This window comes from Bradyrhizobium sp. USDA 376 (assembly GCF_054063675.1).
This window is the reverse complement of sequence record NZ_JBSSGN010000001.1, coordinates 6,894,017-6,950,366: the sequence shown is the minus strand read 5'-3', so window position 1 is coordinate 6,950,366 and position 56,350 is coordinate 6,894,017. Positions and strand designations below refer to the sequence as shown.

50 protein-coding genes, 3 tRNA genes and 1 pseudogene (2 of these 54 cut by a window edge) are annotated in these 56,350 nt (G+C 64.4%); 24 read left to right on the top strand and 30 right to left on the bottom strand.

The window, feature by feature from the left end; all coding sequences use genetic code 11:
* The 3 genes from ACVJ19_RS32340 to ACVJ19_RS32330 form a co-directional block, all read right to left on the bottom strand.
* Positions 1-786 carry the 5' portion of an O-acetylhomoserine aminocarboxypropyltransferase gene (locus tag ACVJ19_RS32340; RefSeq protein WP_453953177.1) on the bottom strand. 495 nt of this gene lie to the left of the window's left edge, so only the first 786 of its 1,281 coding nucleotides appear in the window; its start codon is at positions 784-786; the stop codon falls past the left edge of the window.
* Between the two features lie 127 nt (positions 787-913).
* Positions 914-1,498, bottom strand: a complete 585-nt coding sequence (locus ACVJ19_RS32335) for a CoA-binding protein (protein WP_453953176.1) — start codon at positions 1,496-1,498, stop codon at positions 914-916.
* A 123-nt stretch (positions 1,499-1,621) separates the two neighbouring features.
* Positions 1,622-2,446: an enoyl-CoA hydratase gene (locus ACVJ19_RS32330; protein ID WP_453953175.1), complete on the bottom strand. Its 825-nt coding sequence runs from the start codon at positions 2,444-2,446 to the stop codon at positions 1,622-1,624.
* A gap of 84 nt (positions 2,447-2,530) precedes the next feature.
* Here ACVJ19_RS32330 and ACVJ19_RS32325 point away from each other — a divergent pair, with 84 nt between their 5' ends.
* From ACVJ19_RS32325 to ACVJ19_RS32300, 6 genes are all read left to right on the top strand, one after another.
* Positions 2,531-2,959: a PaaI family thioesterase gene (locus tag ACVJ19_RS32325; RefSeq protein ID WP_453953174.1), complete on the top strand. Its 429-nt coding sequence runs from the start codon at positions 2,531-2,533 to the stop codon at positions 2,957-2,959.
* A gap of 156 nt (positions 2,960-3,115) precedes the next feature.
* Positions 3,116-3,580, top strand: a complete 465-nt coding sequence (gene rplM, locus ACVJ19_RS32320; RefSeq protein ID WP_018642440.1) for a 50S ribosomal protein L13 — start codon at positions 3,116-3,118, stop codon at positions 3,578-3,580.
* A gap of 1 nt (position 3,581) precedes the next feature.
* Complete coding sequence (gene rpsI / locus ACVJ19_RS32315; RefSeq protein ID WP_211411555.1) at positions 3,582-4,061, top strand: 30S ribosomal protein S9; 480 nt, start codon at positions 3,582-3,584, stop codon at positions 4,059-4,061.
* Between the two features lie 231 nt (positions 4,062-4,292).
* On the top strand, positions 4,293-5,513 hold the full coding sequence (locus ACVJ19_RS32310; RefSeq protein WP_453953173.1) for a diguanylate cyclase: 1,221 nt from the start codon (positions 4,293-4,295) through the stop codon (positions 5,511-5,513).
* A gap of 59 nt (positions 5,514-5,572) precedes the next feature.
* Positions 5,573-5,809 carry a hypothetical protein gene (locus ACVJ19_RS32305; protein WP_453953172.1) on the top strand — a complete coding sequence of 79 codons (237 nt, stop codon included), beginning with the start codon at positions 5,573-5,575 and terminating at the stop codon, positions 5,807-5,809.
* Between the two features lie 100 nt (positions 5,810-5,909).
* Positions 5,910-6,206, top strand: coding sequence for an antibiotic biosynthesis monooxygenase family protein (locus ACVJ19_RS32300; protein ID WP_025036647.1), 297 nt, complete (start codon positions 5,910-5,912; stop codon positions 6,204-6,206).
* A 61-nt stretch (positions 6,207-6,267) separates the two neighbouring features.
* Here the strand turns inward: ACVJ19_RS32300 and ACVJ19_RS32295 are convergent, their stop codons facing one another.
* Positions 6,268-7,425 carry an AI-2E family transporter gene (locus ACVJ19_RS32295; RefSeq protein WP_453953171.1) on the bottom strand — a complete coding sequence of 386 codons (1,158 nt, stop codon included), beginning with the start codon at positions 7,423-7,425 and terminating at the stop codon, positions 6,268-6,270.
* A 269-nt stretch (positions 7,426-7,694) separates the two neighbouring features.
* Between ACVJ19_RS32295 and ACVJ19_RS32290 the strand changes: the two genes are divergently transcribed.
* Together ACVJ19_RS32290 and ACVJ19_RS32285 are read left to right on the top strand one after the other, a co-directional pair.
* Positions 7,695-8,468 carry a gamma-glutamyl-gamma-aminobutyrate hydrolase family protein gene (locus tag ACVJ19_RS32290; protein WP_453953170.1) on the top strand — a complete coding sequence of 258 codons (774 nt, stop codon included), beginning with the start codon at positions 7,695-7,697 and terminating at the stop codon, positions 8,466-8,468.
* 339 nt (positions 8,469-8,807) lie between these two features.
* Entirely contained in the window at positions 8,808-9,185 is a 378-nt protein-coding gene (locus tag ACVJ19_RS32285; protein ID WP_453953168.1) for a VOC family protein, read from the top strand.
* A gap of 89 nt (positions 9,186-9,274) precedes the next feature.
* On the opposite strand, the gene ACVJ19_RS32280 is transcribed toward ACVJ19_RS32285, so the two are convergent.
* A complete protein-coding gene (locus ACVJ19_RS32280; RefSeq protein WP_453953167.1) occupies positions 9,275-10,252 on the bottom strand; it encodes a GlxA family transcriptional regulator in 978 nt (325 codons plus the stop codon).
* 150 nt (positions 10,253-10,402) lie between these two features.
* Here ACVJ19_RS32280 and ACVJ19_RS32275 point away from each other — a divergent pair, with 150 nt between their 5' ends.
* From ACVJ19_RS32275 to ACVJ19_RS32260, 4 genes are all read left to right on the top strand, one after another.
* Positions 10,403-10,657, top strand: a complete 255-nt coding sequence (locus ACVJ19_RS32275; RefSeq protein WP_453953166.1) for a tautomerase family protein — start codon at positions 10,403-10,405, stop codon at positions 10,655-10,657.
* A gap of 180 nt (positions 10,658-10,837) precedes the next feature.
* Entirely contained in the window at positions 10,838-12,259 is a 1,422-nt protein-coding gene (locus ACVJ19_RS32270; RefSeq protein ID WP_453953165.1) for an NfeD family protein, read from the top strand.
* A complete protein-coding gene (locus ACVJ19_RS32265) occupies positions 12,256-13,017 on the top strand; it encodes a slipin family protein (RefSeq protein WP_453953164.1) in 762 nt (253 codons plus the stop codon). Before ACVJ19_RS32270 ends, ACVJ19_RS32265 begins: the two co-directional genes overlap by 4 nt.
* Positions 13,018-13,148: 131 nt before the next feature.
* Positions 13,149-14,234: an asparaginase gene (locus ACVJ19_RS32260; RefSeq protein WP_453953163.1), complete on the top strand. Its 1,086-nt coding sequence runs from the start codon at positions 13,149-13,151 to the stop codon at positions 14,232-14,234.
* A gap of 233 nt (positions 14,235-14,467) precedes the next feature.
* Here the strand turns inward: ACVJ19_RS32260 and glnA are convergent, their stop codons facing one another.
* Positions 14,468-15,877, bottom strand: coding sequence for a type I glutamate--ammonia ligase (gene glnA / locus ACVJ19_RS32255; RefSeq protein ID WP_453953162.1), 1,410 nt, complete (start codon positions 15,875-15,877; stop codon positions 14,468-14,470).
* A gap of 152 nt (positions 15,878-16,029) precedes the next feature.
* Positions 16,030-16,368, bottom strand: coding sequence for a P-II family nitrogen regulator (locus ACVJ19_RS32250; protein ID WP_007603495.1), 339 nt, complete (start codon positions 16,366-16,368; stop codon positions 16,030-16,032).
* Between the two features lie 382 nt (positions 16,369-16,750).
* Here ACVJ19_RS32250 and ACVJ19_RS32245 point away from each other — a divergent pair, with 382 nt between their 5' ends.
* On the top strand, positions 16,751-18,250 hold the full coding sequence (locus ACVJ19_RS32245) for an NAD(P)H-hydrate dehydratase (protein ID WP_453953161.1): 1,500 nt from the start codon (positions 16,751-16,753) through the stop codon (positions 18,248-18,250).
* A 197-nt stretch (positions 18,251-18,447) separates the two neighbouring features.
* On the opposite strand, the gene ACVJ19_RS32240 is transcribed toward ACVJ19_RS32245, so the two are convergent.
* Complete coding sequence (locus tag ACVJ19_RS32240) at positions 18,448-19,752, bottom strand: multicopper oxidase domain-containing protein (protein ID WP_453953160.1); 1,305 nt, start codon at positions 19,750-19,752, stop codon at positions 18,448-18,450.
* Positions 19,753-19,906: 154 nt separating this feature from the next.
* On the opposite strand from ACVJ19_RS32240, the gene ACVJ19_RS32235 reads away from it, so the two are divergent.
* The 3 genes from ACVJ19_RS32235 to ACVJ19_RS32225 all read left to right on the top strand — a co-directional run bounded on the left by ACVJ19_RS32235 (position 19,907) and on the right by ACVJ19_RS32225 (position 22,553).
* Positions 19,907-19,991, top strand: a tRNA-Leu gene (locus tag ACVJ19_RS32235).
* Between the two features lie 172 nt (positions 19,992-20,163).
* Positions 20,164-21,525 carry a trigger factor gene (gene tig, locus ACVJ19_RS32230; protein WP_453953159.1) on the top strand — a complete coding sequence of 454 codons (1,362 nt, stop codon included), beginning with the start codon at positions 20,164-20,166 and terminating at the stop codon, positions 21,523-21,525.
* Between the two features lie 392 nt (positions 21,526-21,917).
* The gene (locus tag ACVJ19_RS32225; protein WP_453953158.1) at positions 21,918-22,553 is read left to right on the top strand and encodes an ATP-dependent Clp protease proteolytic subunit; all 636 of its coding nucleotides are present in this window, start codon (positions 21,918-21,920) and stop codon (positions 22,551-22,553) included.
* A gap of 58 nt (positions 22,554-22,611) precedes the next feature.
* Here the strand turns inward: ACVJ19_RS32225 and ACVJ19_RS32220 are convergent, their stop codons facing one another.
* Positions 22,612-22,824 (bottom strand): hypothetical protein, encoded by a 213-nt coding sequence (locus tag ACVJ19_RS32220; RefSeq protein ID WP_453953157.1) that lies wholly within the window; start codon positions 22,822-22,824, stop codon positions 22,612-22,614.
* Between the two features lie 181 nt (positions 22,825-23,005).
* Here ACVJ19_RS32220 and clpX point away from each other — a divergent pair, with 181 nt between their 5' ends.
* The 3 genes from clpX (at position 23,006) to ACVJ19_RS32205 (ending at position 27,501) form a co-directional block, all read left to right on the top strand.
* Entirely contained in the window at positions 23,006-24,277 is a 1,272-nt protein-coding gene (gene clpX / locus ACVJ19_RS32215; protein ID WP_018642420.1) for an ATP-dependent Clp protease ATP-binding subunit ClpX, read from the top strand.
* Between the two features lie 326 nt (positions 24,278-24,603).
* The gene (gene lon, locus ACVJ19_RS32210; protein WP_212335959.1) at positions 24,604-27,027 is read left to right on the top strand and encodes an endopeptidase La; all 2,424 of its coding nucleotides are present in this window, start codon (positions 24,604-24,606) and stop codon (positions 27,025-27,027) included.
* A 69-nt stretch (positions 27,028-27,096) separates the two neighbouring features.
* Positions 27,097-27,501: a GFA family protein gene (locus tag ACVJ19_RS32205; RefSeq protein WP_453953156.1), complete on the top strand. Its 405-nt coding sequence runs from the start codon at positions 27,097-27,099 to the stop codon at positions 27,499-27,501.
* A gap of 73 nt (positions 27,502-27,574) precedes the next feature.
* Here ACVJ19_RS32205 and ACVJ19_RS32200 read toward each other — a convergent pair.
* Both ACVJ19_RS32200 and ACVJ19_RS32195 read right to left on the bottom strand, forming a co-directional pair.
* Positions 27,575-27,651 (bottom strand) — tRNA-Val (locus tag ACVJ19_RS32200).
* 229 nt (positions 27,652-27,880) lie between these two features.
* Positions 27,881-28,243 carry a hypothetical protein gene (locus tag ACVJ19_RS32195; protein WP_453953155.1) on the bottom strand — a complete coding sequence of 121 codons (363 nt, stop codon included), beginning with the start codon at positions 28,241-28,243 and terminating at the stop codon, positions 27,881-27,883.
* A gap of 690 nt (positions 28,244-28,933) precedes the next feature.
* On the opposite strand from ACVJ19_RS32195, the gene ACVJ19_RS32190 reads away from it, so the two are divergent.
* Positions 28,934-30,063, top strand: a protein-coding gene (locus tag ACVJ19_RS32190; RefSeq protein ID WP_109866565.1) for an IS3-like element ISRj2 family transposase whose coding sequence is annotated in 2 segments (ribosomal slippage) — positions 28,934-29,186 and positions 29,186-30,063 — 1,131 coding nt in all. Because the reading frame shifts where the segments join, the coding sequence is not laid out codon by codon here.
* Positions 30,064-30,166: 103 nt separating this feature from the next.
* Here ACVJ19_RS32190 and ACVJ19_RS32185 read toward each other — a convergent pair.
* A complete protein-coding gene (locus tag ACVJ19_RS32185; RefSeq protein ID WP_453953154.1) occupies positions 30,167-31,855 on the bottom strand; it encodes a caspase family protein in 1,689 nt (562 codons plus the stop codon).
* A 260-nt stretch (positions 31,856-32,115) separates the two neighbouring features.
* On the opposite strand from ACVJ19_RS32185, the gene ACVJ19_RS32180 reads away from it, so the two are divergent.
* Together ACVJ19_RS32180 and ACVJ19_RS32175 are read left to right on the top strand one after the other, a co-directional pair.
* Positions 32,116-34,071, top strand: a complete 1,956-nt coding sequence (locus tag ACVJ19_RS32180) for an acyltransferase family protein (protein WP_453953153.1) — start codon at positions 32,116-32,118, stop codon at positions 34,069-34,071.
* Positions 34,072-34,182: 111 nt separating this feature from the next.
* Positions 34,183-35,043, top strand: coding sequence for a class I SAM-dependent methyltransferase (locus ACVJ19_RS32175; RefSeq protein ID WP_453953152.1), 861 nt, complete (start codon positions 34,183-34,185; stop codon positions 35,041-35,043).
* 244 nt (positions 35,044-35,287) lie between these two features.
* Here the strand turns inward: ACVJ19_RS32175 and ACVJ19_RS32170 are convergent, their stop codons facing one another.
* From ACVJ19_RS32170 to ACVJ19_RS32115, 12 genes are all read right to left on the bottom strand, one after another.
* Positions 35,288-36,259 (bottom strand): cation diffusion facilitator family transporter, encoded by a 972-nt coding sequence (locus tag ACVJ19_RS32170; RefSeq protein ID WP_453953151.1) that lies wholly within the window; start codon positions 36,257-36,259, stop codon positions 35,288-35,290.
* 2 nt (positions 36,260-36,261) lie between these two features.
* A complete protein-coding gene (ihpC, locus tag ACVJ19_RS32165) occupies positions 36,262-39,474 on the bottom strand; it encodes a divalent metal ion exporter subunit IhpC (protein ID WP_453953150.1) in 3,213 nt (1,070 codons plus the stop codon).
* On the bottom strand, positions 39,467-40,444 hold the full coding sequence (gene ihpB, locus ACVJ19_RS32160; protein WP_453953149.1) for a divalent metal ion exporter adaptor subunit IhpB: 978 nt from the start codon (positions 40,442-40,444) through the stop codon (positions 39,467-39,469). Before ihpB ends, ihpC begins: the two co-directional genes overlap by 8 nt.
* Positions 40,441-41,715: a divalent metal ion exporter subunit IhpA gene (gene ihpA, locus ACVJ19_RS32155; protein ID WP_453953148.1), complete on the bottom strand. Its 1,275-nt coding sequence runs from the start codon at positions 41,713-41,715 to the stop codon at positions 40,441-40,443. Before ihpA ends, ihpB begins: the two co-directional genes overlap by 4 nt.
* Before the next feature lie 55 nt (positions 41,716-41,770).
* The gene (locus tag ACVJ19_RS32150; RefSeq protein WP_453953147.1) at positions 41,771-42,136 is read right to left on the bottom strand and encodes a hypothetical protein; all 366 of its coding nucleotides are present in this window, start codon (positions 42,134-42,136) and stop codon (positions 41,771-41,773) included.
* Positions 42,137-42,277: 141 nt separating this feature from the next.
* Positions 42,278-45,436 carry an efflux RND transporter permease subunit gene (locus tag ACVJ19_RS32145; RefSeq protein WP_453953146.1) on the bottom strand — a complete coding sequence of 1,053 codons (3,159 nt, stop codon included), beginning with the start codon at positions 45,434-45,436 and terminating at the stop codon, positions 42,278-42,280.
* Complete coding sequence (locus tag ACVJ19_RS32140) at positions 45,433-46,890, bottom strand: efflux RND transporter periplasmic adaptor subunit (RefSeq protein ID WP_453953145.1); 1,458 nt, start codon at positions 46,888-46,890, stop codon at positions 45,433-45,435. The genes ACVJ19_RS32145 and ACVJ19_RS32140 overlap by 4 nt, the downstream gene beginning before the upstream one ends.
* Positions 46,887-47,285 (bottom strand): FixH family protein, encoded by a 399-nt coding sequence (locus ACVJ19_RS32135; protein WP_453953144.1) that lies wholly within the window; start codon positions 47,283-47,285, stop codon positions 46,887-46,889. The genes ACVJ19_RS32140 and ACVJ19_RS32135 overlap by 4 nt, the downstream gene beginning before the upstream one ends.
* Positions 47,286-47,400: 115 nt before the next feature.
* On the bottom strand, positions 47,401-47,760 hold the full coding sequence (locus ACVJ19_RS32130) for a hypothetical protein (protein ID WP_453953143.1): 360 nt from the start codon (positions 47,758-47,760) through the stop codon (positions 47,401-47,403).
* Positions 47,761-47,854: 94 nt separating this feature from the next.
* Positions 47,855-48,364, bottom strand: coding sequence for a DUF411 domain-containing protein (locus ACVJ19_RS32125; RefSeq protein WP_453953142.1), 510 nt, complete (start codon positions 48,362-48,364; stop codon positions 47,855-47,857).
* A gap of 464 nt (positions 48,365-48,828) precedes the next feature.
* Positions 48,829-49,470, bottom strand: coding sequence for a DUF1109 domain-containing protein (locus ACVJ19_RS32120; RefSeq protein WP_453953141.1), 642 nt, complete (start codon positions 49,468-49,470; stop codon positions 48,829-48,831).
* Complete coding sequence (locus ACVJ19_RS32115; RefSeq protein ID WP_453953140.1) at positions 49,467-50,024, bottom strand: sigma-70 family RNA polymerase sigma factor; 558 nt, start codon at positions 50,022-50,024, stop codon at positions 49,467-49,469. Before ACVJ19_RS32115 ends, ACVJ19_RS32120 begins: the two co-directional genes overlap by 4 nt.
* 199 nt (positions 50,025-50,223) lie before the next feature.
* On the opposite strand from ACVJ19_RS32115, the gene ACVJ19_RS32110 reads away from it, so the two are divergent.
* A complete protein-coding gene (locus ACVJ19_RS32110) occupies positions 50,224-50,940 on the top strand; it encodes a cation transporter (RefSeq protein WP_453953139.1) in 717 nt (238 codons plus the stop codon).
* A gap of 51 nt (positions 50,941-50,991) precedes the next feature.
* On the opposite strand, the gene pepT is transcribed toward ACVJ19_RS32110, so the two are convergent.
* The 6 genes and pseudogenes from pepT to ACVJ19_RS32080 all read right to left on the bottom strand — a co-directional run bounded on the left by pepT (position 50,992) and on the right by ACVJ19_RS32080 (position 55,991).
* Complete coding sequence (pepT, locus tag ACVJ19_RS32105) at positions 50,992-52,242, bottom strand: peptidase T (protein WP_453953138.1); 1,251 nt, start codon at positions 52,240-52,242, stop codon at positions 50,992-50,994.
* A gap of 105 nt (positions 52,243-52,347) precedes the next feature.
* A complete protein-coding gene (locus tag ACVJ19_RS32100; protein ID WP_018642395.1) occupies positions 52,348-52,662 on the bottom strand; it encodes an HU family DNA-binding protein in 315 nt (104 codons plus the stop codon).
* A 197-nt stretch (positions 52,663-52,859) separates the two neighbouring features.
* Positions 52,860-52,936 (bottom strand) — tRNA-Asp (locus ACVJ19_RS32095).
* Positions 52,937-53,097: 161 nt separating this feature from the next.
* Entirely contained in the window at positions 53,098-53,301 is a 204-nt protein-coding gene (locus tag ACVJ19_RS32090; RefSeq protein ID WP_453953137.1) for a hypothetical protein, read from the bottom strand.
* Positions 53,302-53,445: 144 nt separating this feature from the next.
* Positions 53,446-54,740: pseudogene (locus ACVJ19_RS32085) on the bottom strand (spinster family MFS transporter).
* Positions 54,741-54,800: 60 nt separating this feature from the next.
* On the bottom strand, positions 54,801-55,991 hold the full coding sequence (locus ACVJ19_RS32080; protein ID WP_453953136.1) for a Rieske 2Fe-2S domain-containing protein: 1,191 nt from the start codon (positions 55,989-55,991) through the stop codon (positions 54,801-54,803).
* A 181-nt stretch (positions 55,992-56,172) separates the two neighbouring features.
* On the opposite strand from ACVJ19_RS32080, the gene ACVJ19_RS32075 reads away from it, so the two are divergent.
* Positions 56,173-56,350, top strand: the 5' end (the start) of a protein-coding gene (locus ACVJ19_RS32075) for a MarR family winged helix-turn-helix transcriptional regulator (RefSeq protein WP_453953135.1). Its footprint extends 335 nt past the window's final position; only the first 178 of its 513 coding nucleotides appear in the window; it begins with the start codon at positions 56,173-56,175; its stop codon lies off the right edge, out of view.

Genomic DNA, 56,350 nt, shown 5'->3' with positions numbered 1-56,350 from the left:
GATCGCGAAGGCGAAATTGCCAAAGGTCTCCTGCAGGCGGATGCCGTGATATTCCGGCCGCGGCTCCGACAGCATCGGATATTTGCCCCCCGTCGACCAGTCGAAGGTGCCGGCATCGACGATGATGCCGCCGAGCGAGTTGCCGTGGCCGCCCAAAAATTTCGTCAGCGAGTGCACGACGATGTCGGCGCCGTGGTCGATCGGGCGGATCAGGTAGGGCGAGGCCAGCGTGTTGTCGACGATCAGCGGCACGCCGGCCTTGCGCGCCACCGTCGAGATCGCCTCGATGTCGGTGATGCTGCCGCCGGGATTGGCGATGGATTCGATGAAGATCGCCTTGGTGCGCGGCGTCACCGCGCGCTCGAAGCTTGCGATGTCATCGGGATCGGCCCACACCACGTTCCAGCCAAAACTCTTGAACGCGTGCGTGAACTGGTTGATCGAGCCGCCATAGAGCTTTCGTGCGGCGATGAATTCGTCGCCGGGCTGGAGCAGTTGCTGCAGGATCACGACCTGCGCGGCGTGGCCCGAAGCAACGGCAAGCGCAGCGGTGCCGCCTTCGAGCGCGGCGACGCGCTCTTCCAGCACGGCATTGGTCGGGTTGCCGATGCGGGTGTAGATGTTGCCGAACGCCTGCAAACCGAACAGCGAGGCGGCGTGATCGGCGTCATTGAAAACAAATGAGGTCGTTTGATAAATCGGGGTCGCGCGCGCGCCGGTGGTCGGATCGGGCTGTGCACCGGCATGCACGGCGAGGGTTGAAAATCCCGGAAGGCGATCGCTCATTGAGGGCGTCCTGTTCTTGTGGTCTGAAATCGCGCGGCATGCTGATGGGCGCCGCGGCTGCCGTCAAGCCGCCGCTTCACATCACCGCGCTACGATTGTCACGTTCGCGCAGTGGAAATTTATTGCGTCAGCTTTGCTCGGTCTTGTTTTTTGCGGCGCGATCCGACGCCGCGGTAGTGCCGCCGCCGACGCTCATCCGATTGAGGGATAGCCGCATGCCTTGTGTCGGTACCGGCGCGCGCTTGGAACTGAGCGTGCGCGAATTCACGCCCATCCAGGATATTTCGGACGACAGGCGGCCATATTCGATCTTGGGACAGCGGTTCATGACCACCTTGATACCGACCGACTCCGCCTTCGCCGCCGCCACATCGTCGCGTGCGCCGAGCTGCATCCAGATCACCTTCGGCAGCGGATCGAGCGTGAGCGCCTCTTCGACGACAGGCATGATGTGGCTGGAGTTGCGAAAGATGTCGATCATGTCGACGGGACGGCCGATATCCGACAGCGAGGCAACGAACGGCTTTCCGAGCAGCTCCTTGCCGACATGGCCGGGATTGATCGGGATCATGTCGTAGCCGCGCTGCGCCAGATATTTGAACGCGAAATAGCTCGGCCGCACGTTGACCGGCGAGGCGCCGACCATCGCGATCGACTTCACGCTGTTGAGGATGCCGCGGATGTAATTGTCGGGATAGGCGTCGTGGTTCATCTTTTTCTTTCCGTCATTCCGGGGCGCGCGAGAGCGCGAACCCGGAATCTCGAGATTCCGGGTTCGGCTCTGCGAGCCGCCCCGGAATGACGATATGGGGTTGAGCAGCGATGACGCCGCCCATCACTCATCCCGCCATGTCGGCGTGCGCTTCTCGATGAAGGCGCCGATGCCTTCCTCGGCGTCGCGCGCCATCATGTTCTCGGTCATCACCTCTGCGGCATAACGATAGGCATCCGCAAGGCTCATCTCGGCCTGGCGGTAGAACGCTTCCTTGCCGAGCTTCACGGTGTAGGCGGATTTCAATGCGACCTTTTCGGCGAGCGCAATCGCCGCATCGCGTTCGGTGCCGGCGGGAACGACGCTATTGATGAGCCCGATCTCGCGGGCGCGCGCGGCCGGGATGGGCTCGCCCGTCAGCAGCATCTCCATCGCCTGCTTGCGCGGCACGTTGCGCGACAGGGCCACCATCGGCGTCGAGCAGAACAGACCGATGTCGACGCCCGGGGTGGCGAAGCTCGCGGCGTCCGAGGCGATCGCGAGGTCGCAGCTGGCGACGAGCTGGCAGCCGGCGGCCGTCGCGATGCCCTGGACGGCGGCGACCACGGGCTTCGGCAGACGCACAATCGCCTGCATCATCGCGCTGCAGGCATTCATCATCTCGGCGAAGAAGGCACGGCCACGGTCCGGGTCGGTTCGGCGCGCGGTCAGTTCCTTCATGTCGTGGCCGGCAGAGAAGGCCGGGCCGTTGGCGGCGATGACGGCGGCGCGGATGCGTTTGTCCTCGGCAATCGCGTTGAAGCTCGCATGCAGCTGGCCGATCATGGCCTCCGACAGGCTGTTGCGCGCGGCGGGGCGGTTCAGCGTGAGCACGGCGACGGTGCCGACGATCTCCCGCAGCAGGATCGGCGGTTCCGGGGAGGGGGTGCGGGCGGGCTGGACGGACATGGAAGATTCCGCTTGGGATATTGCAGTTGGATGACGCAGATAACTTAATGTAACAGGCAACGTGAAGCGAGGGTGGGGAACGGCATGGCGTTAGCGAAAATGAGCGTGGCGGAGCTCGAGCAGTTTCTCCGCGAGGAATTTCCCCAGGCCTTCAGTGGCGACGACATCACGATCGAGAGCGCAGACGGCCAGACCAGCCTTTTGCGCCAGCGCTACAGCGAAAGGATGCTGCGGCCGGGTGGAACCGTGTCGGGCCCGACGCTGATGGCGCTGGCCGATTTCGCGATGTATGTGGTGCTGCTGTCCGCGATCGGCCCGATCGGGCTCGCGGTCACCACCAATCTCAACATCAATTTCCTGCGCAAGGGCCAGCCCGGGCAGGATGTGCTGGCCGAGGCGCGGCTGCTCAAGCTCGGCAAGCGTCTGGCGGTCGGAGAGGTGAACCTCTTGTCCGGAACCTCACCCGATCCGATCGCCCATGTCACCTCGACCTATTCCATTCCAAATGTTTGAGCTTTTTGCAGGTAATATAGCACCTTATTTTTAAGCCATTGATTTTACGTATATAATTCACATCTGTGGGCATTGACCGTTGCGCCTCTCTTCTCTAGAAAACCGCGCAGTCCGGTGCGGTGTTCGCGCCGATGTCTCCCTCACGGAAATTCTGACATGAAAACCTTTTCGGCAAAGCCGGCCGAGGTGACGAAGAAGTGGGTGCTGATCGACGCCAAGGGTCTGGTCGTCGGCCGTCTCGCCACCATCGTCGCCATGCGCCTGCGCGGCAAGCACCTCCCGACCTACACCCCGCACGTTGATTGCGGCGACAACGTCATCATCATCAACGCGCAGCATGCGGTCCTCACCGGTCGCAAGCGCGAGCAGAAGACCTACTACAAGCACACCGGCTATGTCGGCCACGTCAAGGAGCGCACCGCGCGCCAGATCCTCGAGGGCCGTCATCCCGAGCGCGTGCTCGAGAAGGCCGTCGAGCGCATGATCCCGCGTGGTCCGCTCGGCCGCGTGCAGATGGGCAACCTCCGTGTCTATGGCGGCGCCGATCATCCGCACGAGGCGCAGCAGCCCGAGAAGATCGATATCGCCAAGTTGAACCGCAAGAACACGAGGGCCGCATAACATGGCCGAATCCATCCAGTCGCTCGACCAGCTCTCGCAGCTCAAGACGGCGGCGGCGCCCGAGGCGCCCAAGCACGAGAAGAAGGTCGACAAGTTCAACCGCGCCTATGCCACCGGCAAGCGCAAGGACGCGGTCGCCCGCGTGTGGATCAAGCCGGGCGCCGGCAAGGTCACCGTCAACTCGCGCGAGGTCGAGGTCTATTTCGCCCGTCCCGTGCTGCGCATGATGATCGAGCAGCCGTTCTCGGTGGCTCAGCGTTCGGGCCAGTACGACGTGATCTGCACCGTCGCCGGCGGCGGTCTGTCCGGCCAGGCCGGCGCGGTCCGTCACGGCATCTCCAAGGCGCTCACCTATTTCGAGCCGGAGCTGCGCACTGTGCTCAAGAAGGGCGGCTTCCTCACCCGCGACTCGCGCGTGGTCGAGCGCAAGAAGTACGGCAAGGCCAAGGCCCGCCGGTCCTTCCAGTTCTCGAAGCGTTAATCGCTTCGGTCGCATTCGCCGCGAAAGCGGCTTCAATGAGATGCAAAAGGGCGCTGATTTTCAGCGCCCTTTTTATTGTTCGTTTGTATGCAAATTGACGACGAGTTTCCGGAAAACTTGCGGCCGCGCGAAAACCTGAATGGAACCCGCGGGAACCTAGCGTCGCAATCGGAAGGGCGCGCAAATCGGATGTGCCGATCGCGTAACTGCTATGTTTTCAAGGGGGCCGACATGATGTCGCTCGATAGCATCACGCTCTATTTGGTTGCCACCATGGTTGCCGCACTGCTCGGCGCCATGATGGTGTTCTTTGGCAAGCAGGAGAACAGTCCTGCGCTGAAATGGTGGGGCACCGCCTATCTGCTCGGTGCCGCCTCCGTCGCGCTGTGGACGGCGGCCGGCGAGAGGCTGGGGCCGCATCTCTATCTGGCGTTAAATGCCGTCGGCTTCGTGGCCTGCGGCATGGTGTGGAATGCGGCGCGCGTCTTCCACGGGCGCAAGCCGAACTGGCCGGGCCTCGTGCTCGGCGCGCTCGCCTGGGTCGCCGCCGTGACGCTGCTCGATCCCACTGCGTCCATGCTGCGCATGATCATCGGCGCCGGCATCGTCTCGGTCTACGCGGCGGTGACGGCGAGCGAGCTCTGGGTCGAGCGGCGCAAGAGCCTGCAACGGCGCTGGCCGGCCTTCGTCGTGCCGGTGATGCATGGCTGCGTGCTGATGCTGCCGATCCTGATCGGCAGCTTCCTGCGCCCACACGATGCCGGCTTCTCCTCGAGCATCTGGGTCACCGTGTTCGCGGTCGAGCTCGTGCTCTATGCCGTCGGCACCGTGTTCGTGATCTTCATGCTGGTGTCCGAGCGCACCGTCACCGCGCACCGGACCGCGGCGTCGACCGATCCGCTGACCGGCATGCTCAACCGCCGCGGCTTCTCGGAAGCCTGCGGCCGCGTGATCGATCGCGAGGCCAAGGCTGGACGGCCCGTCACCGTGATGATCTTCGACATCGACCACTTCAAGTCGATCAACGACCGCTTCGGCCATCCCGCCGGCGACGAGATGCTGAGACTGTTCTCGACCGTCGTCGTCAACAATTTGCGCATCTCCGACCTCTCGGGCCGCATCGGCGGCGAGGAGTTCGCGGCACTCCTGCCGTGTTCGCTGGAGGAGGGTGTGCTGGTGGCCGAGCGCGTGCGCGAGGCGTTCGAGACCTCCGGCGTCGTGGTCGACGAAGGCCCGGTCGACACCACCGTCAGCATCGGCGTCGCCGGCGGTCCGGCCGGCACCGAGCTCGAGGTGTTGCTGGCCTCGGCCGACACCGCGCTCTACCAGGCCAAGCGCGGCGGCCGTAACCGCGTCGAGGCGGCGGAGGAGCTGCCGCTGTCGCTGGAGAACTGGCGTCGCCAGAGCGCAGCGCGGGTCGGTGCGCCGCAGGCACGTCCGGTCACGGCGTGAGCTCGAGGGCGGCCCTGCGGTAATCCGCTGTTTACCATTCGATCCCTACCATTGCGGTCATGGAATCGATCCGTCGACAGAACCCGCAGGCCGCCCTGATGTCGCTCGAAGCGCAAGCAGCCTCGGCACGCGGCGGCTTCGCCTGCCTGTTCTCGACCGCGGACGAATACGAGACGGCGCTGATCACCGAGCGCCGTGCGCAAGGGCGCTACGCGCAAGGCCGCAGCTACTGGCCGCTCGCGCTGTTCGTCGGTTGTGCGCTGATCGTCGCGGGCACTGTTCTGCTGTTCGCCTGAGAACGCCCGCATTTTTGACCCACCAGGGCGCCGTTTCGGCGCCTTTTTCTTTTGGACAGGGTGCGGTAGACACGCCCATCGAACAAAAAGGGTGGAAACGATGATCACCGAGATCGCGCAAATCGACGTCAAGCCGGGCAGCGAGAAGGACTTCGAGGCCGCTGTCGCCAAGGCCAAGGCTGCTTTCGGCCGGTCCAAGGGCTTTCACGGCTTCGAGCTGCACAAGTCGATCGAGAAGCCGCAGCGCTACCGGCTGATGGTGAAGTGGGCGACGCTGGAGAACCACACCGTCGATTTCCGCGGCTCCGAGAATTTCACCGAATGGCGCGGCCTCGTCGGCCAGTATTTTGCCGCGCCGCCGGAGGTCGAGCACACCGAGACCGTGCTGACCACGTAAGGCGTTATTTCTGGAGCATGATCTTTTCGGAAAACCGCTGCACACTTTTCCGGATCATGCTCTACGCCGCCTCAGCGAGGGGCGCCGCCTCATACGTCTTGAAATGGTCGATCATGACCTTGGCGATGGCGACCAGCGGGAGCGCCAGCGCGAGGCCCCAGATTCCGAACACGACGCCGAGCAGGATCTGGAACGCGAACAGCGTGGCCGGCGGGATGTCGAGCGCCTGCCGCTGCAGGAGCGGCGTCAGCACGTAGCTCTCCATGGCGTGGACGACCATGAAGAGCAGAAAGGCCGACAGCGCCGGGATCCAGCCCGAGGCGAGGCTCGCCAGCACCACGACGACGCCGGCGATGATGGCGCCGACGGTCGGGATGAAGGCGAGCAGGCCGGCCTGGATCCCCAGGATGAACGAGCCGGGGATGCCGATGATGGCGAGCCCGATCCAGGTCACGACGCCGACCGCGATCATCACGACAATCTGTGCGATCAGCCAGCGCTCCAGCGTCTCAGCCGTCCGGTCGATGATGAGCGCGACGCGGGTGCGATGCTTCGCAGGCGCGAGGAACAGCAGGCCGTCGTGATAGACGGCGGGCTGGGCGGCGAAGGCGAGCCCCAGAAACAGCACGATGAAGATGTTGCCGACGGCGCTGATCGCGCCGAACAGCAGCTTGAAGGTCTGGCTCACGATTGCGCCGCCGCTGGAGGCAAGCGCGCCCGCGCCCGGCAAGCCGCCGTGCGCGCTCGGACTTGGGGCGGGCGCCGGCGCCTCGTCGGTTGAGGCCGCGGGCGTTGCGTTGCCGAGATCGAACACGCTGGTGTCGATGCCGTGGCTTTCGAGGAAGGACCGGACGTTGCCGATCTGCGACTTGATGGTCTTGCTGAGCAGCGAGGCCTGCTCGGCGATGGTGGCGCCGCCGAGATAGGCAACGCCTGCGAGCAGCACCGCAAGGACGAGGCAGACGATCGCGAGTCGCATTGTGTGCGGCAGGTGAACGCGCCGTCCGAGCGCATTGGTCAGCGCGTTGAGGCCGACGCCGAGCAGCATGCCGGTGAAGATCAGGAGCAGGGTGGCCGCAAAATACCAGGTGAAGGCGAGCAGCGCCGTGAACAGCACGACGCCGATGCCGCCGACCGAGATCGCCCAAGCCTGATCCCAAGTCTGATCAAGAGCCAGATCGGTGCGGGTCCGGGGCCGTTCATCTCTGGAAATGGTCACATCGGGTCCTTTTCGGGAGGCTGCAGGCGGCCACTCTTTCGCGAAATTCCAGCGGGGATCAAGCCGGGCCCGGTGCCGGCCTGGTGCCGATTTGACGTCTCCGGCCCGAAAGGATCAACGCCGGGTGCCAAATGGGCGCCATATCCGCAGGCCGGCACCCGCATTTGCGCGAAAATAGCATTGCCGTCCCGCGATCCCCTCTGTTGAATTTGTTCCATTCGAGGGGCATGTTTGGAGAATCTTCTTAGCGCGGGAGGTCGGAAGGGCAGATGAGAAAGCCGGTCGTCGGCGTGATCGGGAATTCCCATCGCGTCGAGAATCGATTTCAGGTCCAGATGGTCGGCGAGCGCAATTTGCGCGCCGTGGCCGAGGTCTCCGGCGGCTTGCCGGTGATGTTTGCGGGCTCGCCTGATATCACCGACATCGGGGCGCTGCTCGATACCGTCGACGGCGTCATCCTCACCGGCGCCCGGGCCAACGTGCATCCGACCCGCTTCAACGTCGACCCTTGCGAGAAGCACGAGCCCTACGACATCCATCGCGACGAGGTGGCGCTGGCGCTCTCGGTGGCCTGCGTCTCCCGCGGCGTGCCGCTGTTCGGCATCTGCCGCGGTCTCCAGGAGATGAACGTCGCCTTTGGCGGCTCGCTGCATCCCGAGATCCGCGAGATCCCGGGCCGCATGAACCACCGCATGCCGCGACTCGAGAGCGGCGAGATCCACCCCGATCCGACTGTGGTGTTCGCCGACCGTCACGACGTCGACCTGACGCCGGGAGGCGCCTTCGCAAAAATTCTCGGCTGCGAGCGGATCAGGGTCAATTCGCTGCACGGGCAGGGTATCCTCGATCCCGGCAAGCGCGTGCTGATCGAGGGCATCGCCGAGGACGGCACCATCGAGGCGATCCGCATCGCGGAAGCCCCGACCTTCGCGCTCGGCGTGCAATGGCATGCCGAGTACGACCCGCAGCATAATCCGATCAACCGCAAGCTGTTCGAAGCTTTTGGCGAAGCGCTGGTGGCGCGGCAGAAGGCGGCGGCGTAGGGCAGACCCTTACCCCGCCGTCATTGCGACGGCGGGCGATTGCTGGAGGCTACGCCATGCATTCAAGGCGCTCTCCAAATTCGAGCGAGATAAACCAATCAGTAGGAATTGGTCCGCCCTGATTTTTGCGGCTCTGATTTGTTCTTTGAGAACGAAGTGGAGTCAGATGCAGAACGAAGGCTGACGGCGCGAAGGCGCGAGGTGCCGGAACACCAGGATGCCGACTCATAACGCGCGGCAAGCCATAGCCGGATAGACGCATTCCCACCTTAAAGGCGACAAATTTTCAGACATTGAGAAGAGCGGACGAACATAGTTGCATGACGTTGGAGTGCACGAATGAGCCCTTCCGGAGCTTTGGTCGCGATCCTGCCGTGTAATGACCTTGATGCGTCGGAGCGGTTCTACAATCGGCTGGGCTTTGCGCGCCCGGACAGTGAAAGGCCTGCTCCGGGAGAGCCCGACACCTATCGCATGCTGTCGAACGGGAAGGGCGGATATCTACATCTGACGGACGCGGTCGAGGGATGGCTAACGCCGGGCAGAAACCCTTTTGGGCTTTTTCTTTACCTCGAGAATGTTGATGCCGCAGCGCGCGAATTTCAGCAATCACCCGAAGACAAGCCGTGGGGGATGTACGAATTTGCGATCTCTGACCCGGATGAAACGTTGGTCCGTGTCGGTTGGCCAACCCATCTCCGCGCCGGGGCGCAATAATTCGTCTGCAACTGCCCATCGTGACATTTTGTGCTGCTGCGCCAACTGGGCCGCTCAGCGGCTCGCGAAGCAGGCATTCGCAGCCAGCCTCACGCCGTCCGCTCCATCCGCCGCGCGCGATACGCCTGCGGCGACATCAAAGTCAGCTTGCGGAACGCCTTGCGAAAGCTGCTTTCGTCCTCATAGCCGGCGGCGCGGGCGATGGTCTTGACCGGCTGCGTCGTCGTCTCGAGCAGCGTGCGCGCATGCTCGACGCGACGGCGCATGATGAAGGCTTGCGGCGGTTCGTGCGTAAGCTCCTGAAACTTGCGGTTCAGCGTGCGCTCGCTGAGGCCGAGTGCACCGGCGAGGCGCTTGACCGTCATCGGGCTGTTGCCGGTGCGGCGAACCAGAAGATCGGCTTTGGTCAGCAGCGGGTCGTGCGAGAGCAGATAGCCGACGGGCATGAAGATCGATTGGCTGCGCTGTGCGGTGTCGATGACGACGTAGTCCGCGCATAGTTTTGCGATCTCCTTCCCATCCACCATCTCGATCAGCCTGAGCAGGAGGTCGACCCACGACATCGGTCCGGCCGCGCAGACGATGCGGTCGGTCGCTGTAATGACGGCGTCGGCTGCGAGGTCGACCGCGGGATGCCGCTGCCGCAGCTCGCCTTGCAGCCACCAGGTGATGGTGGCGCGGCGGTTGTCGAGCAGGCCGGCGCCCGCGAGCAGGAAGACGCCGCTGCAAAAGGCGCCGATCAGACGGCCGTTCGCATGCTGCTGCCGCAGCCAGGCGCCGGCACGGGCATATTGCGGTTGCAGCCGCGCGGCCGTGACGTGGTCGACGAGGTTGCCGGGAACGAGGATCGCGTCGAAGCTGCCGCGTCTGCCGATGGCGCCGTCGACCGCGACCATCTGGCCGCCGCCGGCGCGCACATCCTTGCCGTCGAGCGACAGCGTCTGCCAGGCGAAGCGGGATTTTGCACCGCCTTGCTGCATCACATGATTGGCGAGCGACAGGACGTCGGCGATGCCGGCGATCGCCGAGTGCATGCAACCTTCCAGCGCCAGAATTGCGAGTTTCATGGGACCTCCGGCAGGACGCGACGATCCTAGCCGATCACTGCGTCCGCGCATGGCGGAAATTGCCCGATCTCTGGCTTATCCGCCACTGCCTTGCCGGGCCTGCCGGGTCCAAATTCGCCGCGTCGTCACACGACATGATTGGAGAAAGACATGCCTTACGTCACCATTTCCACAGTCCGCGGCATCCTGGACGCCGCGCAGACGAAGACGCTGCTCGAACGGATCACCGACCTGATGGTCGAGGTCGAAGGGCAGGGCAGCCCGGAATTCCGCCGCAACGTCTGGGTCAGGATCGAGGAGCAGGAGCCCTCGCACTGGTCGCTCGGCGGCATGCAGCCGACGAGCGAGATCATCGCGAGCACGTTCGGTGCGATCGGAGCCGATGGCGTGAGGGTGGCACGGTAGCAGCGCCTGGCGCAGGGCGGATCAGCCGTCGTCATGGTCCGCCACTGCCTCTGCTCAACCGATCACCTCGCCATCCTGCATGGCCTTCCCATTGCGTTGCACAATCGCAACGTTGGTCTCCACGCGCAGCATTGAGGTTCTCGAGAGGAACACCATATCCTCTGCAAGGGAGCCCTTGCCGTGCAGACCATGAAGGCGGCCCTCGTTGCGGCGATCACCGTCGTGGCTTTGACCTGCTGCCTCCGTCCCAGCTCAGCGGAGGAGAGCGGCCGTGTTGCCCTGGTTGTTTCGATCGACGGGGCGATTGGCCCTGCGTCGGCCAGCTACGTGAAGGAAGCTTTGGCCAAGGCGAGCGAACGGCGCGCCGAGGTCGTGCTTCTGAGATTGAACACGCCCGGTGGTCTCAATTCCAGCATGCGCGAGATCATCGCGGATGTGCTCGCCTCGCCCATCCCTGTCATCGGCTATGTCGCTCCCTCCGGCGCCCACGCGGCGAGCGCGGGGACCTATATCCTCTATGCGACCCACATCGCGGCGATGGCGCCAGGCACCAATATTGGTGCCGCGACGCCGGTGCAGATTGGCGGGCCGCTGCCGGGTCTGCCGGGCGGTGCGCCGGACAAGGGCGGCAAGGACAAGAAGGACGGTGACCAGCAGAGCGAGCCCAAGGATCAGCTCAAGGATCAGCTCAAGGATCCAATGACGGCGAAGGCGACCAATGACGCGGTTGCTTTCATCCGCAGCCTTGCGGAGCTGCGCGGCCGCAATGCGGATTGGGGGGAGAAGGCGGTCCGTGAGGCTGCCACACTCTCTGCCAACGGCGCGCTGGAAGCTCATGCCATCGATCTCGTCGCGCGCGATCAGGCTGAATTGCTGAGGCAGCTCGACGGTCGTGTGGTGGAGGTTGCAGGCGGCAAGACGCAACGGCTCGCGACGAAGGATGCCGTCGTTGAAGCCGTCGACCCCGGACGGATATCCCGCTTCCTGGCGGTCATCACCGATCCGAACGTGGCGTTCATTCTCCTGATGATCGGCATCTACGGCCTGATCTTCGAATTCATGTCTCCCGGTGCCGTCGCTCCGGGAGTCGTCGGCGCGATCTGCCTGCTGATCGGCCTCTATGCGCTCAATCTGCTGCCGGTCAATTATGCCGGCTTCGCCCTGATGCTGGTCGGGCTCGTGCTTCTCACCATCGAAGCCTTCAACCCGACCGTTGTGATCGGTCTCGGCGGAATCATCGCTTTCGTGCTGGGAGCACTGATGCTTTTCAGGAGCGAGGCGCCTGGCTACCAGCTGTCGTGGTGGGTGATCGGCATCACTGCGGCCGTGTTCAGCGGCTTTGCGCTCGTCGTGCTTGGTTCACTTCGGCGCATCCGCAAGGCTCCTGCACTGGTCGGTGCGAAGGCCATGCAAGGCTTGCCCGCGGAGATTCTCGACTGGAACGGGAACGAAGGTCATGTCTTCGCCCATGGTGAGCGCTGGCAGGCGCGCGGTGCCGAAACGTTCAAGCCCGGAGAGATGGCCGAAATCGCCAACGTCATCGACCTGACGCTGCTGATACGGCGCACGCCCGCCCGAAACGGCGAGGGAGGTACATCATGATGCTGGAATATCTGACTTATGCGGCGCTTGCGCTGCTTGTCGTCATGTTTCTGTCCCAGGCCATTCGAATCCTGCGCGAATACGAGCGTGGCGTCGTCTTTACACTCGGCCGCTTTACCGGCGTGAAAGGACCGGGCCTCATCCTCCTCATTCCGGTCGTGCAGCAACTCGTCAAGGTCGATCTCCGGGTGATGGTGCAGGTCGTGCCGCCGCAGGACGTGATTTCCCGGGACAACGTGTCGGTCAAGGTCAACGCCGTTCTGTACTTCCGCATCGTCGACCCCGAACGTGCCATCATCAAGGTCGGCGACTACATGGCCGCCACCAGCCAGCTTGCCCAGACCACGCTGCGCTCGGTTCTCGGCAAGCACGAGCTCGACGAGATGCTTGCCGAGCGCGACAGGTTGAACGCCGACATCCAGGAGATCCTCGACAAGCAGACCGACGTCTGGGGCATCAAGGTCACCGGCATAGAGATCAAGGACGTCGATATCAATGAAACCATGGTTCGCGCGATTGCCAAACAGGCCGAGGCGGAACGCTTGCGGCGGGCCAAGGTGATCAATGCGATGGGCGAGGAGCAGGCTGCTGAAAAGCTCGTCGAAGCCGGCCGGATTCTCGCGCAGGAGCCCCAGGCGATGCAGCTGCGTTATTTCGCGGCTCTTCACGACATCGCGGGCGAACGGTCGTCGACCGTCGTCTTTCCGCTACCGACGGGTTTGCTCGATCATTTTATGCCGCGGCGGGACAACCCATAGGGAAAGCAGCGGGCCGACCCATCTTCGGCCTCAATGGGCGTATCGAATGTCGATCCCTACTTAAACGGGAGGACAATTCGATGACGAAGCCTACCGCCAGCCCAGCCAGCTGTCGCCAACGTCGAACATCCATGCTCGCCATTCCACTGCTGTCCTTTGCGCTCTGGGCCGGCGGCATCGGCGCAGCGCGCGCCGCAGAGCCGGGCAAGGACGCTTCGGCCGGCAGCCTGCCGCGCATTCTCGTGCTTGCGACGGGTGGCACCATCGCGGGCCAGGCCAACCCGCGTGCGACCGGTGCCTACAAATCCGGCCAGATCACGGGCGAGCAGCTGATGGCGTCGGTGCCGGGCCTCGACAAGCTGGCGAAGCTGAACGCCGAGCAGATTTCGTCGATCGGCTCCCAGGACATGAACGACAAGGTCTGGTTCGCGCTGGCCCGCCGCATCCAGGATGCCTTCGACAAGAATGAAGCCGACGGCGTCATCATCACCCATGGCACGGATACGCTGGAGGAGACCGCGTTCTTCCTCGACAACGTGGTGCGCGGCGACAAGCCGGTGGTGATCGTCGGCTCGATGCGGCCGGCCACTGCGGTGAGCGCGGACGGCCCCGGCAATCTCTACGAGGCGGTGCAAGTGGCCGCCGATCCGCGCTCGCGCGGCCGCGGCGTCATGGCCGTGCTGAACGACAAGATTCAGGGCGCGCGCTCGGTGACGAAGACCAACACGACGAGCATCGAGACCTTCAGCTCCCCCAATGACGGCCCGGTCGGCTATGTCGACACCGCCGGCGGCATCCGTTTCATGACCCAGGCCGCCGGCTTCAAGCGCGCGAGCTATCAGCTTCCCGCGGGCGAGCAATTGCCGCGCGTCGAGATCGTCTACTCGCATGCCAACATGGACGCCGTTCCGATCGAGGACGCGATTTCCCACGGCGCAAAGGGCATCGTGCTGGCCGGCGTCGGCGACGGCAATACGTCGAAGTCGGCACTCGACGCGCTCGAGGCCGCCGCGAAGAAGGGCATCCTCGTCGTCCGCTCCACGCGGGTTCGATCCGGCTTCGTCACGCGGAACGTCGAGGTCGACGACGACAAGAATGGCTTCGTCGTGTCCGAAGATCTCAACCCGCAGAAGGCGCGCGTCCTCACCCAATTGTTGATCGCCAGCGGCGTGACGGCGCCGGCCGAGCTGCAGAAGGCCTTTACGGCGACGTGGTGATAGGCCGCCTCGCATCTTGTAGGGTGGGTTAGCGTAGCGGATTGCGCGAAGCGCAAACAGCTAGGCGTAACCCACCTCTTCTGCTTGCTCGGATAGAGACAGTGGTGGGTTACGCATTGCAAATGCGCTTCGCACATCTGCAATGCTAACCCACCCTACGGACCTACGACTCCGCAAACGAAAAGGCGCCCCTTTCGGAGCGCCTTTTGCCTGTCTCGTCCTGTTCGGGCCGCTTAGCCCGAATAGTACATGTCGAACTCGACCGGGTGCGGGGTCATTTCGAAGCGCTCGACTTCGGTCATCTTCAGCTCGATATAGGCGTCGATGAAGTCGTCGTCGAACACGCCGCCGTTCTTGAGGAAGCCGCGATCCTTGTCGAGGTTTTCCAGCGCCTCGCGCAAGCTGCCGCAGACGGTCGGGATCTGCTTCAACTCTTCCTTCGGCAGGTCGTAGAGGTCCTTGTCCATCGCCGGACCCGGATCGATCTTGTTCTTGATGCCGTCCAGGCCGGCCATCAGCATCGCGGCGAAGCCGAGATAGGGATTGGCAAGCGGATCGGGGAAGCGCACCTCGACACGCTTGGCCTTCGGCGAAGCGGTGTAGGGAATGCGGCAGGAGGCCGAGCGGTTGCGCGCGGAGTAGGCGAGCAGCACCGGGGCCTCGTAGCCCGGGACCAGACGCTTGTAGGAGTTGGTCGACGGGTTGGTGAAGGCGTTGATCGCCTTGGCGTGCTTGATGATGCCGCCGATGTAGTGGAGGCAGGTCTCCGACAGGTCGGCATACTTGTTGCCGGCGAACACCGGCTTGCCTTCCTTCCAGATCGACTGGTGCACGTGCATGCCCGAGCCGTTGTCGCCGTAGACCGGCTTCGGCATGAAGGTGGCGGTCTTGCCGTAGATATGCGCGACCTGATGGATGCAGTACTTGTAGATCTGCAGGTGGTCGGCCATCAGCGTCAGCGTGTCGAACTTCATGCCGAGCTCGTGCTGGGCGGAAGCGACCTCGTGGTGATGCTTCTCGACCTTGACGCCCATCTTGGCCATGGCGCCGAGCATCTCGGAGCGCATGTCCTGCACGGAGTCCTGCGGCGGGACGGGGAAGTAGCCCGCCTTGGTGCGGATGCGGTGGCCGAGGTTGCCGCCCTCATATTCCGTGTCGGTGTTGGTCGGCAGCTCCGAGGAGTCGAGGCGGAAACCGGTGTTGTAGGGGGAGGAGGAGTAGCGCACGTCGTCGAACACGAAGAACTCGGCCTCGGGACCGACGAACACGCTGTCGCCCACGCCCATCGACTTCACCATGGCTTCGGCCTTCTTGGCGATGCCGCGGGGGTCGCGGTTGTAGGGCTCGCCGGTGGTCGGCTCGAGCACGTCGCAGGTGATGACCATCGTGGTCTCGGCGAAGAACGGATCGATCGTCGCGGTCACCGGATCGGGCATCAGGCACATGTCGGACTCGTTGATCGCCTTCCAGCCGGCGATCGAGGAGCCGTCGAACATCGTCCCTTCGGCGAAAATGTCCTCATCGATCATGCTGACGTCGAACGTCACGTGCTGCCACTTGCCGCGCGGATCGGTGAAGCGCAGGTCGACGTATTTGACGTCGTTGTCCTTGATCGATTTCAGGACGTCTTTGGCGGTCTTCATGCATACCCCTTTTGGCTCTGCGGGTCGGTTTCCAGATGAGCAAAATTATTCTCGCTTTGGGCGAGTTTTGCGCGACCGCACAAACGAAATCAGGCCGCCGAGGCAGCCTTATTTCTTGTCAGAGTGTCGCAAAATGCGGGATAGCACCCGGCTCAGATAGCGTCCAGCCCGGATTCGCCGGTCCGGATGCGGATCGCCTCTTCGATGTTGGAGACGAAAATTTTGCCATCGCCGATGCGCCCGGTTTGCGCCGCGCGGCGGATCGCGTCGATGGCGCGCTCGACCAGGTCGTCGCCGATCACGATCTCGATCTTCACCTTGGGCAGGAAGTCGACGATGTATTCTGCGCCGCGGTAAAGCTCGGCGTGACCCTTCTGCCGGCCGAAGCCCTTGGCTTCGGTGACGGTGATGCCCTGAAGGCCGACTTCCTGAAGCGCTTCCTTCACCTCGTCGAGCTTGAACGGCTTGATGATGGCTTCGATTTTCTTCACTGCGCGCCTCCCGGCCTTTCGATCAAATAGCAACGTCTTCGTCAGGATGCGCTTTTCTTCACGCACGATCTTGTCTTCGCTATGCCGGGATCCCTGACCAGTCCGGCAACAACGGCCGGCCACACCCAGATAAACGTCAGTGAGCACGACGAACCGAAGCGGCTTCCTCGAAAGCAGGGTCTATGCCAAGTTGCAAATACCCTGATTATTGGAGCGTTATCAGCCTTTTAACGAGCATCTCTGATAGGTGGCGCCGACCGGGCCAAAATACCGAAGACTACGAAATAGGCAAACAGTTCAGTATATGTGCAGATCGGTGTTCCCGGCGACGGATCGGCACAAAAAATGCCTGTTGAAGAGGCGTTTGTACCAGGGAAGTGGCATGGAAGTTCTGACCAACGCCGAAATGCAGCGCGCCGACCAGCTCGCGATCGCGGCCGGCACGCCCGGCTTCAAGCTCATGCTGAGCGCCGGCCAGGCGGTCGCGGAGGCCGCCAATGCGCTGGTGGAGGAGGGGCCGATCCTGATCGTGGCCGGCCCCGGCAACAATGGCGGTGACGGTTTTGTCGCAGCCGCCGAGCTCGCCGCGCAAGGGCGCGAGGTCTCGGTGATCCTGATGTGCGAGCGCGATCAGCTCCAGGGCGATGCGGCCTCCGCCGCGCGCGGCTGGAAGCATCCGGTGCTGCCGTTCAATCCGCAGGCGATCGGAAGACCTGCGCTGATCATCGATGCGCTGTTCGGGGCCGGCCTCAGCCGCTCCGTCGAGGGCGAGGCGCGGGAGATGATCGAGGCGATCAACGCCAACGGCGCGCCAGTGCTCGCGGTCGACCTGCCGAGCGGCATCAACGGCACCAGCGCCGCCGTGCTGGGCGTGGCCGTGAACGCTACCGAGACCGTCACCTTCTTCCGCAAGAAGCCGGCGCACCTGCTGCTGCCGGGACGGATGCATTGCGGCCGGGTGCGGGTTGCCGACATCGGTATCGACGCGCAGGTGCTGGACGAGATCGGGCCGCAGATTTTCGAGAACGATCCGGATTTCTGGGGTGCGGCGTTTCCGGTGCCGCGCATCGACGGCCACAAATATGCGCGGGGGCACGTGCTCGCGGTCTCCGGCGACGCAGCCGCGACCGGCGCAGCGCGGCTCGCCGCGCGCGGCGCGTTACGCGCCGGCGCCGGGCTGGTGACGCTCGCCACCCCGCGCGATGCGCTCGCGATCAATGCTGCCGCGCTCACCGCGGTGATGGTGCGCCCCGTCGATACCGCAGTCGAGTTCGGCGAACTGCTCGGCGACAAGCGCTACAACACCTGCATCATCGGTCCCGGCGCCGGAATCGGCGAACGCACCTGCGACATGGTCCACACCGCGCTTGCCGCACAACGACATCTGGTGCTGGACGCGGACGCGCTGACGAGCTTTGCCGCAACCCCTGAGCACCTGTTTGAATCGATCAAATCCTCGCACGACAATGCGGTGGTGCTGACGCCGCACGAGGGCGAGTTTCCGCGCCTGTTCTCCGATCTCAGCAACAAGCATCCGGGCCGCTCCAAGCTCGAGCGCGTCCGCGTCGCCGCCGAGCGCTCCGGCGCGGTGGTGCTGCTGAAGGGGCCCGATACCACCATCGCCGCTCCCGACGGCCGCGCCACCATCGCCGCCAACGCGCCGCCATGGCTTGCCACCGCCGGCGCCGGCGACGTGCTCTCCGGCATCATCGCAGGACTGCTGGCACAGGGCGTGCCGGCCTTCGAAGCCGCCAGCATCGGCGTCTGGATGCACGGCGAGGCCGCAAGCGAAGCGGGGCCGGGCCTGATCGCGGAGGACCTGACCGAGACGCTGCCGGCCGTGCACCGGCGGATCTATGATGCGCTGGGGGTGGAGTACTAAACTCGCCGCACACGCTCCCGTCGTCGCCCGCGCGCAAGCCATACGGCTAAACCGCTAATCACGCCTCCGCGTGCCGGCCCCGTAGGGTGGGCAAAGCGAAGCGTGCCCACCATTTCTGCCGACATCAGGAAAATGGTGGGCACGGCGCGAAGAGCGCCTTTGCCCACCCTACGGAGCCGGGCGCTGGGCGCGCATACTCACTCCACCCAATACCAGCGCACCAGCCGCGGCGCGGCCCAGTCTGTCGCAACCGACTCGATCAGCCATCGTCCCGGAGAGGTCGCCGCGAACGCGATGCGCTGGGTCTGGCCGGGCTCGATCGCGAGCGTGTCGAGCCAGTAGGGCTTCCAGCCGTCGTCGAGCTTGTCGAGCAGGCGGAAGGGGTGGCCGTGCAGGTGGAAGACCGTCGTGATGGGGGCGGGGTTCTTGAGGGCCAGCACGACGGTGCGGCCGGCCTTGGCGCGGAAGGCGGGGGCGGAGGTCGTGGAGAAATTTGCGGGTCGCACCCAGCCGCCATCGGGGGCGCCCAGCGCGACATCGAACCGCAGGGCGCCTTTCAGATCGAGCTTCTCGGGCAGGTCGTTCGACGGGAGCGGCTGCGGCGGCAACAGCGGCGCGCGCCGCTCCAGCTGGCCTGATATCTTGAGGCTGCCCACCTGGCGCGCCTCCTTGCCGTCATGCAGCAGGAATGCGGCCGATGTGGCCGCATCCACGAAGGCGTCGGCCCGTCCGCCGGGGGCCAGGACAAGGGCGCCGTTGCGGGCCGGGAACGGCTCGGCGGGCTGCCCGTCCAGGGCCATCACGCGGACCTCGTGGCTTTCCAATTTAATTGCCAGAACAGTGCGTTGGGAGCCGTTGATAAAGCGCAGCCGCAGCCGCTCATTGGCCGCGGCTGAGAGTTCGAATGAAGTCTGCCCGTTGATCGTATAGAGCGGTGCCGTGTCCTTCGGGTCCTGGCCCGGCGGCACCGCGTTTCCGTCAGGCCGCAGGCGCCATTCCTCGATCAGCAGGATCTCGTCGCGATCGACGGCGATCCGGTTTATCTCCTGCGCGATGATCGCGAGCGGACGGGCAGGCTGCTTCTGGCCGTCCTCGAACAGCCGGAAGTCGGCCAGCAGGGTTCCTGCGTTAGGTATTGAAACAATTGACGTTTCGGTCGTGTCCGGGGCTGCCGGCGCGCGTCCCCGGAGCGGGTCGGCCGCGGTCGGGGCATTGAGGCCGTACCAGACTGGGGCAAGCGGCACAGGCAGGTCGTTCCGAAACACCACCTCGCAGCGGTCAAAACGCTTGAGACGAACGTCCCTGAGGTGGCTTACCGCGGCCAGTTCCCAGATCGGTGTAGCCGGCTGACCCGATCTCAGAGCCAGTGTTGCCGGCCTTGCCTGAAGCGCGAGCTGGGCCGTCACGGACGGGCCGGCGCCGCCGGCGATCAGCCCGGCTGCCGAGGCTCCAAGGCCTGCCAAAACCTCTCGTCTGTTCGGGTCAAAGATCCGCGTCGTCATGGCGCGATCCGGACCACGCCGCGCTGGATAAGTCCAGCCGTCGTGCCTACTTGAAGCCTGCAGCCATCTGACCATTTTTTTGCTGCGAACAGTCAAGCACATGTTATAAGCCCGGCCGCCCGCGGCATCGCGGCCGGTCTTGATGCAAATTCACGCGGGCGTGGCGGAACTGGTAGACGCGCCGGATTTAGGTTCCGGTGACGAAAGTTGTGGGGGTTCGAGTCCCTCCGCCCGCACCAAGCGCTTTCAGCGTTTGCACGGATTACAAGGGCCTGCTCCTGGCGGATGTTGTCCGCCCGAAGCCGGTCCGATGAACCACCGGCGTTGAGGCGTTTGCCTCGCGCCGGATCGATTAATGACAGCGTCCCGACGCATGCGCGCCGGGGCCGAACGAGAAGAAGATTGGACGCCATGCAGGTCACAGAGACCCTCTCGGAAGGTTTGAAGCACGAGTTCAAGATCAGCGTTCCCGCGTCTGATCTCGACGCCAAAGCCGGCGCCAAGCTCGTCGATCTCAAGGACAAGGTCCGCATCAACGGCTTCCGTCCCGGCAAGGTGCCGGTCACGCATCTCAAGAAGGTCTATGGCCGCTCGGTGATGGCCGAGACCATCGACCAGACCATCCGCGACACCAACACGCAGCTGTTCTCCGAGCGCGGCTTCCGTCTCGCGACCGAGCCGAAGATCACGATGCCGACCGAGCAGGCCGAGGTCGAGGAGCTGCTGAGCGGCAAGACCGATCTGACCTACACGGTCGCGATCGAGGTGGTGCCGTCGATTGCGCTCGCCGACTTCAAGACGTTCCAGGTCGAGAAGCCCGTTGCTGACGTGACCGATGCCGACGTCGACGAGGCGATCAAGCGCATCGCGGACAGCAACCGTGGTTATGCCGCGAAGGGCGAGGGCGAGAAGGCCGCCTCCGGCGATCGCGTCACCATCAACTTCAAGGGCACCATCAACGGCGAAGCCTTCGAGGGCGGCACCGGCGAGGGCATCCAGGTCGTGATCGGCTCCAACACCTTCATCCCGGGCTTCGAGGAGCAGCTCACCGGCATCGGCGCCAACGAGACCCGCACGCTCAAGGTGTCGTTCCCCAAGAACTACATGAGCGAGAAGCTCGCCGGCCAGCCGGCAGAGTTCGAGACCACCGCGACGACGATCGAGGCGCCGCAGGACGTTGCGATCGACGACGAGTTCGCCAAGACGCTCGGCCTGGAATCGCTGGACAAGCTGAAGGAAGCCGCGCGCGAGCGTCTGGTTGCCGAGTTCGCGACCGCGACGCGCCAGCGCGTCAAGCGCGCGCTGCTCGACCGTCTCGACGAGGCGCATCGCTTCGAGGCGCCGCCCTCGTTGGTCGACGAGGAGTTCAATCTGATGTGGAACTCGGTCAGGGCCGAGATGGACTCCGCCGGCAAGACCTTTGCCGACGAGGACACCACTGAGGACAAGGCGAAGGAAGAGTACCGCAAGATCGCCGACCGTCGCGTGCGGCTCGGCCTCGTGCTCTCCGAGATCGGCGAGAAGAACAAGATCACCGTGACCGATGACGAGGTCGGCCGCGCCGTGATCGAGCGCGCCCGGCAGATGCCCGGCCGCGAGAAGGAGGTCTGGGACTATTACCGCAGCAACGCTCAGGCGCTGGCCCAGCTTCGTGCACCGATCTACGAGGACAAGGTTGTCGACTTCATCCTCGAGCTCGCCAACGTGACCGAGAAGAAGGTTTCGCGCGAGGATCTCTACAAGGACGACGAGGCGGAAAAGACCGCAGCCTGAAGGCTCTAGAGCGTTTTCGAGCGAAGTGGGTACCGGTTCGCGTCAAGAAAATGCGTCAAAAACTAGAAGCTAGAGTCCCGTTCCGCTTCCATTGGAATGGGGCTCTAGGACAGTCTCCTATTAAGGATGATCAGCGACGGGGCCCAGCTAGCCGGATGGCCGGCTGGGCCTCTTTGTACGAATCAGCTTCAACTGCCCCGCGGATTAAGCCTTAATGCGCTCCGCACTTGTCAGGCGCGAATTGGGCTATATCTGTCGGTACACCCTGTACCTACGCGTTCTACTTCTACCAACTTCCTGCATCACGGGACGTCCATCGGCCTTCCGGCACATCCAGCCCAAACTGGCAGCCAAGACTGGCGATGTCCGCCTCCTAAAACCCTAGGTGACTCATGCGCGATCCGGTTGAAACCTACATGAACCTCGTGCCCATGGTGGTCGAGCAGACCAACCGTGGCGAGCGCGCCTACGACATTTTCTCGCGCCTGCTGAAGGAGCGCATCATCTTCGTGACCGGTCCGGTCGAGGACGGCATGTCGACGCTGATCGTCGCGCAGCTCTTGTTCCTCGAGGCAGAAAATCCGAAGAAGGAAATCTCGATGTACATCAACTCGCCGGGCGGCGTGGTGACGTCGGGCCTTGCGATCTACGACACCATGCAGTTCATCCGCCCGCCGGTCTCCACGCTCTGCACCGGCCAGGCCGCCTCGATGGGCTCGCTGCTGCTCGCCGCCGGCGAGAAGGACATGCGCTTCTCGCTGCCGAACGCGCGCATCATGGTGCACCAGCCCTCCGGCGGCTTCCAGGGCCAGGCCACCGACATCATGCTGCACGCCCAGGAAATCCTGAACCTGAAGAAGCGGCTCAACGAGATCTACGTGAAGCACACCGGCCAGACCTACAAGACGATCGAGGACGCGTTGGAACGCGACAAGTTTCTGACCGCGAACGACGCCAAGGAGTTCGGCCTGGTCGACAAGGTCATCGACAAGCGCGCCGAGGAACCGGCGCCGGTGAAGGTCCCGTAGCACTACTGGACCGTAACCGGCGATCCCTGGGATCGTCGGGGTCCTATCAGGGCGGCGTTCACGCTAGGTGCGCGTGTGCGCATTGCAAAACAATCGTTTTGCGCCATGCGGCAGGCAGAAAGTTCCGCTTTCGTGCTTGTTTTTCGTGGTAATCCAGCAACGCCGGGGTGATTTCGGTCACTTCGCCCGTGCCAAGACCGGAAATCACGGTATTGTCACGGGTAGCCGGCGCCCCCCGATTAGCGAATTCTTGATAGTCGGGTGACAGCATGGTTGGCTACGATTGATGGGCTATGATCGCGGGAGAATCGAGTGACCGTGATTCGCACGGGATGTAGTAACGCGTAGGTCTTTTTTGGTACGGAATTTGCTCTATTTGAACTTCATCCCGACCATCGTGTCGGAATGGAGCGATCGAGCGGAACGGGATCGAACCGCGGACGGAGACATGAATGAGTAAGGTCGGCACGAGCGACTCCAAGAACACGCTATATTGCTCGTTCTGCGGCAAGAGCCAGCACGAAGTCCGCAAACTGATCGCGGGTCCCACGGTCTTCATCTGCGACGAGTGCGTTGAGCTCTGCATGGACATCATCCGTGAGGAGAACAAATCCTCGCTGGTGAAGTCGCGCGACGGCATTCCGACGCCGAAGGAAATCTGCAAGGTGCTGGACGACTACGTGATCGGCCAGAGCCATGCGAAGAAGGTCCTGTCGGTCGCGGTGCACAACCACTACAAGCGCCTCAACCACCAGACCAAGCACAACGACGTCGAGCTCGCGAAGTCGAACATCCTGCTGATCGGTCCGACCGGCTCGGGCAAGACGCTGCTCGCGCAGACGCTCGCCCGCATCCTGGACGTGCCGTTCACGATGGCCGATGCGACGACGCTGACCGAAGCCGGCTATGTCGGCGAGGACGTCGAGAACATCATCCTGAAGCTGCTCCAGGCCGCCGACTACAATGTCGAGCGCGCCCAGCGCGGCATCGTCTACATCGACGAAATCGACAAGATCAGCCGCAAGTCCGACAATCCCTCGATCACGCGCGACGTGTCGGGTGAGGGCGTGCAGCAGGCGCTGCTGAAGATCATGGAAGGCACGGTGGCTTCGGTCCCGCCGCAGGGCGGCCGCAAGCATCCGCAGCAGGAGTTCCTGCAGGTGGACACCACCAACATCCTGTTCATCTGCGGCGGCGCCTTCGCCGGCCTCGAGAAGATCATCTCGGCGCGCGGCCGGTCGACCTCGATCGGTTTCGCGGCCCAGGTGATGGCGCCGGAAGATCGCCGGACCGGCGAGATCTTCCGTCACGTCGAGCCTGAGGACCTCCTGAAGTACGGTCTCATCCCCGAGTTCGTCGGTCGTCTGCCCGTCGTGGCGACGCTCGAGGACCTCGACGAGACCTCGCTGAAGAAGATCCTGACCGAGCCGAAGAACGCGCTGGTGAAACAGTACCAGCGGCTGTTCGAGATGGAGAACATCGAGCTGACCTTCGCCGACGAGGCGCTTGGCGCGGTTGCCCGCAAGGCGATCGAGCGCAAGACCGGCGCGCGTGGTCTGCGTTCGATCCTCGAGGCGATCCTGCTCGAAACCATGTTCGACCTGCCGGGCCTGGAAGGTGTGGAAGAAGTCGTGATCTCCCGCGAAGTCGTGGAAGGTACGGCGCGTCCGCTCTACATCTACGCCGATCGGACCGATCGCGCCGTCGAGAATGCCAGCGCCTGATTTGGCGGCGCTGGAACGCTCCAATCGTCTCATCGAGTTGGGCTGCGGACGAGTATCTCCGCAGCCGGTGTTGCGTTCGCTTATCCGCGTGCGTAAGCGCTTGATGGCGCGCGTTTTTCAATGACTTGACACCCCCCGGGTCGATAGCCACCTAATGTCGGCGGCGAGCGAGAATTCTCTTCAAGATTCGCCTCTGTTCCGATCCGGCGAGCCGGTCCAACTTTCAAGAGGACCGACCGGTTTTGTGGATCACCTCGGCACCTTGTGGCGGTTGCGCATGAGCATGGCGGACTGCGTGCAAGGGGGCAAAGCAAAAGGAAAAGGCCATGACTAATCCAAAACCCCGGCCAACCATCGTCCACGGCGAAGCGCACGCTTATCCCGTGCTGCCGCTGCGCGACATCGTCGTCTTCCCGCACATGATCGTTCCGCTCTTCGTCGGCCGCGAGAAGTCGATCCGCGCGCTTGAAGAGGTGATGAAGAACGACGCGCTGATCATGCTCGCGACGCAGAAGAACGCGTCCGACGACGATCCGGCGCCCGACGCCATTTACGAGACCGGTACGCTCGCCAGCGTGCTCCAGCTCCTGAAGCTTCCCGACGGCACCGTGAAGGTGCTGGTCGAAGGGCTCGAGCGTGCGCGCGTGCAGAAGTACACCGATCGCGCCGACTACTATGAAGCAACCGCCGTGGCGCTTGCCGACACCGATGCGAAATCGGTCGAGGCGGAAGCCTTGGCACGTTCGGTCGTGTCCGACTTCGAGAGCTATGTGAAGCTCAACAAGAAGATCTCGGCCGAGGTCGTCGGCGTCGTGCAGGCGATCACCGATTTCGCCAAGCTCGCCGACACCGTTGCCTCGCATCTCGCCGTCAAGATCGCGGACCGCCAGGGCATCCTGGAGACGCTGTCCGTCACCACGCGCCTGGAGAAGGTGCTGGGCCTGATGGAGAGCGAGATCTCGGTGCTGCAGGTCGAGAAGCGCATCCGCTCGCGCGTCAAGCGCCAGATGGAGAAGACCCAGCGCGAGTATTACCTCAACGAGCAGATGAAGGCGATCCAGAAGGAACTCGGCGACGACGATGGTCGCGACGAGCTCGCCGATCTCGAAGAGAAGATCGCCAAGACCAAGCTCTCCAAGGAAGCGCGCGAGAAGGCGCAGCATGAATTGAAGAAGCTGCGCCAGATGTCGCCGATGTCCGCGGAAGCGACCGTCGTGCGCAACTATCTGGATTGGCTGCTGTCGATTCCGTGGAACAAGAAGTCCAAGGTGAAGAAGGACCTGGAGGCCGCGCAGGCGGTTCTGGATGCCGATCACTACGGGCTGGAGAAGGTCAAGGACCGTATCGTCGAGTATCTCGCGGTGCAGTCGCGCGCCAACAAGCTGACCGGGCCGATCCTGTGCCTCGTCGGGCCTCCCGGCGTCGGCAAGACCTCGCTCGGCAAGTCGATCGCGAAGGCGACGGGGCGTGAGTTCGTGCGCGTCTCGCTCGGCGGCGTGCGCGACGAGGCCGAGATCCGCGGGCACCGCCGCACCTATATCGGCTCGATGCCCGGCAAGATCATCCAGTCGATGCGGAAGGCGAAGTCGTCCAATCCGCTGTTCCTCTTGGACGAGATCGACAAGATGGGCGCCGATTTCCGCGGCGATCCGTCCTCGGCTCTGCTCGAGGTCCTCGACCCCGAGCAGAACGGGACCTTCAACGACCACTATCTCGAGGTCGACTACGATCTGTCCAACGTGATGTTCATCACGACCGCGAATACGCTGAATATTCCAGGTCCCCTGATGGACCGCATGGAGATCATCCGGATCGCGGGCTACACCGAGAACGAGAAGGTCGAGATCTCGCGCAAGCACCTGATCCCGAACGCAGTGTCCAAGCACGGCCTGGACTCCAAGGAGTTCTCGATCGACGACGACGCGCTGCTGCTTCTGATCCGCCGCTACACCCGCGAAGCGGGCGTGCGCAATTTGGAGCGTGAGCTCTCCACACTCGCCCGCAAGGCGGTGAAGGAGCTGATGATCTCCAAGAAGAAGTCGGTCAAGGTCACCGAGAAGACTCTGGAAGAGCTGCTCGGCGTGCCGAAGTACCGCTTCGGCGAGATCGAGAGCGAGCCGCAGGTCGGCATCGTCACCGGCCTTGCCTGGACCGATGTCGGCGGCGAGCTGCTGACGATCGAAGGCGTCATGATGCCCGGCAAGGGCAAGATGACGGTCACGGGCAACCTGCGCGACGTGATGAAGGAGTCGATCTCGGCGGCGGCGTCCTACGTCCGCTCGCGCGCGATCAACTACGGCATCGAGCCGCCGATGTTCGACCGCCGCGACATCCACGTGCACGTGCCGGAAGGCGCGACGCCGAAGGACGGTCCGTCCGCGGGCGTGGCCATGGCCACCGCGATCATCTCAGTGATGACCGGCATCCCGGTTCGCCACGATGTCGCGATGACCGGCGAGATCACGCTGCGCGGCCGCGTGCTGCCGATCGGCGGTCTCAAGGAGAAGCTGCTGGCTGCGGCCCGCGGCGGCATCAAGACGGTGCTGATCCCCGAGGACAACGCCAAGGATCTCACGGAGATTTCCGATGCGATCAAGGGCGGCATGGAGATCATCCCGGTCTCCCGCCTCGACGACGTCGTTGCCAAGGCATTGGTGAAGAAGCCGGTGCCGATCGTCTGGGAAGAGGACACCAAGGTGACGGTGAAGCCGGATGGCGATGAAGCCGCCGGCGGCCTGACCGCCCACTGATCTCGAGCGAAAGATGATAAGACGGCGCCCTCGGGCGCCGTTTTTGTTTGGGGCAAGGGAACGAGGGCGATGCAGGTCGACGGGCAATGCCATTGCGGGAAGATCACATTCGAGGCCGAGATCGACCCTGAGGCGGTCTCGGTATGCCATTGCACCGACTGCCAGACGCTGACCGGCTCGCCGTTCCGGGTGACCGTGATCTGCACCGGCTCCGACGTCAGGCTGACCGGCGGCGCCCCCAAGCTCTACGGTAAGCGCGGAGACAACGGCCGGATGCGCTTCCAGCATTTCTGCGCCGACTGCGGTTCCCCGCTGTTCACCAGCGGCGAGGGCGAGGAGGCCGACGATTGGGGCATCCGCTGGGGCAGCGTCCGCCAGCGCGATGCCTTAAGGCCTGTCAGGCAGATCTGGTGCCAGTCGGCGGCGGTGTGGATCGACGCCGTGCCGCTGCTGCCGGGCAGGCTGCGGGATTGAGGTGGGGCTTGCCTAGCCGTAGCTCGCGTTTTGGCTGGCTTGCCAAGCCGTTGCCCGCGAAGCGGGCGTAGGCTGGTGGGCGGTCACGGATTCGAACCGCGGACCCTCTCGGTGTAAACGAGATGCTCTAACCAGCTGAGCTAACCGCCCCACGGCGCCTCTTTAGCGCTCCGGCGGGGGGAGGAGCAAGGGGCGAGCGCGCCGCGAGCTGGCCCCAATTTGCGGCTCGGTCAGGGATTTCAGACCGGACACGGGCAGCCCTGCGACGAGCCCGCTGCAGGGGGAATCCACTAGCGCGATTCGCGTCATCCGACCGAGCAGGCGGCGATCGTACTCGCCGCCGCCGTGCCGTGCCTCGGCCTGGAGTTCCCGCCTGACGTCAGGCTGTCTTGGTGAACATCGTCAGGACGCCGTCGGCGATGTTGATCGCGACGACTTGTGACGAGCTCAAGCCCTTGGCCTTGAGCACGGAGGCGGCCTGCGGTGTGGCGTCGATGGACTGCCGGAGCGACTGGATGTCCTGGTCGCTTGTGTGTGCCACGAGTTCATCGACCTTCGCGCGCACGGCCGGCTGCAATTCCTTGACGTCCACAACCTGTATGCTCCGGATCACCGTGCTGGATTGTGTGGACGGGGACTCCGCGCCGGGTTGTGACGATGCTCCCTGTGCCTGCACGAGGGCCGGTGTTCCGAGGGAGAGAGCTGCAACGATGACGGATGCCGCGAATCTGCGCATGGTCATGCCTTTTTCCAGTTTGAGGAATGGCGAAACCTATCGACGAAATCTGGTTGGCATCTGATTCTGATGCGGCGGTTCGGTGAAACCAATGTGGCCGCAATGCGCACAGGTGAGACGCGCTGCGCAGGCTCCGGTAATGTAACTCGCCTTCGCCGCGCTGCGCCCGCGGCGTTCACTTCGACAGGCACGATGCGACCGGGAGCGACGTGCACCGCAGGCACATCCACCTGCGCAACAGGCGGTGGCCCAATGAAATACACGCGAGGGGCGGCCTTGAGCGAGATCGGCAACGATTAGAGAGGCCGCGGAATGCTGGCACCATGGAAAGTGAAGAACAGCCAACTCTGGGGCCGAACGGGCCGGCACCAAAATTCGACCCGGCTAAACTCCTGAAGCTGCCGAAGAGTTAGGGACACACTTCCCTGTATCCGACCGATCCCGCACCCGATGAGCTCCCACTCTCGACCCGGCATCCCGATTTGACCGGACGACAGCCTGCGTTGCCGCATATAAGCTGCCCGCTTGCCTGAGGCTTGGATGGTTTGGCTTCCGTTTGCTTGCGCTCAGTATCCCGCTTCTTGGCGTCCTCGCGCGTCGCGACCGGCAGAGCTGGCCCCGCAAATTCGGACAGTAGCTTGAGTGGATTTTCTGCCTGACAGCGGCGAGGATTCTTGCTGCGAATCAGGAGCGAAGATGACGAAGAAGAGCCGCCGGACGCATTCTCCGGCATTCAAGGCGAAGGTTGCTTTGGCTGCGGTCAAAGGAGACAAGACACTGGCGGAGCTGGCGCAACTGTTTGATGTTCATCCGAACCAGATCACGATCTGGAAAAACCAGCTCCTGGAAGGCGCCGCCGGCGTGTTTGGGCATGACAAGACATCGGCCGAGACGCCGGTCGATTTGAAGGCGTTGCATGCCAAGATCGGCGAGCTGGCGTTGGAAAACGATTTTTTGTCCGGCGCGCTCACCAAGGCGGGCCTGCTGAGCGCAAAGCGATGATCGACCGCGGTCATGATCTTTCTATCGTGCGCCAGGCGAAGGTCCTGAAGCTGGCTCGCAGCACGGTCTACTATGAACCTCGGCCAGTTTCGGCCGAGGACCTTGCCTTGATGCGTCGGCTCGATGAGCTGCATCTCGATTATCCCTTCGCGGGAGCGCGTATGCTGCGATCGTTGCTGCGGCGGGAGGGGGTATACGCCGGTCGCCGCCACATCGCGACGCTGATGAAGCGCATGGGGATCGAGGCGGTCTATCGTCGCCCGAACACGAGCAAGCCGGCTCCGGGTCACAAGATCTACCCGTACCTGTTGCGCGGATTGAAGATCGAGCGGCCCGACCATGCGTGGGCAATGGACATCACCTACATTCCGATGCGGCGTGGCTTCGTCTATCTCGCGGCGGTCGTCGATGTGTTCAGCCGACGGGTCCTGGCCCATCGCGTCTCGATCACAATGGAGGCGGCCTTCTGCGTCGAAGCGGTCCAGGAGGCGTTGGCGAAGCACGGCAGGCCCGCGATTTTCAACACGGACCAGGGCAGCCAGTTCACCAGCCTCGAGTTCACCGATGTGCTGCTGGACGCGAAGATCGCCATCAGCATGGATGGCAAGGGCGCCTGGCGCGACAACGTGTTTGTCGAGCGGCTCTGGCGCACGGTCAAATACGAAGAAGTTTATCTCCGCGCCTACGACAGCGTGTCCGAGGCGCGAGCGTCAATTGCCAAGTATCTGGCCTTCTACAATCAGGGACGCCCTCACTCGAGCCTTGACGGGCGCACGCCCGACGAGGCTTACTTCGGCACGCAAGCTATGGTGATGGCCGCATGACCGTCGCCGACGATTTTGTCGTCGCTCTGGTCGGGCTACGCCCTCCCGACGCAACGACAAAATCGTAAAGCCCCGCGTTCAGCATAACCCGGCAGGAATCCACTTAAATCCAGCGGGGCGCTGTCCAAACAACCGGGGCCAGCTCTGGCTTCTTGTCCTGCACCTTCTCGCATTCATTGTCGTCATTGACGCGAGAGCCGGCGCGGCAGGCGATCTTGACGCAGGCGTCGCCGTCGGCCCTGAAGCCGCGATCGCAGACCAGCGGGCAGACGCGGCCCGGCTTGGCCTTGATCGCATCCAACGCCTCGAAGCTCGCGAGCTTGGCGTCGAACTTCGTGCCGGCATATTTGTTGAAGAGCGTGAGCGAGCGTTGTGACGAGGCGTTCCAGTCGCCGTCTGCGGAGGCCGTCAGGCAACCGACGCGGCGCAGCTCCGATTGGACAAGCTTGGTCATTTCCTGCGGCGACATTGCCGGTGCGGTTGAGGAGGGCGCGATCGCCGCGACCTTCTGCTCTGCGTTGGCGGCGGCTTGTTTCTCAGCCGCCTGCTTCGCGGCGAGTTCGGCGGCGGCCTTGTCGCTCGCGAGTTTCTCGGCGAGCGCCTTCTCGGCGGCTTGCTTCTCGGCGAGCGCCTTCGCGACCGCGGCTTCGGCGTCCTTGCGCCGCTGCTCGGCTGCAGCGGCTTTGGCTTCCTCGATCTGCTTGGCCTTCTCGGCGGCAAGACGCTTGTCCTCGGCCGCCTTGGCCGCGGCGGCTGCCTTGTCCTGCTCGGCCTTGTTGGCGCGCTCGGCGGCAAGGCGGGCCTTCTCCTCTTCCGCCTGGCGAGCCTTGTCTGCCGTGATCGCGCGGGTTTCTTCGGCGGCGATCTTGTTCAGCTGGCCCTTGGCGAGATCGGCATAGAAGCCGCTCGGAAAGCGGTTGAGGAACGCTGTCCATCCGTCGCGCGTCCCGAGCTGAAGCGCCAGTTCGTAGTCGCGCCGGAGCTCGCTGTCGGGGTTGGCCTGGGGGCCGGCCGCGATCGGCTTTGCCGTAACCAGCGGCACGTCATCGCCGCCGAGCGAGCCATAGACATAGGGCTCCTGCTTGTAACCGGTGTTCTTGAGAACGTCGTCGCGGACGAAGCCGAACGCCTTGCGCAGGTCGAGCCCGGGCGTGGGGAGGCGTTCGACCAGCGCTGCTGCAAACGGGCTGTTCCTGGAGTCGCCGTCCGAGGCGGTGGAGCCGGCCTTCGCCGCGAAGGCGATCATGGTGTTCGGGCTGGTTGGCTCGACCTTGGCGAGGCCGCGCCCGATGGCGCGCGCGGCGATGGTCCGCTTCATGGTTTTGGCGAACGGGTTGTCGCGGCAGGCATCGAGGATGACGAGGCGGAGTTGCTTGGCCGGCTCGACCGCGAACAGGGCGCGCTCCAGCGGCAGCGTCTCGTCGAGGACATCGCTGTCCGTCTCGAGCGACGCGTCAGTGGGGATCAGGTAATTGGTGCCGTCGAGCTCGATGCCATGACCGGCATAGTAGACGACGGCGACATCGGCTTCACGCGTCCTGCCGCCGAAGTCGCGCAAGGCCCGGCGCATCTCCGCGGCATTGAGGTCGAGCTTGATGTCGACCAGGTCGAACCCCGCCTTCTTCAGCATGCCGCCGACGAGGGAGGCGTCGTTCACCGGATTGGCGAGCCTGGGCGCGCTCTTGTAGGCGGAATTGCCGATCACGAGCGCCACGCGTTTTTCCGCCTGCGCGCCTCCGCAGCCAAAACAGCAGACGGCCAATAAAAACAGAAAAATCCGAATCGCGCCCATTGCAGCCCCAAATCGCAATGTGACCAGAGTAGTGGCAGAGTGCCATCAAGGCAAAAACCCCTATGTGACGAACGTCACAGGCGGCGGTCTCATCTATCGCCTGCCGAATTTGCCTGCGGGAAGAGCGACGCACCCGCAATCGTCCGGTTCCGGCTGCATCTTGCGCTTGCGGCTTGTCCTCGCGTCGGGCATATCGGCCCGGACTGGGACGCGTAGAGCGGCTGCCCTGCCAAGCACAATCTGGACCCGACGCCGGCCATATGCCGACCAAGCTGCCCTACCGACCGGAGATCGACGGCCTGCGAGCGATCGCGGTCCTGCCTGTCATTCTCTACCACGCCGGAGTTCCCGGATTCTCGGGCGGCTTCGTCGGTGTCGACGTCTTCTTCGTGATCAGCGGCTATCTGATCACGTCGATCATTCTCGATGAACATGAAAACGGCGGCTTCAGCTTCGTCGGCTTCTATGAGCGGCGTGCCCGGCGCATCTTGCCGCCCTTGTTCCTGGTCTGCCTTGCGTGCATTCCGTTCGCTGTCTATTCGCTGAGCCCGCGCGATCTCGAGGAGTTCGCCAAAAGCCTGCTCTCGGTCTGCGGTTTCGTTTCGAACTTCTTCTTCTGGTCGCAAAGCGGATATTTCGACGGGCCGACCGAACTCAAGCCGCTCGTCCATACCTGGAGTCTTGCGGTCGAAGAGCAGTTCTATCTGGTCTTTCCGATCGCGCTGTTCTGGTTCCTCAAGCTCGGTCGACGCCGCGCCATCGCGTTGTTTGTCGCAACCGCTGTCCTGAGCTTCGCCCTCGCTGTCTGGGGATCGCGTCACGCGACGGCGGCGACCTTCTACCTCCTGCCGGCAAGATTTTGGGAGCTCTTGATCGGTGCGCTGCTGCCGCTGTGCCGCATCGAGGCCGAAGCGCGGCGCCTGCCGCGCCTCGTGGCCGAGCCGCTTGCGTTGCTCGGTCTTGCATTGATCGCGATTCCGATTTTCACCTATCACAACGTTCCCTATCCCGGTGTCTACACGTTGCCGCCGACACTCGGCACGGCGCTTGCGATCGTGTTCCTGCGACCCGATACGGTATCGGGCCGCATCGTTGCGACGCGCAGCCTCGTTGGCATCGGCCTGATCAGCTACAGCGCCTATCTCTGGCATCAGCCTGTGTTCGCGTTTGCGCGGCTCGGCGCGATCTATGAGGCCAATATCCCGGTCTTCATCGGCCTTTCTGCGATTGCACTGCTTCTGGCCTACCTGACCTACGTGCTGGTCGAACGCCCGGTGCGCGATCGCAAGCGGTTCACCCGGAAACAGGTGTTCCGCTATTGCGGTGCTGCCTCCGCCGGATTGGCGGGCCTCGGCCTGGTCGGCATCTTCACCGGCGGGCTCGAGAACAGCTATCTCGCCCGCAACGACATGGCGACCCAGCGGGCCTATGCGCTCATCAAGCAATACGGGTTGCGCGATATCAAGGCCCGGCTGATCGACAGCGGCTGCCAGTTCTGGTCGCCCCGTCCGGACGAGGCGTTCGAGGCGCGGTTTCGCTCCTGTGCCGAGAAGCACGGCCCGGCCACCATGGTCGTCGGCGATTCCCACGGCGAGAACGTCTACAACGCGGTGGCCAAGGCGAGCCCCGGCGAGTTCGTCGTAGGTCTCGTCGACGAGGGCTGCCGTGCGTGGAACGACACCGATGCTTGCCCCTATTCCAGGCTCAAGCACTTCCTGGAGCGCAACGGCGCTTCGGTGCGCGGCATCGTCTTCAACGTCTCAGGAGCTCACCTTCTGACCGACTTGGAAGGTAATTCGGAGAACCACCATCTGTTCGAGTGGAAGACGGGATATCTCATCAATTACGAGAAGGTCGCCTTCACGATCAACTATCTCCGGACGATCGCGCCGCTGGCGAAGATCGTGTGGCTCGGTCCTTTTGTCGAAGCGCGGGTCAATTTCCGCGATCCGCCGTCGATCGCCAGGGACGCGTTCAGGATGAACCCGGTGTCGCTCCACCTCTTCAAGGCGCTGGACGCCGAGATTGCCAAGGAGGTCGCCGAGGGGCCGCAGACCTTCAAATATCTGTCATTCTATGACGTGTTCAAGGTCGATCAGTATTTTCTGCTCACCGGCGATTGTCTCACGTTCAGCGATCCCGATCATCTGAGCGCCTGCGGCGAGGAATTGCTTGGCGAGAAGCTCAAGCCGCATCTGCCCTGGCCGAATTCGTAGGCCGCCGGCGGAAGCATCCAAGGGTGGTCCGCCAGACCTTCAATTTGAATGGGCCGGAACTTCGCGTCGTGCTATGGCCAGAATGGCGCGTAAGTGCGCGATGAGGTCCCGATGCAGCAACCGAGTGGACACGAGCAGAACGCCGACCAGATCGCCTATTGGAATGGCCCCAGCGGCCAGCGCTGGGCCGATCGCCATGCCGTGCAGGAAAAGCTGCTAGGGCCGATCGCCGATGTGCTGATCGATCGCGCCAAGCCCAGACCGGGCGAGCGCGTGATCGACGTCGGTTGCGGCTCCGGTGCGACGACGGTGGCGTTCGCGAAGGCTGTCGCCCCTGACGGATTTGCGCTCGGCCTCGATGTCTCCGATCCGATGCTGTCGCAGGCGCGCGCGTTTGCGCCAAAAGGCCTGCCGCTCGATTTCGTGCTGGCGGACGCGACGGTGCATCCGTTCGAGCCGGCGAGCTTCGATCTCTTGGCCTCGCGCTTCGGCGTGATGTTCTTTGCCGATCCGATCGCATCCTTCGCCAATCTTCGCCGCGCGCTGAAGGCCTCGGGACGGCTGGCGTTCGTCTGCTGGCGCGAGCCGAAGGAGAATCCCTGGATGATGGCGCCGCTGATGGCGGTCTATCAGCACGTGCCGAAGATGCCGCCGGTCGGGCCGGAGGAGCCGGGCCCGTTCGCCTTTGCCTCAGAGGAGCGCGTGATGCGTATCCTGAAAGGCGCAGGCTTCGCCGACGTCGCAATGGAGCCGCACAATCTGGCGATGGATATCGCGATCGGCGGCGGCCTCGACGCCGCGGTCGAGGGCTCGCTCCAAATCGGCCCGGCCAGCCGCGCGCTGCAGGGCCATCCGCCGGAAACCTATGAGGCCGCCAAAGCCTCGATCCGCGAGACGCTCGCGCCGTTCCTGAAGGGGCAGAGCGTGGCGCTGCAGGGCGCGATCTGGATCGTGACGGCGAGGGTGGGGTAGGCGCTGCTGTCAGAACGTCGCTGCGGTGAGCGCTGTGCGCAACACACTCAGTGTCGTCCCGGCCTAGTGCGCAATTGCGCACGGGGGGCCGGGACCCATAACCACAGGGAGAAATTGTCGCACGAAGCCGGCAACTCCGAGTCTTCGTCAAACTTCATCCTGTGGTTATGGGTCCCGGATCAGCGCTTCGCTTCGCTGCGCTTGTCCGGGACGACAGCGGAGAATTGGAGCTGTCACGCAGCCCTCACACCACATCATCCGGCGCCAGCGCGCAGCCGTTGTCGGGATGCGTCTCGACCTGAAGCGTGGTGTGGCCGATGCGGAAGGACGCCTTCAGCATCCGCGCGGTTTCCATCAGGAATGCGTCGGCGGCTCCATCGGGCATCACGAGGTGGCAGGTCAGCGCGGTCTCGGTGGTCGAGATCGGCCAGACGTGGAGATCGTGAATCGCTGAGACGCCCGGGCGTGCCAGCAGGAACGCCCTGATCGCGGCGAGGTCGGTGCCTTTGGGCGCCGCCGCCATCGACATGTCGATCGAGCCGCGCAACAGGCTGGTCGTGCTCCAGAGGATGGTGGCGCAGATGACGAGGCTGGTGACGGGATCGAGCCAGAGCCAGCCGGTCCAGATGATCAACGCCGCCGAGACCACGACGCCGAGCGAGACCGCCGCGTCAGCCGCCATGTGCAGATAGGCGCCTTCGATGTTGATGTCGTCCTTGCGGCCGCTTGCGAACAGCATGGCGGTAAAGCCGTTGATGAGGATACCGATGCCGGCAACCACCATCACGGTGACGCCTGCGATGGGCTCGGGCTCGCGCAGGCGCAGGATCGCCTCCCAGCCGATCGCGCCGGTCGCGACCAGCAGCAACACGGCATTCGCGAGTGCCGCCAGGATGGTAGAGGCGCGCAGGCCATAGGTGAAGCGGCCGCTCGGCGCGCGCTTTGCCGCGATCGAGGCGCCCCAGGCGACGACCAGGCCGAGCACGTCGGACAGATTATGGCCGGCATCGGCGAGCAGGGCGGTGGAGTTGCTGATATAGCCATAGACCGCCTCGGCCACGACCAGCGCGGTGTTGAGGGTAATGCCGATCGCGAACGCTTTGCCGAAGCTGGCGGGCGCATGGACATGCGCGTGGCCAGGACCATGACCATGACCGTGATCATGCGAATGGCCGGCATGGTCATGGTGATGGCCGTGATGGTCGTGGCTGCCCAAATCTAGCGCTCCCCGGACGCCGCCAAATCAGCCGCCATTCTAGGCGTTTCGTGCGCCCCGTCACGCCGGAACAGCACGTAGAGCGCCGGCAGTACCAGCAGCGTCAGCATGGTCGAGGAGATGATGCCGCCGATCACGACGGTTGCGAGCGGCCGCTGCACCTCGGCGCCGGCGCCGGTGGCGAGCGCCATCGGCACGAAGCCGAGCGAGGCGACGAGGGCCGTCATCAGCACCGGGCGAAGGCGCGTCAGCGCGCCCTCGCGCACGGCCTCCGCAACGGGCCGCCCCTCGCTGCGCAGCCGCTCGATGAAGGCGATGATGACGAGGCCGTTGAGCACGGCGACGCCCGACAGCGCGATGAAGCCGACGCCGGCGCTGATCGACAGTGGGATGCCGCGCAGCAGCAGCGCCGCGACGCCCCCGGTCAGCGCCAGCGGCACGCCGGAAAACACCAGCGCCGCATCCGCCGCCGATCCCATGCCCATGAACAGCAGCAGGAACACCAGCAGCAGCGCCACCGGCACCACGATGGTCAGCCGCTTCGTGGCCGAGACCAGTTGCTCGAACTGACCGCCCCAGCCAATCCAGTAGCCCGGCGGCAGCTTGACCTTCTCGGCGACGGCGGCTTGCGTCTCGGCGACGAAGGAGCGCAAATCGCGCCCGCGAACGTTGGCCATCACCACCACGCGGCGCTTGCCGTTCTCGCGGCTGATCTGGTTGGGCCCCGGCGCGATCTCGATCGCCGCGACGGACGAGAGCGGCACGTAGCGCGGCGTCGTTCCCGATGCCCCCGGCCAGGCTGTTTTCGTGACGGAAGCGATGTCCTCGCCCGGCGGCAAGGGGATCGGCAGCGACTTGATCGTATCGGGGTTGGCACGCAGGCTTTCCGGCAGCCGCACCACGATGTCGAAGCGCCGATCGCCCTCGAACAGCTTGCCGACCGGCTTGCCGCCGATCGCGATCTCGACGAGGTTTTGCACCTCGCTGAGGCTGAGGCCGTAGCGCGACAGCGCCTGGCGGTCGAGCTTGACGGTGAGGATCGGCAGGCCCGCGATCTGCTCGGTCTTGACGTCCGCGGCGCCCTCGATGCCGCGAACGACGCTATTGACCTGCTGGGCGATGCCGGCGAGCACGTCGAGATCGTCGCCAAAGATCTTCACGCCGACGTCGCTGCGAATGCCGGCGATGAGCTCGTTGAAGCGCATCTGGATCGGCTGGGTCATCCCGTAGGCTGTCCCGGGCAGGGTGTTGGCGGCCCGCTCGATCTCCTCGATCACCTCGTTCTTCGGCTTGGCGGGATCGGGCCATTCCTCGCGCGGCTTCAGCGTGACATAGGTGTCGGCGACGTTCGGCGGCATCGGATCGTTGGCGATCTCGGCGGTGCCGACCTTGGAGAAGATGGTCGCGACCTCCGGCACCTGCTTGACCGCCTTCTCCAGGCGGAGCTGCATGTCGACGCTCTGCGTCAGGCTGGTGCCGGGAATCCGGATGGTCTCGATGGTGATGTCGCCTTCGTCCAGGCTCGGGATGAACTCGCCGCCCATGCGTGTCGCGGCGAAGATACTGCCGGCGACGATCAGCACGGCACCGAACGCGACGCTGCCGCGATAGCGGATGGCGCGGTCGAGCAGCGGCAGATAGAGCCGCTTGGCGGCCCGCATGAAGACGTTCTCCGTCTCCGAGACCTTGCCGGTGACGAAGATCGCAACCGCAGCCGGCACGAAGGTGACCGACAGCAGCGCCGCGCCGGCAAGCGCCATCAGCACCGTCAGCGCCATCGGCGTGAACATCTTGCCCTCGGTCCCGGTCAGGGTGAGGACCGGAAGATAGACCACGGCGATGATCAGCGTGCCGAACAGGCTCGGCTTGATCACCTCGCTGGCACCGGCGCGGATGGTCTGCAGGCGTTCATCCAGCGTCAACAGCCGGCCGCGCCGGTGCTGCTCGACGGCGAGCAGCCGCAGGCAGTTCTCGACGATGATGACGGCGCCATCGACGATGATGCCGAAGTCGATCGCGCCGAGACTCATCAGATTGGCGCTGACCTTGCTTTCGACCATGCCCGTGATCGTGAACAGCATCGACAGCGGGATGACACAGGCCGTGATCAGCGCTGCGCGGAAGTTGCCGAGGATCAGGAACAGCACCGCGATCACCAGCGCCGCACCCTCGACCAGGTTCTTCTCGACCGTCTGGATGGTGGCTTCCACCAGATTTGTGCGGTCGTAGACGGCGCGCGCGATCACGCCGTCGGGGAGCGATTTCGCGACCTCCGTGAGTCTCGCCTTCACGCGCTGGGCCACGGCACGGCTGTTCTCGCCGATCAGCAGCATGGCGGTGCCGAGGACGGTTTCGTTGCCGTTCGTGGTCGCAGCGCCACTGCGCAGGTCCTGGCCTTCCTGGACGTCGGCGACGTCACGGATGCGCACCGGCACGCCGCCGCGCGAGCCGATCACGATGTCCCTGATATCCTCGATATTGGCGACCTGGCCGGGCGCGCGGACCAGATATTGCTCGCCGTTGCGTTCGATATAGCCGGCGCCGACATTGGCATTGTTGGCAGCCAGCGCCGTCATGATGTCGCGGAAGCCGAGCTTGTAGGCCATCAGCCGGCCCGGGATCGGCAGCACGTGGAATTGCCGCTCATAGCCGCCGATCGAGTTGACCTCGACCACGCCGGGAATGGTGCGCAGTTGCGGCTTGATGATCCAGTCCTGGATGGTGCGCAGCTCCGTCGGCGTGAACTCGGCGCCCGTCGGCGACTTCGCGCCGGCCTTGGCTTCGACCGAGTAGACATAGATCTCGCCGAGCCCGGTCGAGATCGGGCCCATCGCGACCTCGGTGCCGGCAGGAAGCTGGTCCTTGGCCTGCTGGATACGTTCGTTGACGAGCTGGCGCGCAAAATAGATGTCGGTGCCGTCCTGGAATACGACGGTGACCTGGCTCAGACCGTAACGCGAGATCGAGCGGGTGTAGTCGAGCCTGGGCAGGCCGCCCATCGCTGTCTCGAGCGGGAAGGTGATGCGCTGCTCGGCTTCGAGCGGCGACAGACCCGGCGCGCGCGTGTTGATCTGGACCTGGACGTTGGTGACGTCAGGCACCGCGTCGATCGGCAGGCGCGTGAAATTCCAGACGCCGAAGGCGCCGGCCGCGAGCGCAAGCAGGACCACCAGCCAGCGCTGGCGAACCGAGAAGGCGAGGAGGGCGTCAATCATGGTCGGCGTCTCCCTTGCCCATCTCCGCCTTCACCACAAAGCTGTTCTCGGCGACGTAGCGTTCGCCGGGGGACAGACCTGCGCGGATCTCGACGAATTTCGGGTCGGAGTCGCCAAGCTCCACCGGTCGCGCCTCGATCTTGTCGCCATCCTCGCGGACGAACACGATGGTCTTGTTCTCCAGCGTCTGGATCGCGCTTCGGCGCACGGCGACCGCGACGTTGCGGGCGGCGAGGATCAGCCGCGCCGTGACGAACAGGCCCGGGCGAAGGCGGCCGTCGGGATTTGGCAGCACGACGCGCGCGAGCGCGGTCTGGGTCTCGCTCGAGCCGATCGGTGCCATGTACGAGATCGTGCCCTTGATCTCGCCGCGGCCGTCGTCGGGATCGATCAGCACCTCATCGTTGATGCGGACGCGCTTCAGGTCCTGCCGGTAGATCGACAGATCGACCCAGATGCTGGAGAGGTCGGCGACGACGAAGGCGGGCCTCTGCTCGGAGGCGTATTCGCCAAGCGAGATCTGCCGCTCGATGATGGTGCCGGGAATCGGCGCCTTCAGCTCGTAGACCGTGAGGCTCTGGTTGCTCTCGATCGTGGCCAGCAGATCGTCCTTGGCGACCTTGTCGCCGATCCGCTTCTGGATCGATTTTGCAATGCCGGGAAAGCGGGGTGTGACCTGAACGACCGCCTCCTGGTTCGCGCGCAGGATGCCGTTGAAGGCGAGCGTGTCGGTCAGCGTGGCACCCGCGGCCTCTTCCAGAGTCACGCCGGCGGCGGCCAGCTTGACGTCGGAGATGCGGATGCGGTCGGCGCCGTGCTCGTCCTGCTCGACATGGTCGTTGGGCTTCTTCGGTTCGGAATGCGCCGCGTGTTCCGTCGAGGCAACCTTGGCCGGCGCGAGCATGGAATAGCCGTAGGCGCCGAGGGCGGCCGCAACGACGGCAACGAGGATGGTGGAGGATGTCTTCATCGCGCGCTCTCCCGGGCCAGCGCAAAGGGATTGCCGACGAGACCTTCGATGATCGCAACGCCGGCATGGAAATTCTGCAGCGCCTCCTGCTCGCGCAGCCGCGCCTGGGTGACGCTCGCTTGCGCATCGAGCACTTCGAGCAGGGTGAAGCGGCCCTGGCCGTAGCCTTGCGCGATCGCCTCGGACGCTTCGACGGCCTTGGGAATCGCGGTCTCGCGCAGCACGGCGAGCTCGCGCAGCGAGCCCTGCAGCGAGTCGTAGGCACGGCCCGCGATCACAATCAGCGTGTTGCGGTTGGCCTCGCGCTCGGCCCTGGTCTTGGCGAGGCTCTCCTGCGCCGAGAGGATATTGCCCTGGTTCTGGTCGAACACGGGGATTGGCACCGAGACGGTGAGGCGCGCCGCGTCGTCATTGGTCTCGTTGAAATGACGCCAGCCCGCGGCGATCCGCACGTCCGGATAGGGTTTGAGCCGGGCGATCAGCAGCTCGGCGTTGCGCTGGGCATAGACGGCGGTCCAGCGCACCAGCTGCGGATTGGCGTCGATGGCGGCGACCACCGACTGGAACGTCGGCGGGCGCCCCGTGGTGTCGAGCCGGCCGGAAACCTCGCCGAATTTCGCCGAAGGATCGCCCATCAGCACCGCGAGCTCGCGCCGGGCGCTCGCCAGCGTTGCCTTGAGGCGCTCGCGGTCGGCCTTCACCAGCGCGGAGGCGACCTCGGCGCGGCCGGTCTCGGCCGGCGAGGAGGCGCCGGCCTCGACGCGGCGGCGCAGCAGCGGCGTCAGCCGGTCGATCGCGGCAATCTGCTCGTCGAGGATCTGGATCCGCCGCTGCGCGCCGAGCACGCTGAGGAAGGCGATCGCGGTTTCCGACAGCACCTCCAGCCTGACCGCCTTGCGCTGGATCGCGGCGACCTCGATGCCGGCCTGTCCGGCGGCGATCCTGGCGTCGCGCTTGCCGAACAGCTCGAAGGCCTGGCTGATCTGGAGCGTCGTCTCGGCCGATCTGGTGCCGCGATAGATGCCGGAGCCGAACGAATTGTCCTGCTCGTACGACAGTTCCGGATTGAGCAGCGCGCCGGCCTGGATGCGCTGGCCGGTGGCGATGCCGACATCGCGCTCCGCCGCCGTCAGGCGCGGGCTCGCGGCCAGCGCGCGCGAGAGCGCCGCGCGCATCGTCAGCGTCCGGGCGTGCGATGCCAGCACCAGGGGCGGGCTGATGAGAATAGCCAGCGCGCACGCGATGCGCGCAGCCGTTCGTCTGCGAAACATGAAAAGAACCTGCGAAGGAGAAACCATGGGCGCACGCGGCACCCGGCTGATCCGTTCAGCTCAGGTGTTTTGGAGGCGGGGAGTCGGTATCGGGCGCGATACCGGCAAGCGCCGGCTGCCGCTGCTGGACCGGCGGGGCCATCACATCGGTCGCGGCGTCCGACTGCACCGGCTGTACGACGGCGACCGAGAAGCAGCCGTGGCAGTGATGGCCGGCAAATGTCTTGTGATCGCCATGGCCGGCTGCGCCGTCCTCGAGGATCGAAGCGATCTCCGAGCCGCCGGACGGGCTTGTCACATCGATGTCATGGGCGCCATGGAGCGCGCCCGAGAGCAGATACAGGACCGCGACGACCACAGCCACGAGCCCGCGCCAATGGCGCGTGTCGCTCAGTCTGAAGGGCCGGCGGTTCAACACCACGAATTCACTCTCGCTGTCGGTTCGGCTGGCCTAGCATGGCAGCGGGAACAGTGTCGACCCGCAATAATGTTACGTGTGGGGAACTCAGCGTCGCAGCCGCACGTGTTCGTGCGACTGCGACCGCTCGCAACATGTGCGAGCTCATTCGGCGGCCTCCTGAATTTGCTCAGATCCGACAAGCCCGTCGCCCGCACGCAGCCCAAAACCCTTCACCAACCCGAAGATCGCGGGGATCACGATCAGCGTCAGCAGCGTCGACGAGATCATGCCGCCGATCATGGGCACGGCGATGCGCTGCATGATCTCCGATCCCGTTCCGCTGCTCCACATGATCGGCAGCAGGCCGGCCATGATCGCAACCACCGTCATCATCTTCGGGCGGACGCGTTCGACGGCGCCTTCCATGATGGCCTCATTGAGATCGGCGCGGGTCAGGGCGCGGCCTGCATGCGCGCAGCGCGCCTTGGTCTCGGCGAGGGCCTGGTTGAGATAGATCAGCATCACCACGCCGGTTTCGGCCGCCACGCCCGCGAGCGCGATGAAGCCGACGGCGACCGCGACCGAGAGGTTGAAGCCGAGCCACCACATTAGCCACAAGCCGCCGACCAGCGCGAAGGGCAGGGACAGCATCACGATCATGGTCTCGGTGACGGAACGGAAGTTGAGATAGAGCAGCAGGAAGATGATCAATAGCGTCACCGGCACCACGATCTTCAGCCGCGCGGTGGCACGTTCCAGATATTCGTATTGTCCGCTCCAGACCACGTAGTACCCGGGCGGGAACGGGACGCTCGCCTGCACCGCCGCCCGCGCATCGGCGACATAGCCGCCGAGGTCGCGGTCGCGGATGTCGACATAGATGTAGGTGGCGAGCTGTCCGTTCTCGGTCCGGATCGAGGTCGGCCCGCGCGCAGGCGTGACGCTGGCGACCTCACCGAGCGGGACGGCGCCGCCGCCCGGCATCGGCACCAGGATATCGCTGGCGATCGCCTTCGGATTGTCGCGCATGTCGCGCGGATAACGCATGTTGACGGTGAAGCGCTGCCGGCCCTCGACCGTCGTCGTCACCGTCTGGCCGCCGAGCGCGGTGGCGATCGTGTCCTGGACGTCCTGCACCGCGATGCCGTAGCGCGACAGCGCCTCGCGGTCCGGCGTGATCTCGAGATAGTAGCCGCCGAGGCTCCGTTCGGCATAGGCCGAGGAGGTGCCCGGCACCGCCTTGAGCACCTGCTCGATCTGCCGGGCGAGCTTGTCGATCCCGACCAGATCGGTGCCGATGACCTTGATGCCCACGGGCGTGCGGATGCCGGTCGAGAGCATGTCGATGCGCGCCTTGATCGGCATGGTCCAGGCGTTGGAGACGCCGGGAAACTGCAACGCCTTGTCCATCTCGGCGATCAGGCTGTCGATGGTCACGCCGGCGCGCCACTGCTCCTTCGGCTTGAGGTCGACGATGGTCTCGAACATTTCCGACGGCGCCGGATCGGTCGCGGTGGCGGCGCGGCCGGCCTTGCCGTAGACCGAGGCAACTTCCGGAAACGAGCGGATGATCCGGTCCTGGGTCTGCATCAGCTCGGCGGCCTTGGTCACGGAAATGCCGGGCAGGGTCGTCGGCATGTAGAGCAGGGTGCCTTCGTTGAGGTTCGGCATGAACTCGGAGCCGAGCCGGCCGGCCGGCCAGATCGAGGCGGCGAGCACGCCGAGCGCGAGCAGGATCACCGGGATTCGCGCCCGCAGCACGCCTGAGATCACCGGCCGGTAGATCCAGATCAGGAAGCGGTTGATCGGGTTCCTGTGCTCCGGGATGATCCTGCCGCGGACGAAGATCACCATCAGCGCCGGCACCAGCGTCACCGACAGCAAAGCTGCCGCCGCCATCGCAAAGGTCTTGGTGAAGGCGAGCGGGCTGAACAGCCGGCCCTCCTGCGATTCCAGCGTGAAGATCGGCATGAACGAGACGGTGATGATCAGGAGGCTGAAGAACAGTGCCGGGCCGACTTCGGCGGCGGCCTCGATCAGGATCGCGACCCTGGATTGACCGGGCTCGGCGCGCTCGAGATGCTTGTGTGCGTTCTCGATCATGACGATGGCGGCGTCGATCATGGCGCCGATCGCGATCGCGATGCCGCCGAGACTCATGATGTTGGAGCCGATCCCGAGCAGCTTCATGGCCCCGAAGGCCATGAGAACGCCGACGGGGAGCATCAGGATGGCGACCAGCGCGCTGCGGACATGCAGCAGGAACACGATGCAGACCAGCGCCACCACGATGCTCTCCTCGAGCAGCGTGTGCCGGAGCGTGTCGATCGCGGCCTTGATGAGGTTGGAGCGGTCGTAGACCGGGACGATCTCGACCGATTTCGGCAGGCTGGTCGCGATCTCCTTGAACCGCTTCTTGACGTTCTCGATCACGTCGAGCGCGTTCATGCCGAAGCGCTGCAGCACGATGCCGCTCGCGACTTCGCCTTCGCCGTTGAGCTCGGCGATGCCGCGCCGCTCGTCCGGCCCGAGCTCGACGCGGGCGACGTCGCGCAGCTTGACCGGCGTGCCGTTGTCGGTCTTCAGCACGATGTTGCCGAGGTCGTCGACGCTTTTCAGATAGCCCTTGCCGCGGATGACATATTCGAACTCGGACAGCTCGACGGTGCGGCCGCCGACATCGGCATTGCTGGCGCGGATGGCGTCGCGCATCTTCTGCATGGTGATGCCGAGGTCACGCATGCGCTGCGGATCGAGGATGACGTTGTACTGCCGGACGAAGCCGCCGACGCTGGCGACCTCGGCCACGCCTTCCGCCCTGGCGAGCGCGAACTTCAGATTCCAGTCCTGGATCGTCCGGGTTTCCGCAAGGTTCAACTCCTTGGACATCACGGCATATTGGTAGACCCAGCCGACGCCGGTGGCGTCGGGGCCGATCGTGGGCGTGACGCCGGCGGGCAGCCGCGACGCCGCGCCGTTGAGGAATTCGAGCACGCGCGAGCGGGCCCAGTAGATGTCGGTGCCGTCCTCGAAGATGACGTAGACGAAGGAGACGCCGAAGAAGGAGAAGCCGCGCACCACTTTCGACTTCGGCACCGTCAGCATCGCGGTGGCGAGGGGATAGGTGACCTGGTCCTCGATCACCTGCGGCGCCTGTCCCTGGTATTCGGTGTAGACGATGACCTGGGTGTCGGAGAGGTCAGGAATGGCGTCGAGCGGCAGATGCAGCAGGGCATAGAGGCCGGCAGCAGTGGCAAAGCCGGTGCCGAACAGCACCAGCAGCAGGTTGCGGGCCGACCAGGCGATGATGCGCGCGATCATGGCTTGCCTCCCATGGCGCTGCCGCCTTCGGCGAGCCCCTTGAGAGCTGCCTTGAGGTTGCTCTCGGCATCGATCAGGAAGTTGGCGGAGGTGACGATGGCGTCGCCCTCGGCGATCCCGTCGCGGATCTCGACATAACCGTCGCCGCGCCGTCCGAGCTTGACCTCGCGCGGCTCGAAGCGGCCCTGCCCCTTGTCGACCAGGACGGCCCGCCGGCTGCCGGTGTCGAGCACCGCGCTTTCGGCGACGCTGAGCACCGGCGCCGGACTGCCGGTATCGATCTCGGCATCGACATACATGTCGGGAAGCAGCGCAAGATCGGCGTTGGCGAGCTCGATCCGCAGCCGCGCCGTGCGCGTCTCCTTGTTCAGCTGCGGGTAGATGACGCTGATGCGGCCCTTGAAATCCCGGCCGGGATAGCTGCGCGCGCGCACCGTCACGGGCTGGCCGAGCGCAATGCCGCCGAGGTCGCGCTCGGCGACGTCGACGTTGGCCCACACCAGAGAGATGTCGGCGATACGGAACAGGATGTCGCCCGGCTGGGCGCGCATGCCGTCGATGGCGCTGCGCTGGAGCACGATGCCGTCACGCGGCGACGACCACTGGATGGTGATCGGCACCGTATGGCTCTTCTCCATCTCGGCGATGACGGGTTCGGGGACGTCGAGATTGACTAGCCGCTGCCGCGAGCCGCGGCCATAGGGCTCGATGCCTGCGGTGGTCTTCGAGGTGATGGTCGCGAGATATTCGGCCGCCGCGGACGACACCGCAGGGCTGTAGATCTCCATCAACGGCTGCCCCCTGGTCACGCGGCTTCCGGTGGTGACGTCGGCAACCTTCTGCACAAAACTCTCGGCGCGCATGGCGATGACCGAGATCCGGCGTTCGTCGAGCTGGATGGTGCCGGGCGCGCGCACCAGCGTCCGCAGCCGGCGCAACTCGGCCGGCTCGGATTTGACTCCGGTGCGCTGGATCTTGCCGGGCGACAGTTTTACCGAGCCGTCGTCGCTGTCGTCGCCGTCGTAGACGGGGATGTAATCCATCCCCATCGAATCCTTCTTCGGCACCGGCGAGGTGTCGGGCAGGCCCATCGGGTTGCGGTAATATTTGATCTTGCGATCGCTCTTATGCTCAGCCTTGTGCTCAGTCTTTTGCTTAGCCTTGGGCTCGGCCGACGTCATCTCCGCAGGCTGCTCGGGCTCGTCGAAGCTGATGTCCGCGCCGGCGGGGATCGGACGATAGTCGCGGCCGTCCTTGGTCTTCTTCGGGGTCAGGGAATAGAGCGGCTTGCCGTCCGGGTCCTGGTAATAGATCGGGGCAGCCGTATCCGCAGCGTTTGCCGCGGATACGATGGCGCCGTCATGCGGCTGCTGTCGCAGCAGCCCCGCGAACGGCATGACACCTGCCGCGGCGAGGATCGCAGCGGCAGTGCCGATGAGGAGGCGGCGGGTCATTTTTCGGCCGTGACGACGAGCTTGTTCTCGACCGTTCCGGTTTCGCCCTGCACCTTGGCGCCGAGCGAAAGCTGCCAGCGCCCGGCCATGCCGAAGGTCGCCTTGAACCGATAGGTGCCGGGCTCGGTGCCCGGCATTGCGGTGACCTTGGTGGCCATCTCCTGCATGCCGTCGGGCGCCATGTCGAGCCGGCTGGCGAAGATCACCGCGTCGGGCACCGCCTTGCCGGTGGTCTTGTCGACCAGTCGCACCGTCACGACGCGATCGGCGCCGGCCTTGACGGTCGGCTGCACGAGCTGGAATTCGTAGTTCTTGATCTCGGCGCGCGCGACAGTCGCGAACGTGGTGGCGATCAGCGCGGCCATGGCGGCGCGCGCGAGGTTGGACGTTGTCATGATTTCAATTCCTCGATGGGTCTGATGGAGCCGCACGCAACGGCGTGTTGCGAGACGGCAGGCAGCGATGTGCGCCGTTTCCGGCACGCATGTTCACCAGGCGCCTGGGCGCCTGTCAGACGATCGATCGAGGTGGGTGGTCCGGAGGCGGGCGGACGAGGCCGTCGGCAATGGTATCGTCGAGCGGCCGAAGCAGAGCGAGCGCGCGCGGATCAAGAGTCGCAGTCACGGCCGCGGGCCCGGACTGCAACACTTTCAGCATGCAGATCGCGAGGAGAGGGCAGTCCTGGCACTGCTTGCTGTTCGGCTCGTCGGGGCAGCAGGGCATGTCGGCCGACATGCCTTGCGCATCGGTCATCTGCATGTCGCTCGCCATCAGAGGCCCCGCCGCCGCCGGCGTCACCAGCGGCGCAACCGTCAGCCCCGCCGTCACGAGGACCGCGAGCAGGAGCCTGAGGATGCGACGAGCAATCATGGTGCGACACTCTCACGCGGGGGAGACGCTGGAAAGTCCTCCGGTTCACAAATGCGCGAGCCAGGCGCCCTGTGGTTAACTTGTCTCAAACGGGTCAACCAATGGCTTCCTTGCCAACAAAACGCATGAACGGCGTCCGACCGGCCGGTCCAAACAGCACGATGGTATAAGGCTGGGGGTCCCCACCTTCCATTCCCGGCGACCCTATGGGCATGCCGGGCACAGCGAGCCCCGTAGCCTTCGGGCGTTCCGCCAGCAACCGCTGCACCGCCGACGCCGGGACGTGTCCCTCAATGATGTAGCCGCTCACCTCTGCCGTATGGCACGCCGCCAGATCGAGTGGGATGCCCAGGCGCCTCCGCACGCTCGGGAGGTCAGAAGCATCCTCCGCTTCGACGGTGAACCCTGCGTCGCGCAAGTGTTGTACCCAACCAGAGCAACAGCCGCAGTTCGGATCCTTGTGAACCTTGATCACCGGTTCAGCAGCAAAAGCGGGGCGCGTCACCACTCCGAGTGTTGCGGCAGCGATCAACCCCAGAAAGGATCGTCGCGCAAGACGGTGTGCGTCCTTTTTGGCGCTTCCTGCATGGTCGCTTGGAATCATCAGATGTGTCTCCGTCGCGGTGAATTCGAACGCGAGGGATCGCGGAGCACCGTACTATTGCGCGATCCCACGCCGGACAAAGCGAATATAGGCCGCTCAAAGAACTAGCGGGACTTGGGTCCCCCCTGATAGCGCCCGCCGGATGCGCCGACGGTCGGTGCAGTCGCAGGCTGCGCACGAGATCCGGCATCATAGGCGAAGGCGGAGCTCAAGTCGCGTTGCGAGATACCTGCGCTGGATTGTGTAGCTTGCCTGGCCTCGCTCGGCCAGTAGCTCCTGTCGGAAATGGTAGAGCCTGCCTGAGCGCTGGCGGAAAGGGCCGCCAGAAGCGTGATTGCGAGAACGGTTTTCGTCAACATAGATCCGGCTCCAATCATTTTTCTGAAACGCATTCATTGCGCTTCTACTGAGGAGTTCGGAGCCGTTCGTCCGACGGTTACAAGCTCACGCCGACGTGAGATCTGTTACCAGCGAAGCAGCCGCGGTCCCAATATCGCGCCTGCGAGCGTGCACAGCACAATCGTGCCGCCATACCAGAGTGCGACGAAGGGCAGCGAGTCGTCGGTACAGTGAAGCGCATAGGCGATCGCACTGATCCCGCCCGCGACAAGCCCGCTGAAGGCGCCTGTGCGAACCAGATGGGTTGGGGCCGCCCTTCGCACTGCCCAAATAACGACGGCAAAGGGAACGACCGCAATGACCGGGATGGAAACGAGGCATTCGAGCCAGTCATTCCCCATCACCATCTTGTCCCAATGGGAGCTGGGCGCCTGTCCCAGGCTGATGCCGGCAAGCAGTAGGATCGCCAAAAATGGCAGCGCGGCGAGACCTGAGGATACTCTTCGCTCCCCTCCGGGACGCGCCAGCCGCGCCAGATAGACAGATGCCGCGCCCACCGTGCCGATCGCGAATAGGAGCTTCAGGAACAGGAAAATCACGGCGCGAGGTGTGGCCAGGTCCGCGCGGAGGCCAAGCGCAACGAGCGTCACACCTATCGCAACGGCAGTTCCTACCACGAGCGCAATGCCTACGCTGCGGTTGACCAGCTGCCGGTTGACCGGTTCGACGTTCATGCTGAGTGCAGTGATCAGTTCGTCCGTCCTCATGTTTGTGCCCTCTGTGCGATCGACGCCGCCAACGCCTTCAGCCCGCGATGAATATTGACCTTCACCGCAGGCTCCGAAATACGGCAGCGCCGTGCCGCTTCAGCTACGCTCAATCCGTCCAGTTTCACGGCCTCGATGGCGCATCGCATCTTTTCGGGCAGGTGCTTGAGCAGGCGCCTGACATCAAAGCTGCTCTCTGCGCCGAGGTGATCGTCATTCGCCGTAACCTCATGGGCTTCATCGATCGGCACGTCGGCGACGGATGCCCGGTTCCGGCGCAAAAAATCGATCAGCTTGTAGCGCGCGATCGCGTATACCCAGGGCGTTAACGGCTCCTCCGGATCGTAGGTGTGTCGCTGGAGGTGGATCGCCAGCACGGCCTCCTGAACCAGATCCTCGGCTTCCGTTGCACCTCGGCCTATTTTCGCGAGCTTACCCTTGTAATAGGCGCGCAAATGGCGGCTTAACCGCTCCAACAGCACCCGATGCGCAGCCGCATCGCCGTCCTGGCTGGCAAGCATCAGTGCCTTCAGCTCTTTTTCTGGAGACGTCATACCCACTTGGTTTTTAGTTCGGTCGTATTGCTGATCCGGTTACAGTCAGTTCGAAAGATTCTCATTTTCCGGCTCCAAGGGAAACGGTGCGCAGGGGGCCGATCGAGGGGGCGCAGCGCGGGTCGGGATGGCGGAACATGCCTGGAAGTCGCCATCGGTGCGGCCCGATGGTAAGATGGCACGTCGAGAGGAGCCTGCAATGCCCGAAGAGACTTGCTGCTCGCATGATGCGTGTTGCGGGGAAGCCGCCAAGCCTCGCGTGCAGGACGTTGCCGCATCGGGCCGCGCCGACTGCTGCTCGGCAGGTGTTCCGGTCTTCGACGGGCTCGATCCACGATACAAGCGCGTGCTGTGGACCGTCATCGCCATCAATGCGACGATGTTCGTGAGCGAAATGGCGGCGGGCCATTTGGCCGGCTCGCAGGCTCTCAAGGCCGACGCTCTCGACTTCCTGGCCGATACCGTCACCTACGGCCTGAGCCTTTCGGTGATCGGTGCGAGCATCAGGACGCGCGCAACCGCCGCGCTGTTCAAGGGGGTGTCGCTCAGCGCCATGGCCGCCTGGGTGTTCGGGTCGACGGTCTACCAGACCCTCGTCCTGGGGCTGCCCCGCGCAGAGCTGATGGGAGCGATGAGCTTGGCTGCACTGGCGGCTAACTTGACCTCGGTTCTCCTGCTCGCGCGCTACAAGGACGGTGACGCCAACGTGCGCTCGGTATGGCTCTGCTCGCGCAATGACACCATCGGCAACGTCATCGTGATGGTTGCTGCCGTTGGCGTGTTCGGCACCGCGACGGCTTGGCCCGATCTGGCTGTCGCCGCGGTGATGGCAGGAATCTTCCTCACCTCATCGCTGCAAATCCTGCGGCAAGCGTGGGCGGAGTATCGCGGCGGGCAAGCTGCCGCGACGGCCTGAGGCCGGACGGACGCACAGGTGAGCCGCGACGGAACTTGAACTCAGCGCAAGCTACGCCTTCTCCTCCCAGATCATGGCGAGGTGGACGATGGTCTGCACCGCCTTCTCCATGTCCTGCCGGCTGACCCATTCCAGCCGCGAGTGGAACGCGTGCTCGCCGGCGAAGATGTTCGGGCAGGGCAGGCCCATGAAGGACAGGCGCGAGCCGTCGGTGCCGCCGCGGATGGCGGTGCGCATCGGGCGCAGGCCGGCCCGGCGGATCGCCTCGATCGCGTATTCGAGCACGTGCGGGTGACGGTCGATCACCTGCTTCATGTTGCGGTACTGCTCGCGGACCTCGAAGCTGTAGGTCGAGCGCGGGTAGTCCTTCATCACGTCCTTGACGATATCCTCGAGCAGGACCTCCTTCTCCTTCAGCCCTTCCTCGGTGAAGTCGCGGACGATGAAGGAAAGCGTCGCCTGCTCCAGCGCGCCGTCGATGCCGATCGGATGCAGAAAGCCCTGCTTGCCCGAGGTGGTCTCGGGCGAGCAGCCCTCCTTCGGCAGCCGCTCGACGATGGCGGCCGCAATCTTGATCGCATGCTCCATCTTGCCCTTGGCGTAGCCGGGATGGGCGCTGACGCCGTTGATGGTGATGGTGGCACCATCAGCCGAGAAGGTCTCGTCCTCGACTGAGCCGGCGCTCTCGCCGTCCATGGTGTAGCCGAAGTCGGCGCCGAGCTTCTTCAGATCGACATTGTCGACGCCGCGGCCGATCTCCTCGTCCGGCGTGAACAGGATCTTGATGGTGCCGTGCTTCACGTCGGGATTGTTGATGAAGAAATGCGCGGCATCCATGATCTCGGCGACGCCGGCCTTGTTGTCGGCGCCGAGCAGCGTGGTGCCGTCGGTGGTGATGATGTCGTTGCCGATCTGGTTCTTCAGCGCCGGATGCTCGGCGAAGCGGATCACCTGGCTGGTGTCGCCCGGCAGCACGATGTCGCCGCCGCGATAGTTCTTCACCATTTGCGGCTTGACGCCCTTGCCAGTGACGTCGGGCGAGGTGTCCATGTGCGAGCAGAAGCAGATCACCGGCACCTTCTTGTCGGTGTTGGCCGGGATGGTGCCGTAGACATAGCCGTAATCGTCGAGATGGGCGTCAGCGACGCCCATGGCCCTCAGCTCGGCGGCGAGCACGCGGCCGAGATCCTTCTGCTTCTCGGTCGAGGGCGAGCGAGGGGATTCCGGATCGGACTGGGTATCGATGGTGACGTAGCGCAGGAAGCGCTCGGTCACGGTGTGCGAAAAGGTGAGGGAGGACATTTCTGGACAAACCGCCGGATATTTGGGGAAGGCAACCGGTATACCAGAAAAGCTGGCCGTGATGCGGCCGGAACCAGCTCCGATCAGGCTTAACGAACAGTCACCTCAAATCGCCTCTTTGAGTTCCTTGACCGGACGGAAGGCGACCTTCTTGCTGGCCTTGATGTGGATGGCTTCGCCGGTGGCGGGATTGCGGCCGGTGCGGGCGGCGCGCTTGCGGACCTGGAGGATGCCGAGCCCGACGATACGGACGCGGTCGCCCTTCTTCAGGTGCTTGGTGATCAGATCGACCATGTCGGTGAGGACGGCCTCGGCGTGCTTCTTGGAAAGGTCCTGGCTCTCCGCGATATCGGCGGCGAGGTGCTTGAGCGTGATGGTGGCGGGCGCGGCTGCCTTCTTTGCCGAGTCCTTCTTAGCCATGTCTGGCCTCCTCAATGACAGGGAAGCCCCGGAAAAGCCGGGAAAGCATGGGGATCCCTTCTTAAGCCCTGGAAGGCGTAGACGATTCGGACGAGGGCTGACTATGCCACGGGTTCCCGATGGATGCCGGCAATGGCCCGCACAGCCGCGAAAGGCGTCGAGAAGCTCGGGCTAAGGCTATGAAGGGATTGCCAAAATGGCGCGAGAGACGGGGCTCGAACCCGCGACCTCCGGCGTGACAGGCCGGCGCTCTAACCAACTGAGCTACTCCCGCGTGGTTCGCTGAAAGCGCGCGGAACGAGGGGGGACTTAAAGGCGGGGCTTGGTGAAGTCAAGGACGTTGCGCTTCGCCAGCACATCTCGGCTAAGCATTGCTCTGGAAAACGAAAAAGGCCGCCTGGAGGCGGCCTCTGGTCAGCTCCGAAGCAGGGCTTATCAGCGAATCTCCGACGTGCCCGCGCTGGTGATCGCGACAGGCTTGCCGGCCTTGATCACCTGGCTGGACTGGGCGCTCTGGCTGTAATCGGCGTTGGTACGGGCAGCAATCCCGAAACCGGCCACTGCAATGCCGGCAACCAGCGCCACCACCACGATCTTCAGGTGGGTCGCACGATCAGCAGAGTGAATTGAGTGGTTCATGTGAGAGCCTCCCGACGGGCTTTGCCGCCGTCTATGGGCTCTTGTTCTAAGGACCATCTGTTTCCGGATGGTTTCGCGGGTTCCGCAAAATGGTTTCATCCGGCCGCCCGGCTGGTTTCGCCGGGCGGTGCGCAGGGGCGGGTTTCAGGCCGCGGCCCGGCCGATATCGTTCCGGATACTCCGCGCCGCCCAGACGAACAGCAGGGCGCCGAGCGTGGTCGTGATTGCCGCCGAGAGCAGGGAATAGCGCACCGCTTCCGCGCCATAACTGCCCTTGAGGGCGTCGTTGACCATGCCCACGGCGAGCGGGCCGACGCCCTGGCCGAAGCAGGTGGCGTGAGCGCGATCAGCGCGGAGGCGAGCGCGCGCATGCTGGGCTTCGCCACGGTCTGCGCGATCGCGAAGATTGGCCCGAGATGGAAGCCGACCAGGAACGATGTCAGCGCCAGCATCGCCACCATCATCGCGAAGTCCTGCGTCAGCATGCACAGCGCGAACACCGGTCCGGCGAGGCCTGAGGTGATTGCGGGCGCCCACAGCTTCCAGCGGTCGTCGCGGCGGCTGATTTGCGCCACCACGAAGCCGCCGAGCAGGGTGCCGGCCATGCCGGCGAGGCCCTTGAAGGTGCCGGCGTAGGTGCCGATCTCGGCGCTCGACAGATGGTGCACGCGCGCCAGGAACGGCGGGATCCAGGCCGCCGTCGCATAGTTGGTGTAGGTGGTGAGGCAGAAGCCGATCAGGACGATGATGAAGCTGCGCTGGGACGCCAGGAAGCGCAGCGTCGGCCCGAGCGGCTCGGGCACAAAACTCTCCTGCATGGCGCCGCGCTTCGGCTCGGAGATCGTCAGCCACAGCACCAAGGCGAGCAGGATGCCGGGCAGGCCGGCGGCATAGAAAGCCATGCGCCAGCCATAGTGCTGGTTGACGTAGCCGCCGACGAAATAACCGAGAAAGACGCCGAGATAGGTGCCGATGGCGTAGATGCCGAGCGCGCGCGGGCGCTCGTTCTTGGCAAAGAGATCGGCGACGATCGACTGTGAGGCTGGGGAGCCAGCGGATTCACCGATGCCGACACCGATGCGTGCCAGCGCCAGCGAGGTCAGGCTGGTGGCGGCGCCGCACAGGGCCGTCATCGCGCTCCAGAACGCAAATGCCACGGCCACGATGTTGCGCCGATTCAGCCGGTCGGCGACGCGCGCGATGGGAATGCCGAGCAGGGAATAGAACAGCGCGAAGCCGAAGCCTGCGAGCAGGCCCATCATGGTGTCGCTGAGGGCAAACTCCTTCTTGATCGGCTCGATCAGGACGTTGAAGATTGTGCGATCGAGAAAGTTCAGCGCGTAGATGACGGTGAGCAGGCCCAGCACGTAGTAGCGCCGCGCCGAGGGCTTTGCCGCGGCAGCCGTTTGCACCGACATCTGTGACGTCACATCGACCATCGCTTCCCCCAATTTGTCTTTGTTGTCGTTGTCGGTCCAGCTCTTGTTCGAGCCGGCAGATCATCCTTCGCGGATGTAATTCCCCGCTTCGAATTCGACCGGCGGCGCGCTCGCATCGAAGGAGACGCCGATCGGATCGCGGCCCGCGGCGAGCGCGTCGAGCTGGTCGCTCAGCATGCGCCGGATCATCAGGATGCCGCGGTCGCTCTGGCCGAAATGCTCCTCGGAATGCACCGTCACCGCGCCTTGGCCGACCTGGGCCTCATAGTCGCCAGGAAATTGCTGGTGCTCTTGCTCGGTCATGTCCCACCAGAATTTTCCGTTGAACTTCGAGCGCATGCGGCTGATGTCGCCAGGATTTTTGACGCGGCCGGCGACATAGATGCGGAACGAGGTGTCGTCGATCGGCAGCACCCAGCCGATCGATTCGACGCGGGCGAACTGCGCGACGCGCGGGTTCGGCACCACGCGCAGCGTCGGCAGCGCCGCCTCGCTGACGCGGTAAAACACCTTGCCGTCGTCCTGCTTGCGCTCGGATCGCACGAGAACGCCGCGCGGCGATTTCTCGAACTTCACCTCCGGGATCGACGCCATCATGTTGGTGAATTGCGGACCCGAGAACGAGCCGTGCAGCACCGGCACGTGGTAGGGGTCCACCACGTTCTCGAAATGCTGGAGCCAGTTGCAGGGGATGATCGCAGGACCGCCGCCGCCGATCGAGGAATCGTCGGCCTCGACCAGCTCGCCGTCGTCCATCTTTTCCAGGCACTCGTAAGCCGGCAGCACCGGGCGTTTCTCGGCCGGGCCCATATAGGCGAAGATCAGTCCGTAGCGCTCTTCGACCGGATACCAGGGCTGGCGCACCTTGTCCTTGAACTGGCCGCCCTCGGGCTCGCAGGGCTGCTCCAGGCAGTGGCCTTCGGTGTCGAACTTCCAGCCGTGATAGCAGCAGCGGATGCCGTCCTCCTCGACCTTGCCATAGTAGAGCGTGGTGCCGCGGTGGCAGCAGCGCGCGTGCAGGAGGCCGGCGCGGCCATGCTTGTCACGGAACAGCACCAGGTCCTCGCCCAGCGCACGCACCTTCTTCGGCGTGTCGGTGGCATCACTGGTGAGCCCGACCGGATGCCAGTAGCGGCGCAGCAGTTCGCCCATCGGCGCGCCGCGCACGACCGAGGTGAGCTCGGTGCGGGTGTGCGCCGGCTTCATCGCATAGGCCGTGCCGAGATCGCGATCCCGCTGGGTGATGCTCATGCTGGTCCTCCCGCTGCCGGCCGTGCAGGGCCGGGCGTTTTTGATGTCTTGGCGGCAGTGAAAGATAATTCGATGACATTGTCAACGATCTTCGAAATGCCTCTTAATCGCATTTGAGGAGAACGGCCGGCTGCGGCGGCTCAGGCTTGGCAGGGCCGGGCTTTCTTGGCAGAGGTGGACGATGAACCAGACACCGAGCAGGGACGGGTGGACCGGCCCCGAGCCGGGCGAGAGTGAGCCGGCGCCGATCACCGCGATGCTGTCCTCGCGGCTGATGGTGCTCGCCAATTTGCTCAAGCGCGGCGCCATCCTGCGCTACAAGCGGCTGACTGGATTGTCCTCCGTCGAGTTCGGTCTCG

Excerpts from the sequence above, each read along its gene's own strand:
- ACVJ19_RS32090 (WP_453953137.1), bottom strand. The coding sequence starts at position 53,301 with ATGAACCACTCAATTCACTCTGCTGATCGTGCGACCCACCTGAAGATC.
- ACVJ19_RS32130 (WP_453953143.1), bottom strand. The coding sequence starts at position 47,760 with ATGATTGCTCGTCGCATCCTCAGGCTCCTGCTCGCGGTCCTCGTGACG.
- rplM (WP_018642440.1), top strand. The coding sequence starts at position 3,116 with ATGAAAACCTTTTCGGCAAAGCCGGCCGAGGTGACGAAGAAGTGGGTG.
- ACVJ19_RS32115 (WP_453953140.1), bottom strand. The coding sequence starts at position 50,024 with ATGACGTCTCCAGAAAAAGAGCTGAAGGCACTGATGCTTGCCAGCCAG.
- rpsI (WP_211411555.1), top strand. The coding sequence starts at position 3,582 with ATGGCCGAATCCATCCAGTCGCTCGACCAGCTCTCGCAGCTCAAGACG.
- tig (WP_453953159.1), top strand. The coding sequence starts at position 20,164 with ATGCAGGTCACAGAGACCCTCTCGGAAGGTTTGAAGCACGAGTTCAAG.
- ACVJ19_RS32240 (WP_453953160.1), bottom strand. The coding sequence starts at position 19,752 with ATGACGACGCGGATCTTTGACCCGAACAGACGAGAGGTTTTGGCAGGC.
- ACVJ19_RS32135 (WP_453953144.1), bottom strand. The coding sequence starts at position 47,285 with ATGACAACGTCCAACCTCGCGCGCGCCGCCATGGCCGCGCTGATCGCC.
- ACVJ19_RS32260 (WP_453953163.1), top strand. The coding sequence starts at position 13,149 with ATGCTCGCCATTCCACTGCTGTCCTTTGCGCTCTGGGCCGGCGGCATC.
- ACVJ19_RS32280 (WP_453953167.1), bottom strand. The coding sequence starts at position 10,252 with ATGAAACTCGCAATTCTGGCGCTGGAAGGTTGCATGCACTCGGCGATC.
- ihpB (WP_453953149.1), bottom strand. The coding sequence starts at position 40,444 with ATGAAGACATCCTCCACCATCCTCGTTGCCGTCGTTGCGGCCGCCCTC.
- ACVJ19_RS32125 (WP_453953142.1), bottom strand. The coding sequence starts at position 48,364 with ATGATTCCAAGCGACCATGCAGGAAGCGCCAAAAAGGACGCACACCGT.
- ACVJ19_RS32195 (WP_453953155.1), bottom strand. The coding sequence starts at position 28,243 with ATGACCATGCGCAGATTCGCGGCATCCGTCATCGTTGCAGCTCTCTCC.
- ACVJ19_RS32290 (WP_453953170.1), top strand. The coding sequence starts at position 7,695 with ATGAGAAAGCCGGTCGTCGGCGTGATCGGGAATTCCCATCGCGTCGAG.
- ACVJ19_RS32305 (WP_453953172.1), top strand. The coding sequence starts at position 5,573 with ATGGAATCGATCCGTCGACAGAACCCGCAGGCCGCCCTGATGTCGCTC.
- ACVJ19_RS32300 (WP_025036647.1), top strand. The coding sequence starts at position 5,910 with ATGATCACCGAGATCGCGCAAATCGACGTCAAGCCGGGCAGCGAGAAG.
- ACVJ19_RS32100 (WP_018642395.1), bottom strand. The coding sequence starts at position 52,662 with ATGGCTAAGAAGGACTCGGCAAAGAAGGCAGCCGCGCCCGCCACCATC.
- ACVJ19_RS32225 (WP_453953158.1), top strand. The coding sequence starts at position 21,918 with ATGCGCGATCCGGTTGAAACCTACATGAACCTCGTGCCCATGGTGGTC.
- ACVJ19_RS32330 (WP_453953175.1), bottom strand. The coding sequence starts at position 2,446 with ATGTCCGTCCAGCCCGCCCGCACCCCCTCCCCGGAACCGCCGATCCTG.
- glnA (WP_453953162.1), bottom strand. The coding sequence starts at position 15,877 with ATGAAGACCGCCAAAGACGTCCTGAAATCGATCAAGGACAACGACGTC.
- ihpC (WP_453953150.1), bottom strand. The coding sequence starts at position 39,474 with ATGATTGACGCCCTCCTCGCCTTCTCGGTTCGCCAGCGCTGGCTGGTG.
- ACVJ19_RS32275 (WP_453953166.1), top strand. The coding sequence starts at position 10,403 with ATGCCTTACGTCACCATTTCCACAGTCCGCGGCATCCTGGACGCCGCG.
- pepT (WP_453953138.1), bottom strand. The coding sequence starts at position 52,242 with ATGTCCTCCCTCACCTTTTCGCACACCGTGACCGAGCGCTTCCTGCGC.
- ACVJ19_RS32185 (WP_453953154.1), bottom strand. The coding sequence starts at position 31,855 with ATGGGCGCGATTCGGATTTTTCTGTTTTTATTGGCCGTCTGCTGTTTT.
- ACVJ19_RS32145 (WP_453953146.1), bottom strand. The coding sequence starts at position 45,436 with ATGATCGCGCGCATCATCGCCTGGTCGGCCCGCAACCTGCTGCTGGTG.
- lon (WP_212335959.1), top strand. The coding sequence starts at position 24,604 with ATGACTAATCCAAAACCCCGGCCAACCATCGTCCACGGCGAAGCGCAC.
- ACVJ19_RS32335 (WP_453953176.1), bottom strand. The coding sequence starts at position 1,498 with ATGAACCACGACGCCTATCCCGACAATTACATCCGCGGCATCCTCAAC.
- ACVJ19_RS32110 (WP_453953139.1), top strand. The coding sequence starts at position 50,224 with ATGCCCGAAGAGACTTGCTGCTCGCATGATGCGTGTTGCGGGGAAGCC.
- ACVJ19_RS32310 (WP_453953173.1), top strand. The coding sequence starts at position 4,293 with ATGATGTCGCTCGATAGCATCACGCTCTATTTGGTTGCCACCATGGTT.
- ACVJ19_RS32180 (WP_453953153.1), top strand. The coding sequence starts at position 32,116 with ATGCCGACCAAGCTGCCCTACCGACCGGAGATCGACGGCCTGCGAGCG.
- ACVJ19_RS32140 (WP_453953145.1), bottom strand. The coding sequence starts at position 46,890 with ATGACCCGCCGCCTCCTCATCGGCACTGCCGCTGCGATCCTCGCCGCG.
- ACVJ19_RS32205 (WP_453953156.1), top strand. The coding sequence starts at position 27,097 with ATGCAGGTCGACGGGCAATGCCATTGCGGGAAGATCACATTCGAGGCC.
- ACVJ19_RS32285 (WP_453953168.1), top strand. The coding sequence starts at position 8,808 with ATGAGCCCTTCCGGAGCTTTGGTCGCGATCCTGCCGTGTAATGACCTT.
- ihpA (WP_453953148.1), bottom strand. The coding sequence starts at position 41,715 with ATGTTTCGCAGACGAACGGCTGCGCGCATCGCGTGCGCGCTGGCTATT.
- ACVJ19_RS32325 (WP_453953174.1), top strand. The coding sequence starts at position 2,531 with ATGGCGTTAGCGAAAATGAGCGTGGCGGAGCTCGAGCAGTTTCTCCGC.
- ACVJ19_RS32265 (WP_453953164.1), top strand. The coding sequence starts at position 12,256 with ATGATGCTGGAATATCTGACTTATGCGGCGCTTGCGCTGCTTGTCGTC.
- ACVJ19_RS32245 (WP_453953161.1), top strand. The coding sequence starts at position 16,751 with ATGGAAGTTCTGACCAACGCCGAAATGCAGCGCGCCGACCAGCTCGCG.
- ACVJ19_RS32120 (WP_453953141.1), bottom strand. The coding sequence starts at position 49,470 with ATGAGGACGGACGAACTGATCACTGCACTCAGCATGAACGTCGAACCG.
- clpX (WP_018642420.1), top strand. The coding sequence starts at position 23,006 with ATGAGTAAGGTCGGCACGAGCGACTCCAAGAACACGCTATATTGCTCG.
- ACVJ19_RS32175 (WP_453953152.1), top strand. The coding sequence starts at position 34,183 with ATGCAGCAACCGAGTGGACACGAGCAGAACGCCGACCAGATCGCCTAT.
- ACVJ19_RS32220 (WP_453953157.1), bottom strand. The coding sequence starts at position 22,824 with ATGCTGTCACCCGACTATCAAGAATTCGCTAATCGGGGGGCGCCGGCT.
- ACVJ19_RS32080 (WP_453953136.1), bottom strand. The coding sequence starts at position 55,991 with ATGAGCATCACCCAGCGGGATCGCGATCTCGGCACGGCCTATGCGATG.